The sequence below is a fragment of the Pseudomonas sp. GW823-FHT02F05 genome (genome assembly GCF_058797315.1).
Genome location: NZ_JBXAJM010000023.1, coordinates 48,938 through 95,163, shown reverse-complemented (window position 1 = coordinate 95,163; position 46,226 = coordinate 48,938). Strand labels below are relative to the sequence as shown.

Sequence of the window (46,226 nt, the reverse complement as noted above, 5' to 3'; positions counted from 1 at the left end):
CCCCCCCCCCCCCCCCCCCCCCCCCCCCCCCCCCCCCCCCCCCCCCCCCCCCCCCCCCCCCCCCCCCCCCCCCTCCCACATGGGTTCGGCGGTGCGCTTAATAGCCGGGGCGGGCCTTGAGCTGTTCGGCAGCGGCTTTGGCGAGGTCCGGCGGCAGGAAGTCTTTGTCCGGGTTGTAGTCGGCCTTGAGGTAGCGCGCCAGATCCTGCAAATCCCCTGGGTTGAGCGTGCCTGCCGCCTGCTTCAAGCGCAGGTTATCGAGGATGTAGTCGTAGCGGCTGTTGTTGTAGTTGCGCACCGACGCGTACAACTGGCGCTGTGAATCCAGTACGTCGACGATGTTGCGCGTGCCCACCTGATAGCCGATTTCCGTGGCTTCCACCGCGCTCTGGTTGGAGATGATCGACTGACGGCGTGCCTGTACCTGCTCCACATCGGTGTTGACTGCACGGTGCAGGTTACGGGTGTTTTCCACTACCTGGCGGCGTAGGCCTTCGCGCTGTTGCTCGGTCTGGTCGAGGCGCGAATAGGATTCGCGCACTTGCGAACTGGTGAGGCCGCCGCTGTAGATCGGGATGTTCAAGCGCAGGCCGACGGTGCGTTGCGACACATCGCCGCCGTACGGGATAGGCAACTGATTCGGGTTGCTGAAACCCAGGGCGTCGTTGTCGCCTTTTTCGTATTGCGCAACCGCATCGAGCGTCGGCAAGTGGCCGGCTTTGCGCTGCCGAAGGGTTTCTTCAGCGGCGGTTACCGCGTAATTGCTGGCGAGCAGGTTAAGGTTCTGACGCCCGGCAGTTTCGACCCAGGCCTTGGCGTCGTTCGGTGCCGGCGGCAGCACCGGCAGCGTGTGGACGATACCCTGAATCGAGTTGTATTGGCGGTTGGTCAGGGTGATCAGCGCTTCGAAAGCGTCGTCCACCTGACGCTGGGCCAGGATGCGGTTGGCCCGGGCAGTGTCGTAGCTGGCCTGGGATTGCAGCACATCGGTCTTGTCCGACAGGCCCACATCGAAGCGTTCGTTGGACTGGTCGAGCTGGCGCTTGAAGGCATTTTCTTCGGCCTTGGTCGACGCCAGGTTGTCCTGGGCGCGCAGCACGGCGAAGTAGCTCTCGGCACTTTGCAAAATCAGGTTCTGCTCGGAGGCCGACAGTTGCAGCGAGGCTTGCTCGTTAACGGCTTGGGCGGCTTGCAGCTGGAACCAGCGGTCGGCACGGAACAGCGGCTGGCTCAGGGTGGCCCGCCAGGAGTGGGCGTCACGGTTGGCCGTGGCGGCCGGTTGGTCGATCTGGGTACGTACGTTATTGCTGTCGGCGCCGGCCGACAGATTCGGCAGCAAACCTGCGCGGGCCTGGGGCACTACTTCTTTTTGCGCGCCGTACTGCGCACGGGCAGCGGCCAGGTCGGCGTTGTTGTTCGCCGCTTCCTGATAGACGCTGACCAGGTCGGTATTGGCGGACAAGGGCGCTTCAGCTGCCCAGACCAGTCCGTTGGTCGCACAAGACACGGCAACAGCCAGTGAGAGTTTGCGCAGCATGAGGCGATCCCTAGTAAGAATATTACGGTGATAATTCAGCGCCCAAGGCTAAGGCTGGCCATGCCTGGCGTCAAGCCTTGAGGCCGTGCCCGAGTGTAGTGGCCGTACCGTCACACAACAATCCCACGATCACGCCATTCATCACGCTGAATGCACCGCTATTGGCAATTTGCCCACGCCATGGTCTAGACTGGCCGCGTTCTTGTCGGGGTGCCTTGTTGGAAGGCTGAGATCGGTAAATACCGGATCCCGTTGAACCTGATCAGGTTAGCGCCTGCGTAGGGAACAAGATTTCTCGTCACCCGGCGAGTCCTCTTGTGCTTCGTCCGGGATGTTGTTCGACAATCGAACAGCCCTCGTGCGCCAAGCACAGCACTGGTTCCAGTGCGTCCGTCCGTCACAGGTTCGCTCCGACAAAAATCCACCGCCTGGATAAGTTGGAGAGCCTGTGATGAGTACAAAACTAAAAAATACCGTGCACCTGAGTGAATCGGCCAAGGTCGACTCCGGCTCCGTGCAGCCATTTACCCGCTCGCAAAAAATCTACGTGCAGGGCTCCCGCCCGGATATTCGCGTGCCGATGCGTGAAATCAGCCTGGATGTGACCCCCACTGAGTTTGGTGGCGAAATCAACGCCCCTGTAGTGGTCTACGATACCTCCGGCCCCTATACCGACCCCAATGTCATCATCGACGTGCGCAAAGGCTTGGCCGATGTGCGCTCGCCGTGGATCGAAGAGCGTGGTGACACCGAGCGGCTGGCCTGCTTGAGTTCACGCTACGGCCAGGAACGTCTGGATAACCCCGACCTGGCCTACCTGCGCTTTGCCCACCTGCAAAACCCGCGTCGGGCCAAGGCCGGCGCCAACGTCAGCCAGATGCACTACGCGCGCAAAGGCATCATCACGCCAGAAATGGAATACGTGGCCATCCGCGAAAACATGAAGCTTGAGGAAGCTCGCGCCAGCGGCCTGCTCAAGCAACAACATGCCGGGCACAGCTTCGGCGCCAGTATTCCGAAAATCATCACGCCCGAGTTCGTGCGCGAAGAAATCGCTCGCGGCCGCGCAATCATCCCGGCCAACATCAACCACACCGAGCTGGAACCGATGATTATCGGCCGTAACTTCCTGGTGAAGATCAACGGCAACATCGGCAACAGCGCCCTGGGTTCGTCCATTGAAGAAGAAGTGGCGAAGATGACCTGGGGCATTCGCTGGGGCTCGGACAACATCATGGACCTGTCCACTGGCAAGCATATCCATGAAACCCGCGAGTGGATTATCCGTAATTCGCCCGTGCCGATCGGCACCGTGCCTATCTATCAGGCCCTGGAAAAAGTCGACGGCGTTGCCGAAGACCTGACCTGGGAGCTGTTCCGCGACACCCTGATCGAACAGGCCGAGCAAGGCGTGGACTACTTCACCATTCACGCCGGCGTACTGCTGCGCTACGTGCCGCTGACCGCCAATCGCGTCACCGGCATTGTCAGCCGTGGCGGCGCGATCATGGCCAAGTGGTGCTTGGCCCATCACAAGGAAAACTTCGCCTACACGCACTTCGAAGAGATCTGCGAAATCATGAAGGCCTATGACGTCAGCTTCTCCCTGGGGGATGGCCTGCGCCCGGGGTCGGTGGCCGATGCCAACGACGCTGCGCAATTCGGTGAACTGGAGACTCTGGGCGAGCTGACCAAGATCGCCTGGAAGCACGACGTACAAACCATGATCGAAGGCCCCGGCCATGTGCCGATGCAACTGATCAAAGAGAACATGGACAAGCAGCTGGAGTGCTGCGACGAGGCGCCGTTCTACACCCTCGGCCCGCTGACCACTGATATTGCGCCGGGCTACGACCACATCACCTCGGGTATCGGTGCGGCGATGATCGGCTGGTTCGGTTGCGCCATGCTCTGCTACGTCACGCCCAAGGAGCACTTGGGGCTGCCGAACAAGGATGACGTGAAGACCGGGATCATCACCTACAAGATTGCGGCCCACGCGGCCGACCTTGCCAAAGGCCACCCTGGCGCGCAGATTCGCGATAACGCCCTGAGCAAGGCGCGCTTCGAATTCCGCTGGGAAGACCAGTTCAACCTCGGCCTGGACCCGGACACCGCACGGGCATTCCACGACGAGACGTTGCCCAAGGAATCGGCCAAGGTCGCGCATTTCTGCTCCATGTGTGGGCCTAAATTCTGCTCGATGAAGGTCACCCATGAGGTGCGTGAGTACGCGGCCAACCAGCGCATCGATGCGGTGGATGTGGATGTGGCCAAGGGCTTGGCCGAGCAGGCTGAGCGGTTCAAGCAGGAAGGTAGCCAGCTCTACAAAAAGGTCTGATCCATAGGCGGCGGTGCCTGCACCGCCGTCATCGCGGGCAAGCCCGGCTCCCACAGTTGGCCTAAGTGGACACAGATTTTGTGTTCACAGCCGGTCCCCTGTGGGAGTCGGGCTTGCCCGCGATAGCGATCTGACGAACACCCAATCTCCCTCTGCAATAACACCCTTGAACCACCAACCGATCAACGGCGTGCGGGCACCAGCTCAGGCTTGATCACGCCGGTGAGGCGCGTATAGGGCAGGGTGATTTCGATCAGCCCCTGTGCGTAAGGGGCGATGGTGCTGACGTTGTACTTGAGCACCACACCGCCGCTGGTCAGGGCCACGTTCGGGGTTTTCTGGAATGGCCAGCTCTTCACGAACTCCGGATCGCGGTCCATCTTGGTGCCGATCAACCAACTGTTGTGGGCAACTTTCGCGGTATTCCAGAAGGCCTGCTCCTGGCCGGGCAACAGCATGTCGGCCAGGGTCAGTTCCTTATGCAGAATCCGTGAATAGTTGATAAACCCCCGGCCTGGCTCGCCGTGGGCGACGCCGGTGTCCAGGTAGCTGGACACTTCAACGATCACCAGTCCGTCATGCTGGTCACGTACCTTGGCTTGCAAGTACATGCCATGGCGGTCCGGCGACTCACGCAGGAAGGTGTTCCGGTAGGCGTTCAGGCTCGCCGGTACGCTGGCGCCAGGCGTGGTGCGGGTCATTTGCAGCAAACGCTGTTCCACCAGGCTGTCGAGTTGTGGCTCGGTGGGGAAATGCACGGTGTCGATGTTCACCAGCGGGCAGGCCGGGCTGTCACAGCCGGGCTTGATCTGCTCCGATTTGTCGGTGGTAACGTCCAGCGGCTTGAGATAGGCCGGTTGGAACAGGCTCTGGCAAGCACCCAGGGTCAAGGCAATACAGGCCACGGAGGCGATTTTTAAAAGCGACATGTGTGTCCTTCGTAAATCGATGGAAAGCGAAAAGAGTAGCGCTTGGACTGCCAACGTGGCCGCCAGTTCGCCACTAAACTGATTGCAGCGAGTTTGACGCTCGCCACCTCTCCCGGCAACCGCAAAGGGGCTGCATCAACGGGCGTCGGCGCGTTAGGATGGCGCCCATTGCACGAGCTTAACGAGGGACACCATGACGGACATCGCGAAGTCGACGCCGAACAAGATCGAGATTGTTCAGCGTGACAATGCCTATAAAGGCTTCTACAAGCTCGATCGCGTGCAACTGCGCCACGAAAAATTCGACGGCGGCATGAGCCGGGTGGTCAACCGCGAGGTGTTCGTGCGTCATGACGCCGTGTGCGTGCTGCCCTACGACCCGCTGCGCGATGAGGTGGTGTTGATCGAACAGTTCCGCGTCGGCGCCATGGGCCGCGCCGACAACCCCTGGCTGGTGGAGATGGTCGCCGGCCTGATTGACAAGGATGAGCAACCCGAGGAGGTTGCACACCGCGAGGCCGAGGAGGAAGCTGGGCTGACATTCTCCGCGCTGTGGCCGATCACCAAGTATTTCCCGTCGCCGGGCGGCAGTACTGAATTTGTCCACCTGTACCTGGGCCGATGCGACAGCTCGGGCGCGGGTGGGGTCCATGGATTGGAAGAAGAAGCAGAAGATATCCGCGTCACCGCCTGGGCCTTCGAAGATGCCTTGCAGGCGGTGCGCGACGGCAAGATTTCCAACGCAGCCAGCATTATCGCCCTGCAATGGCTTGCGCTTAATCGCGCGGAAGTGAGGGGGTTATGGCAGTAAAGGCACGGGAACGTTATCGAGTTGACCTGATCGGGCTGCAAGCGGCCTGCGAGGCCAACTATGCGCGGCTGATGCGCCTGCTTCCGGACATGCGTCACACTCCCCAGGCGCGGCGAATCGCCGTGACCCATGGCGACCAGATGCTTGGCGTGCTGACCCTGGAAGTCATTCTCACCTGCCCCTACACCACCACCCTGCGGGTACGCCAGGAACACAGCCTGCCGTGGTTGCCGGTGCCGCAACTGGAAGTACAGGTGTACCACGACGCGCGTATGGCCGAAGTGATCAGTGCCGAGCACGCACGACGCTTTCGCAGCATCTATCCTTACCCGAATGTGTTCATGCACCAGCCCGATGAGAAAGCACAGCTCAATGTGTTCCTCGGCGAATGGCTCAGCCACTGCCTGGCCTTGGGCCATGAGTTTGAAGTGGTGCGGTAGATGTGAACTGTGCCTGCTTCCTTGGGTTTCCTCTTTGTGTCCTGCCCCAGCATAATCGCGCCAAATGTCCATTCCTGTAGTTGCCAGGGAGAGCGCCTTGCCGAGCGTATCCGCCGTGAATCCTGATGCCGTGTTGCTGGTGCAGTTGTCCGACAGCCACCTGTTCGCCGACGCTGACGCCACGTTGCTGGGCATGAATACCCGTGAAAGCCTGCAGCGGGTGGTCGAGCTGGTGCGTGCGCAACAGCCGGCCATCGACCTGATACTGGCGACCGGCGACTTGTCTCAGGACGGCACGCTGGCGTCCTATCAGCAGTTTCGCGATTTGACCGCTCCCCTTGGCGCCCCGGCGCGCTGGATTCCCGGCAACCACGACGAACCGCAGGTCATGGCCCAGGCTGCCATGCACAGTGATTTGCTCGAACCGGTGGTGGATATCGGCAACTGGCGTATCACCCTGCTGGATTCGGCGGTACTCGGTTCGGTGCCGGGCTACTTGCAAGACGAGCAACTGCAACGGCTGGCGCAGGCCTTGAGCGAAGCGCCGGACCGCCATCACCTGGTGTGTTTCCACCATCATCCGGTGCCCATCGGTTGTGCGTGGATGGAGCCGATCGGCCTGCGCAACCCCGAGGCGCTGTTTGCCGTGCTTGAGCGCTTCCCGCAGACCAAGGCATTGCTTTGGGGCCATGTGCACCAGGAAATCGACGGCGAGCGCAACGGTGTGCGGTTGCTGGCTTCGCCGTCCACCTGTATCCAGTTCGCGCCGGGAAGTGAGGATTTCCAGGTCAGCGAGCAGGCGCCGGGGTATCGCTGGTTGCGCTTGCATGGCGACGGACGGTTGGAGACGGGGGTAGAGCGGGTCAACGGCTTCGCTTTTACGGTTGATTACGGCAGCAACGGCTATTAAGGCCTGCAAACACTGATCAAAAGGTGGGAGCTGGCTTGCCTGCGATGACGGTGTACCTGGCGCTGACTCGTTGACTGAATCGCCGCCATCGCAGGCAAGCCAGCTCCCACATTGGGTCCGCTTCTGCCTGCATTCCCTGTAAACTGCGCCTCTTTGGCCCCAGCACGGAGAGCCCGGCATGTCCGCTTCGATCCTGTATATCCACGGCTTCAACAGTGCACCGGCTTCCAACAAGGCCAGCCAGTTGACCACCGTGATGGGCACCCTTGGCCTGTCCGACCAGTTACGCGTACCGGCGCTGCATCACCACCCTCGTCAGGCGATTCTTCAATTGGAGCAAGCGATTGCGCAACTGGGCCGGCCACTGCTGGTCGGCAGCTCACTCGGCGGCTACTATGCAACCCATCTTGCAGAACGCCATGGTCTCAAGGCGTTGCTGGTCAACCCGGCGGTCAGTCCCCATCGGATGTTCGACGGTTACCTGGGCACCCAGAAGAACCTCTACACCGATGAGACCTGGGAATTGACACAGGACCACGTCACGGCCCTGGCCGAGCTGGAAGTACCGGCGCCCCAGGATGCCGCGCGTTATCAGGTGTGGTTGCAGACCGGGGACGAAACCCTGGATTATCGCCTGGCCCAACAGTATTACCGGGCCTGCGCCTTGCGCATCCAGGCCGGTGGCGACCATGGCTACCAGGGGTTCGCCCAGCAATTGCCGGCACTGTTGTGTTTTGCCGGCATTGGCGCAGATCAGTTTCAATCCTTCGATTTTTCGTCACTGTAAAAAATCGCAGGTCACTTTTTAATCGAACGACTCACGACGAGACCCCATGGCCACTCCCAGCGCTAGCTCTTATAACGCCGACGCCATCGAAGTCCTCTCGGGCCTCGACCCGGTGCGCAAACGCCCCGGCATGTATACCGACACCAGTCGGCCGAACCACCTTGCCCAGGAAGTCATCGACAACAGCGTCGACGAAGCCTTGGCCGGGCACGCCAAGTCGGTGCAAGTCATCCTTCACGCCGACCATTCCCTGGAAGTGTCCGACGATGGTCGTGGCATGCCGGTGGACATTCACCCCGAAGAGGGTGTGCCGGGCGTCGAGCTGATCCTTACCAAGCTCCATGCCGGCGGCAAGTTCTCCAACAAGAACTACCAGTTCTCCGGCGGTTTGCACGGTGTGGGTATTTCCGTGGTCAACGCGCTGTCGACCCTGGTGCGGGTCAAGGTCAAGCGCGATGGCAACGAGTACCAGATGACTTTCGCCGATGGCTACAAAGCCACCGACCTGGAAGTGATCGGCACCGTTGGCAAGCGCAACACAGGCACCAGCGTGTACTTTGCGCCGGACCCCAAGTATTTCGATTCGCCCAAATTCTCCATCAGCCGCCTCAAGCACGTGCTCAAGGCCAAGGCCGTGCTGTGCCCGGGGCTGCTGGTCAGCTTTGAAGACAAAGGCACCGGCGAGAAGGTCGAGTGGCACTACGAAGACGGCCTGCGTTCCTACCTGGAAGACTCGGTCAGCGACTTCGAACGCCTGCCCAACGAGCCGTTCTGCGGCAGCCTTTCGGGTAATAAAGAAGCGGTGGACTGGGCGCTGCTGTGGTTGCCCGAAGGTGGCGACAGCGTGCAGGAAAGCTACGTCAACCTGATCCCCACGGCCCAGGGCGGCACCCACGTCAACGGTTTGCGCCAAGGCTTGCTGGATGCCATGCGTGAATTCTGCGAATACCGCAGCCTGTTGCCGCGTGGCGTCAAGCTGGCGCCGGAAGACGTGTGGGAGCGCATCGCGTTCGTGCTGTCGATGAAGATGCAGGAACCGCAATTTTCCGGCCAGACCAAGGAGCGCCTGTCGTCCCGCGAGGCAGCGGCGTTTGTCTCTGGCGTGGTCAAGGACGCCTTCAGCCTGTGGCTCAACGAGCATCCCGAGCTGGGCCTGGCCCTGGCGGAGCTGGCGATCAACAACGCCGGCCGGCGCTTGAAGGCCAGCAAAAAGGTCGAGCGCAAGCGCATCACCCAGGGCCCGGCACTGCCGGGCAAACTGGCCGATTGCGCCGGGCAAGACCCGATGCGTTCCGAGCTGTTCCTGGTCGAAGGTGACTCCGCCGGCGGTTCCGCCAAGCAAGCGCGGGACAAGGAGTTCCAGGCGATCCTGCCACTGCGCGGCAAGATCCTCAACACCTGGGAAGTCGACGGCAGCGAAGTGCTGGCCAGCCAGGAAGTGCACAACATCGCCGTGGCCATCGGGGTCGACCCGGGTGCAGCGGACATGAGCCAGCTGCGCTATGGCAAGATCTGTATCCTCGCCGACGCCGACTCCGACGGCCTGCACATCGCTACCTTGCTGTGCGCGTTGTTTGTGCAGCACTTCCGCCCATTAGTGGATGCCGGTCACGTCTACGTCGCCATGCCGCCGCTGTATCGCATCGACCTGGGCAAGGAGATTTTCTACGCTCTGGACGAAGCCGAGCGCGATGGCATCCTCGACCGCCTGGTGGCCGAGAAGAAACGCGGCAAGCCACAGGTCACGCGATTCAAGGGCCTGGGTGAGATGAACCCGCCGCAACTGCGCGAAACCACCATGGACCCGAACACCCGGCGCCTGGTGCAGTTGACCCTGGAAGACTTCGCCGCTACCTCGGAAATGATGGACATGCTGCTGGCTAAGAAACGCGCTGGCGACCGCAAGACCTGGCTTGAATCCAAAGGCAACCTGGCCGAGGTTCTGGGCTGATGCGCACAGGCTTCGCCCTGGCGATCCTGATGTTGAGCGGGCTGGCGGTCACCCAGGTGGCCGCAGCCAGCGTGGCAGAGCTCAAGCTGGTCTCGGAACACCCGGTTGACGGCATGCGCGGTGGGAACCTGTCGGGCCTGGCGTTGTGTGGCAACGAGCTGTGGACGGTTTCGGACCGCGATGACGACCAGATTTACCGCCTGGATACCCGTGCGCCGACATGGAGCGCGCAAGCGCTGAAGATCGACGTGCCGCCCGTGCCCGAGTCCGGCCTGCCTTGGGGCTTGCGTTCGCGCACCAAGGCCGCTTCGTTCATACGTGGTGGTGACCTGGACTTTGAAGGCATCAGCTGTGATACCGCAGGCAACCGTTACATTGTCAGCGAAGCCCATGCCGCGGTGTTGCAGGTGCCCGCGATGGGCGCGCCGGAGTGGTTGAAAATCGCGCCGGGCATGGTGCGTGAAGCCAGGGCCAGTGGCATGTTGTTGCACTTTAATGCCTTGTTCGAAGGCTTGGCGGTAAACCCTGAAGGCAATCAGATCTGGCTGGCTGCCGAGCGTGAACGCCGTGGCCTGGTCTCGATCAAGCGTGGGCAGAGCGTATGGGATTGTGATGGCCGTTGTGTATTGTTGAGCGAGGCCGGCCAGGAAGTGCAGCCGGCGCAGTTCCCCAACGCCAAGGCCGTGTCCAAGGACTTTGCCGACTTGTCGCTGTTCAACGGCAAGCTGTTTACCCTGGAGCGCAATGCGTTCCAGATCTGCCGGCGCGACCCGCTCACGGCCAAGGTTGAGCTGTGCTGGTCGTTTGCCGACGAAACCCTGACGCGGCAGCGACGTTACCCACAGTCGTATGGCCTGGCTGAAGCCCTGTTGGTGGATGCCGACGGTGCCTGGGTCGGGATTGATAACAATTTCGGCCCGCGTGCCGATGGTGAAAAACGTCCGATGGTCTATCGTTTTGCCGCTCCGGATGGCGGCTGGAGTGCCCAGCCATGAGTCGAGATTTTTTTGAATTGAATCAGCGCAGCGGCAGTTCCGCTGCGCCTTACCCCATGATGAGGCCCGCATGAGTGACATCCTCGCAGACAGCTTAGATGGCGTAGAACGCCGGTCGCTGGCTGAATTCACCGAAAATGCCTACCTCAACTACTCCATGTACGTGATCATGGACCGTGCCTTGCCGCATATCGGCGACGGCCTGAAGCCCGTGCAACGGCGCATCATCTACGCCATGAGTGAGTTGGGCCTGGACGCCGATTCCAAGCACAAGAAGTCGGCGCGTACCGTCGGTGACGTGCTGGGTAAATTCCACCCCCACGGCGACTCGGCGTGCTATGAAGCCATGGTGCTGATGGCCCAGCCGTTCAGCTACCGCTATACCCTGGTGGACGGCCAGGGTAACTGGGGTGCACCGGATGACCCCAAATCCTTCGCCGCCATGCGTTACACCGAGGCGCGGCTGTCGCGTTATTCCGAAGTGCTGCTCAGCGAGCTGGGCCAGGGCACTGCCGACTGGGGGCCGAACTTTGACGGCACCCTTGACGAACCCCTGGTGTTGCCGGCGCGTTTGCCGAATATCCTGCTCAACGGCACCACCGGTATTGCGGTCGGCATGGCCACCGATGTGCCGCCGCACAACCTGCGCGAAGTCGCCACTGCCTGCGTGCGCTTGCTGGATGAGCCCAAAGCTACGGTCGAGCAGCTCTGCGAGCATATCCAGGGCCCGGATTACCCGACCGAAGCAGAAATCATCACGCCGCGCGCGGACCTGCTGAAGATGTACGAAACGGGCAAGGGCTCGGTGCGTATGCGCGCGGTGTACCACATCGAGGACGGCGACATTATTGTGACCGCGCTGCCGCACCAGGTATCGGGTGCCAAGGTGCTGGAGCAGATCGCCGCGTTGATGCAGGCCAAGCCGTCGAAATTGCCACAAGTGGCCGACCTGCGTGACGAGTCCGACCATGAGAACCCATGCCGCATCGTGATCATCCCGACCAACAGCCGGGTGGATCATGAAGTGCTGATGCAGCACTTGTTCGCCAGCACCGACCTGGAGTCCAGCTACCGGGTCAACGTCAACATCATCGGCCTGGACGGCAAGCCGCAGTTGAAGAACCTGCGCAATCTGCTGGTGGAATGGCTGGAATTCCGTGTACAAACCGTGCGCCGCCGCCTGCAATTCCGCCTCGACAAGGTCGAGCGCCGCTTGCATCTGTTGGACGGTTTGCTGATCGCCTACCTCAACCTGGATGAAGTGATCCATATCATCCGTACCGCCGAGCATCCGAAGGCCGAGCTGATCGCGCGTTTCGAGCTGAGCGAGATCCAGGCGGACTACATCCTCGACACCCGCTTGCGCCAGTTGGCACGCCTGGAAGAAATGAAACTGCGCGACGAGCAGGATGCACTGCTCAAGGAGCAAGCCAAGCTGCAAGCCCTGCTGGGCAGCGAAGCCAAGCTCAAGAAGCTGGTGCGTAGCGAACTGATCAAAGACGCCGAAACCTATGGCGATGACCGTCGCTCGCCTATCGTCGAGCGCGCTGAAGCCAAGGCCCTGACCGAAACCGAGCTGTTGCCCAACGAGAAAATTACCGTCGTTCTGTCGGAAAAGGGTTGGGTTCGCTCCGCCAAAGGGCATGATATTGACGCCACCGGCCTTTCGTACAAAGCCGGTGATGGCTTCAAGACCGCTGCCGCCGGGCGTTCCAATCAGTTTGCGGTGTTTATCGACTCGACCGGGCGCAGTTATTCGGTGCCGGCCCACACCCTGCCGTCTGCACGGGGGCAGGGCGAGCCGTTGACCGGGCGCCTCACGCCGCCGCCGGGGGCGAATTTCGAGTGCGTGCTGTTGCCGGACGATGATTCGCTGTATGTCATCGCCTCCGACGCCGGTTACGGTTTCGTGGTCAAGGGTGAAGACCTGCAGGCCAAGAACAAGGCGGGCAAGGCGCTGTTGAGCCTACCGAACAACGCCAAGGTGATTCTGCCGAGGCCGGTGGAGGATCGTGAAAGCAACTGGCTGGCGTCGGTGACCACCGAAGGGCGCTTGCTGGTGTTCAAGATCAGCGACTTGCCGCAGTTGGGCAAGGGTAAAGGCAACAAGATCATCGGGATTCCCGGTGACCGGGTGGCCAGTCGCGAGGAGTATGTGACTGACATCGCCGTGGTCCCGGAAGGCTCTACCCTGGTGCTCCAGGCCGGCAAGCGCACGTTGTCATTGCGCCCTGACGACCTTGAACACTACAAGGGTGAGCGTGGCCGGCGAGGTAACAAACTGCCACGAGGCTTCCAGCGAGTGGATGCCTTGCTGGTCGAAACGCCGGTTTAAGCGGTACTAGAGGCCTCGATCTACGATTTAACGCGTAGATCGATGCTTTCGCGCTGGAGTCATGGCGCATATTCACGGATGATATGGCCTTTCCAGCGCCGGCGTGGCCGAGCGTGTTCAGGTTATTTTTAGTATTACATTGTGGTTCGCCTTGTGGCAGCCACTTGGATGGGATGATGACTGCTCCACGCCTTCCTCTATTTTTGATGCTCGCTGGCCTTTTGGGGTTGGCGGGTTGCAGCACACATCAACCGGTGTCGCTGTACCAGCTGGACAGCGGAAGTCCGGCTCAGCCAGCCCAAACCGCTGGCATGGCAGTATTGCTGGGGCCGGTAGTCGTTGCCGATTACCTGCAACGCGAAACCCTGCTTCAACGTCAGAACGACGGCAGCCTGCAAGGTTCCACAGATGGTCGTTGGGCCGGTAGCCTGTCGTCGGATATCAACCAGTTGATGTTGCGTCAGGTCGCCGGCCAGTTAGACAGCCAGCGAGTAGTCCTGGCGCCGGGACCCTCCGGGTTCACCCCGGATGTACAGGTGTTGCTGACCATTACGCGGCTGGATTCCGGCAAGTCGCAACCGGCGATCCTGGATGCACAGTGGCGCCTGATCGACCGTCGCGGGCAGGTGCGGGACAACCGCATTGTGCACCTGCAGGAAGAACACGCCGGCACCACTGCGTCCCAGGTCCAGGCTCAGGGTGTGCTGTTGCAGCACTTGGCACAGCAGTTGTCGGTGGCCCTCAAACCACTGGCCAACCAGCCGCCGATTGCCGAAGCGCAGCCGCGTAAACAGGCCCCCGCCCAGGCCAAGCCTGCGGCCCCGGAAAAGCCGAAGATGCCGATGGCCACGCCGATTCGTACGGATCTGGAAGTGTTCAGGTTCTGATCTGAAATTTATTTTTGAAAAAGCCCGCCAAGCCCGCGGGCTTTTTCATGCCTGCTGTAAAACGCCAGCGCCTAATTCTGCGTACCTGTTAATTCTGACAGTATCCAGCTGCGCATAAGGTCTCTAGTGTGATTTCAGTCCTATCTCTTAAGGTACTGAACTCATGAAAAAAATATCGATCTTCCTCGCTTGGTTTTTTTGTAGTGCATTAAGTGTTGCTCTCATGGGCTGTAGCCATGAAGTTAATCGTGAATTTGGCGGCCTTGAAAATGATGAACTTCCGCCCGCCGAAGGTGAACTGTCAAGCTTGAGTCAGATAATCCGCCCTGTGACGGGCACCAAGAGGATGCTGGTCACGGTAACCCATTGGCAGGGAGAGCGAGTGTTGGACAGGGATCAGGTGGAGTTGCATACGCTGTCTACTGATCCTAATTCATTACGCTCTTATATTCTGGCTGCGTCCGGTGGAAAGCTGAAGTTGGAGGGGCGGGTAGTGGAGGCGACGTCTGGACCGAAGCCTGAGGGATGCTCTATGTCCACGTCTATCGCGGAGGGTCGCAAGACTGCCGAAAAGAATGGCCTTAATCCCGATGATTTCGACTATGAAATTAACATCGTTAACTGTGGCGGTGGCGCCTTGGCCTTTACCCCCGGTAGGCATGTTGGAGTGTTTGGCAAGGCAGGCTCACCGCATGTTTACAAGCACGAGCTTGGTCATAATTTAGGCTTTCGTCATGGGGGAAGCCTCATAGGCTGCCCCCGCAATGGCGCGTCTGTGAGTGCGCCTGTTGATTGCACTTACGTTGAGTATGGAGACACTGGTGACTCAGTGTCAGGTGGTGGCACGCTTTATCCTGCGGTCAGCCGCCGCTATGCCGGCTGGCTGGATGATGGCCAGGCGACGACTATCACGCGCACCGGCCTTTACAGTTTGAAGGTGTTGGGACGCGAAGGCCCGCAGCTGTACCTGATCAAGATCCCTGAAACCCATTCGCCCGGTGGGGCCTACTACCCGTTGTTGTCGCTCGAATACAGGAAACCTACGGTCTTTGATAACTTTCCGGAGAATGACAACCGGGTCAATGGCGTGTGGATGCGTTATGCGAGGGAGCAAGGCGTGCAGAATGTGCAGATTGATGCCACGCCAGAGACGCCAAGAACCAACGATCCTACCTTACTTACGGGGCAGACATTTGAGGACTCTTCCGGCAAGGTTAAAGTGCTTGTGTGCAGCGCCGGGCCGGACGAGGCGATAGTCGCGGTCGCGCTTGATGGGGCGGGTTTTCCTTACTGTACAACCACGGTCCCCGCTCCCGTCATTGCGGTCCCTCTCGAGGGGGCCAGCACCGGTAAACAGCCAGTATTTGCCGGCACTGCCTGGCCTGGCGCACGTATTGAAATAGTAAATGCTTCCAAGCCCGAGGAAGTCGTGGGCACAGCCATTGCTGATGGCAACGGCAACTGGTCGGTGTACTCGCTGTCAGTGCATGATGTTGGCAGTTATTCTTATACTGCCCGACAAACTTTTGGGGGAAGAACCTCGGTGTTATCTGGCAATCGCAGCTTCAAGGTGGCTGAACTGAGCGTGCCTGCGGCAATAATCGAGACCCCCGCCCAAAATGTCGAAGTTGGCCGCCTGCCGCAAGTGTCAGGTACCGGTGTTCCTGGTGCTACTGTGATGTTGCTTAAATCCAACGATCCTTACAATCCGCTGGCCACTACTAGGGTCGATGGCTATGGCCGCTGGTCAGTGCGCATAGAGCGCCCTCTACCGATAAGTCCACCCGCCTTTACCATGACCGGCTATCAAACCCTTGATGGAAAACGTTCGGGTTGGCTGGCGAACAGGACACTCAAGGTTGTTAATGTACCTGATCCGGCGATTATCCAAACGCCGGCCCAAAGCGTCAGAACGGGCCGCCGGCCTTTTGTGACAGGTACGGGTGTAGCAGGTGCTACTGTTGTGTTGATGCAGTCGTACAAACCTGAAAATATTTTAGCCACTACTACCGTCGATGGTTATGGGCGATGGGCCACGCAGGTTGATAATCCGCTGCCGATAAGCCCACCAGCCTTTACCATGACTGGATATCAGTCGATTGAGGGGAAAAGATCCGGTTGGTTGGCCAATAGAACTATCCAGGTTGTCGATGCTCCCGATCTGGCGATTATCGAAACCCCTGCACAAGGTGTGAAAACAGGACGTCGGCCAGTTGTGTCAGGTAGTGGTATTGCGGGCGCGACCGTCGTGTTGCTCAAATCGGGTGACCCGTATAACGCCTTGGCGACCACCACTGTCGATGGCTATGGACGCTGGTCGGTGCAGGTTGATCAGCCTCTGCCGGTCACAAACTCCTTTGTCATGACGGGCTATCAGCAGCTTGACGGTAAAATCGCCCGCTGGTTGGCGAATAGGACCTTCCAGGTAGTGCAGGTTCCCGATGCTCCGGTTATCGAAACCCCTGCCGAAAACCAGACCGTTGGCCGCCAGCCTCTTGTAAAAGGCAGTGGCGTTGTGGGGGCCGTGGTTGAGTTGAATCAGGAGAACAGGCCCGGAATTCCACTTGGGTACGCGGTTGTCGATGGTTTTGGACAATGGTCTGTCCAGATAGAAAGGCCGCTACCCGTCGGGTCCAACTTTAAAATGAGTGGGTATCAGCTTTTGGACCAGGTCAGGTCAGGCTGGATTCCACGCCGAACCATTAATGTCGTGGATAGCAAGAAAATCAAATAGTACTAGAATGCCCGCAGGTGTTCGTTCTCTGCGGGCTTGCGATCATCAATGCATGAGTCTTGGAGTCAACCCTTGTTGCGGGTCTCATGCATCCGCGCCAACTGACGCTCCAGCATCGACGGATACGGCTCCATCAACCGCTCCACACAACTGGCCCCTTCAGGGCTGGCAATCGGGCGGATACGTGCGCGTTGGCGGATCAGCGTGTCTTCGCTGATCTTGCGCTCCACCAGCAGGAGGTTACGGCTGTGCTGGGACAAGGCCAGAGCATCCTGGGCGATTTCGGTCAGCAGCAGGTCGATCTGGCTGATGCCAAACAGGTCGTCACCCACGGTTAGACCCAGCTGCAGTTGCAGGGTAATGCCGCTGTCGGCTACTTCGATCTGCAGGGCATGGCCCAGGGCGCGCAACAGCTCGCCGCAGCAGATGGCATTGGTCAGGTAGTCCTCGCCGCTGTCTTCGCTGTGGAACAGCATCAGCGTGCTGCCATCGTTCAGGGTGTGCAGTTCGCTCTGGTAGAGCGAAGCGGCCTGGTCGAGGCAGTCGCGGTAGCGTTCGAGCAGTTCGGTCAGGCGGGCACGGGGCAGGCGGCGCAGTTGCTCCTGGGCGCCCAGTTGCACGGCGAGTACGGCACTGTGCTGTGGCTCGGCGTTCTTGACCGCAACGGGTTTGGGCGCAGCGACTGGGGCGGCTGCCGAGGTGTCGCGCAGGTCGGCGAACGGGTCTTCGTCGTCCAGCTCGTCTTCCTCGGCCTTGATCACATGGCGCGGCGCAGGCTTGAGGCCGGCCACCGGGGCGCTTTCGTCGAAGCCTGGGTCGCGCAGGTCGCGCACTTCAAACTCAGGCTCGTCATTGTAGTCCTCGGTGTCGTCGTACTCAGGCTCGGGCTCGACTTCAGGCGCTTTTGGCTCCGGGGCAAAGCTGGCGTGGAGCTGACGCGCGAGGTCGCCGATTTCGTCCTGGCGATCGGTGGCCGGGGTGTGTTCGTCGATATCCCGCAGCCAGATGCGCAGTTGCATCAACGGTGTGGAGATATGCCGGCCCAGGCGCAGGCTCAAGGCCAGGGCCAAGGCCAGTAGGATCGCGCTCAGAATGCCCATGCTTTGCAGGCTGATGGTCATCGGCTGCTGGAACTGTTGCATATCAAGGCTGATACGCAGTTGGCCGGCCTTCACGTCCTGGAACGTAATATTACTCTGATACAGGCCTTCGGCCTCACCGAGCAGACCGTTTTTCGGGCGTTGCCCGGCCTCGGCCATGATCCGGTTGTCCACGCTATAGATAGCGGCGTGGGCCACGAGCGGGTTCTTGGTCAGGTTGTTGAGCAACACGTTGAGGCTGAGGATGTCGTTGGACACCAACAACTCAGTCGCCGAAGTGGCAGTCTGGGTTGTCAGGCTCGCGCCCAGGGCGTCAGCTTGCTCGTGCATGGCCTGCTTGAACTGCAAACCCATCACGCAGGCGTAGATCACCAGGGCCAGAGCGACCAGGATCACGTTATGGCTGGCGATGCGCAATGCAATCGGTACACGGCGATGGCGCAGTGCCCGGAAGATCAGCAGGAAGAAGTTATCGGTTTTTACTGGCGTGGGCCGGTTCACTTGCGCTCGGCTCTTGGTCCGTGAAGTTGACGCGCAGTATAGCGACAGGCCCATGGCCGGCAAAGCGCTGGCTGTGCCCGATGGTCACTGAAAGTGGGTAGAATGCGGTTTTTTTCCAGCCTGGGGGTGCGCTTTGCGCGAAATTGTCCTGATCAACATCACGGGTGAAGACCGGCCGGGTCTCACCGCAGCCATTACCGGCGTCCTGGCCCAGGGTGGTGTGAACATTCTCGACATCGGCCAGGCGGTGATCCACGACACCTTGTCGTTCGGCATCCTGGTGGAGATCCCCAGCACCGAACAGGCCTCCTCGGTACTCAAGGACATCCTGTTTACGGCGTATAAGCTCGATCAACAGGTACGTTTCACCCCGGTGTCCGAAGCTGACTACCAGCACTGGGTCGAAGGCCAGGGTAAAAAGCGCCATATCGTCACCCTGTTGACCCGCAAGGTAACGGCTGAGCAGTTGCAGCGCGTTAGTTCAATCACTGCGCAATACGGATTGAATATCGACCATATCGACCGTCTGTCGGGTCGCATGCCCTTGGACACTCCGGCTGACAAAGGCAAGGGCTGCATCGAGTTCTCTGTGCGCGGTGAACCGGCTGACGCGCAAGCGCTACGCGCCGATTTCCTGAGCGTGGCCCAGGAACTGAATGTCGATATCGCCTTCCAGGAAGACTCCCTGTTCCGTCGCAACCGCCGCTTGGCGGTGTTCGACATGGACTCCACCTTGATCGAAGCCGAAGTCATCGACGAGCTGGCCAAGGCGGCCGGTGTGGGCGAGCAAGTCTCGGAGATTACCGAGCGCGCGATGGCCGGCGAGCTGGATTTTCGTGCCAGCTTCAAGGAGCGTCTGGCGCTGCTCAAAGGCTTGGACGTTGGCGTGCTGGATTCGATCGGCGCGTCGCTGCGCCTGACTGAAGGCGCCGAAACCCTGTTCGCCGAACTCAAGCGCCTGGGCTACAAGACCGCCATCCTGTCCGGCGGCTTCACTTACTTTGCCAAGCAGTTGCAGGCCAAGCTGGGCATTGACTATGTATTCGCCAACGAGCTGGAAGTGGTGGATGGCAAAGTGACTGGCGTCGCGGTGGAGCCGATTGTCGACGCCCAGCGCAAGGCCGACCTGCTCAAGGAATTGGCCCATAAGGAAGGCTTGCGCCTGGAGCAGACCATTGCGGTCGGCGACGGCGCCAATGACTTGCCGATGCTGGCGATTGCCGGGTTGGGCGTGGCCTTTCGCGCCAAACCGTTGGTCAAGCAGTCAGCCAAGCAGGCGATTTCGACCTTGGGGTTGGATGGCGTGTTGTATCTGCTGGGCTTGCGTGACCGCGACGGTCAGCTATAAGCCGATCTCACTGTCACTGATCGTTCCCACGCTCCGCGTGGGAGCGCCTCCAGTGACGCTCTGCGTCACGCTTTGGGCGCAGAGCGCCTCGGGCTGCATTCCCACGCGGAGCGTGGGAACGATCAACTGCAATATCAGGCTTTAGCAGCGGCGATGCCCTGGCCCATCTGCACCGGCGTACCCGCTGCCAGTTCTTCAGCCCACTTCACCTGGTCCGGCCCGAACAACACGATGGCGGTCGATCCCAGTTTGAAGCGACCCAGTTCCGCACCTTTCTCCAGATGAATCGGCGCGCGGGCCGCTTCGTCGTAGCGGAAGGTTTTCAGCTCGCGTTTCGGCGGCGTCACCAAACCGGCCCACACGGTTTCAATCGACGCAACGATCATCGCACCTACCAACACCACGGCCATCGGGCCGCGTTCGGTGTCGAACAAGCAAACAACGCGTTCGTTACGGGCGAACAGTTCCGGCACGTTTTCGGCGGTGGTCTGGTTGACCGAGAAAATCCGCCCTGGCACATACACCATCTCGCGCAGGGTACCGGCCAGTGGCATGTGCACCCGGTGGTAGTCCTTGGGCGACAGGTAAATAGTCGCGAAGTCCCCGCCCATGAACGGCGCAGCCATTGCCGCATCGCCACCGAGCAGTTCCAGCACGCTGAAGCTGTGGCCCTTGGCCTGGAAGATACGACCATGTTCGATCGGGCCTAGCTGGCTGACCGCGCCATCGGCAGGGCTCAGCACTGCGCCTGGGGTTGGATCTAACGGACGGGCGCCGTCTTTCAGCGCGCGGGTGAAGAAGGCGTTGAAGTGCTCGTAGGCGGTCAGGTCTTCCACCAGGGCCTGGGACATGTCCACCTGGTAGCGCTTGGCGAACCAGGCAGTGAAGGCGTTCTTGAACCAGCGCACGCGGCACTCGGCGATACAGCCGGCCAGGCGCGACAGCAAGTGATGCGGCAGCAAGTACTGGCTGAGGATAAACAACTGCTTTTTCATAACTGTCCTTAAACCTTAAATCTCAACGGGGGTGTCGGGGTGGTTGCCCCATTCGCCCCAGGAACCGGCATAACCTTTGACTCGCGGATAACCGAGCGCCTTGGCCACCAGGTAGGTGAAGCCAGAGCGGTGGTGAGTCTGGCAGTGGGTGATGATTTCTTTGTCTTTGGTCAGCCCGAGGTCTTCGAGGATTTGCGGCATGTCACGGCGGATACGCAGGCTGCGCGCCTTGTCCATGCCGGCGGTCCATTCGAAGTTCACCGCGCCGGGAATGTGGCCGCCCTTGGCTGCGAGCACTTTCTCGCCGGAATACTCCAGCGGGCCACGAGCGTCCCAGATCCCCAGGTCGGCCGCGCCGAGGCGGCTTTGCAGGTATTCGCGGGTGGCTGTGGGGCCGTCGTGCAGCGTAAGGCTGACCGGGCCGCCGGCTGCTGGGGGCGCATCGGTGGAAAGCGGGTGCCCTTCCTCCAGCCAAGCCAGCAGGCCACCGTCGAGGTAGTGATATTTCTGGTGGCCGATCACGTCGAGCATCCAGATAAAACGCCCGGCCCAACCGCCGCCTTCGTCGTCATAGACCACATAGGTGGCGTCCGGGGTGTGGCCCAGTTCGCCGAACAGTTTTTCCAGGTCGGCCTTGCTTGGTAGCAGGCCGGGTGCCGGTGGCTGTCCCAGTTGGGTGCGCTTGGGGTCAACGAAGTGCGCGCCGGGGATATGCCCTTCGGCGTAGCGGGCGACACTGGTGAGGTCTACCAGTATCAAGTGCTTAGAATCGAGGCGACCCAACAGGTCGGCGGATTCGATCACCAGCGGCAAGCCAGAGAAGTCAGGCATGTGAGGTCTCCTGGGCACAAATGTTGGCGATAAAGGCCGGTGATTGTAGCGCAAGCATCAGGCGCTGCGGTTGGTAAAGCTGTGCAGGGCTTTCTCGATGCATTGGGCGGTTTTGCCGAACGCCTGCACGGTGGTTTCCGAGAACGGCCCGCCGCCCTGGTCCGCCACGATCAGCATGACCACGCGACCGTTGCAGCTCAGTGAGCGCAACAGCAAGTGCTCGCCAATAAATAGACGACGCAGGATTGGTGGCAGCAATGCGGAAAACTGCGCATGGTTGTCGGGGTTCAGGCGTACCTGGGCGGACTTTTCCAGCAGGCGTTGCAGCAGTGTGCTATTGACCACATCCAGGCTCAGGTGAGCCGCGTCCTTGGGCAGGCCGTCGGCCTGGTGTACACGCAAGGTGCTCAAGGCGCGATCTGCCATGAATATCAGTACCCGCTGCATGCCACTGGCGACCAGGGCTTCCTTGGCGCAAGTGGTCAGGTGCATGGCGTTGGCAAAGCGGCTCGGCTCCACCAGCAACTCGGTGCAACGCGTGCGCCACACGGCCAAGGCTTCGGCAGTGGGCGGTGGTGCCGGCAGCAAGCCGCGATGGACTTTCTGTACGTGCCACGGCCAGATCAGCGACAGCGCCGGGTGCCAGAGGTCGGGCATCAAGGTGGTACGAGCACTGGTCACCGCTTGTTGGTGGGCTTGCTGTTGCACATCGCTCAACGGCGTTTGCAGGTACAGCGCCGTCAGGTATTGCCAGCGCTCAGTGTGCGGGCAGGTCCAGGATTCCTGGGCCGACATCGCCAGGCCGTTGGCCAGCAATACGGTGTTGGCCGGCTGGTTCAGCCAGCGTCGCAGGTTGGGCTCGGCATCGAGCAATTGCTGGTGGCGCAGGGCGTCGTCTTGACGGGCAATGTGCAGCGCCTTGACCAGCAGGCGTTGCTCGGCCAACAGCAACTTGTAGCCCTGTGAAACCCAGATCGGCAGGTGCCAGGCTTCGGTCAAGCCCAGGCACAGGTCAAGCAAACGCACGCCGAACAGCTGTTGCTCGACCTGGCGCGCCGATTGGCCTTTATGGATCACCCGTAACTCCCATTCCTCCAGGAGCTTGGGGTAGGCGACGGCCATCGGCCACAGTGGCGACAGAAACAGCAGGCTGCCCCAGTGGATGTCCTGCCACAGCCGCGCGAGGCGACTGCCGAACAAACCGTTGGCTTGCTGGGATGCGTGCTGGCTGATCAGCAACAGCTGACGCAAGGCCACGGGGATTTCCCGGGCGGGTACCGAAGGCAGGCGCGCCAACAACTCTTCTGCACGTTTGAGGCCAAGACGGTTAAGTGCGACTTCAAGGTTTTCTGCAGGTTCGGTCAGGCTGCCGTAGGCGTGGCTGTTGGCTTCGCGCATCACACTCAGCACCAGGGCCGGACTGTTTTGCATCAACTCAGCAATATCTCGCAATGAACTGCGGCTATCGCGAATGGCTTTGCACACGCGTTCATGGCTGGCCTGCGGCACGGGCAGCAGCACGTCGTCCAGGCACTTGATCCAAGCGGCGAGGGTAGTGGGGCGGTTTGTTGGGACTGTCGTTTCAATTGCCATGATTGGGGCGCGATCATCACTTGCGTTCAACACGCCCGGAACGGGCCGAATTGGCTTTTCGCCTTAACGGGCTATAGTCTGGCGCAGTTTTGCCGATAAGTAGAACAAGAGTTTTCTGCTGCACCCCATATGTCCATGAACCCGACGGCGCAAGTACCCCTCTCCTATGGCTAAAATTATCGGCATCATTGTCGTCATCGCAAGTGTGCTCGGAGGGTACGTCCTCTCCCACGGTAAAATCGCCGCACTGATCCAGCCTTTCGAAGTGCTGATTATCGGCGGTGCCGCGTTCGGCGCATTTTTGCAGGCCAACCCAGGCTATATGACCATGCACGTGGTCAAGAAGTCCCTGGGCATGTTCAGTTCGCGCTTCTCCCACACGTTTTATCTTGAAGTGCTGGGGCTGATCTACGAGATCCTCAACAAAAGCCGCCGTGAAGGCATGATGGCGATCGAAGGCGATATCGAAGACGCTGCGGCCAGCCCGATTTTTGCCAAGTACCCGGCCGTGCTCAAAGACGAGCGCATGACCGCGTATATCTGTGATTACCTGCGCATCATGTCCTCCGGCAACATGGCGCCTCACGAGCTGGAAGGCCTGTTCGACATGGAGTTGTTCAGCCTCAAGGAAGAGCTGGAGCATCCTTCCCACGCCGTGACCGGCATTGCCGACGGTATGCCCGGTTTTGGTATTGTCGCGGCGGTACTGGGGATCGTGGTGACCATGGCGTCCCTGGGCGAGGGCGATCAGGCGGCCATCGGCATGCACGTAGGTGCGGCGCTGGTCGGCACCTTCTTCGGTATTCTCGCCGCCTATGGTTTCTTCGGCCCGCTCGCCACCTCCCTGGCCCACGATGCCAAGGAAGAGATCAACCTCTACGAAGCGATCAAGGCGTGCCTGGTGGCATCGGCGTCGGGCATGCCGCCGTCGTTGGCCGTGGAGTTCGGGCGCAAAGTGTTGTACCCGAAACACCGCCCAAGTTTCTCCGAGCTGGAACAAGCGGTTCGCGGTCGCTAAGCCATGGAAAACAACCAGCCGATCATCATCAAGCGCGTCAGGCGCTTCGCTGCGGGGCACCATGGCGGTGCCTGGAAAATCGCCTTCGCCGACTTTGCCACGGCGATGATGGCGTTCTTCCTGGTGTTGTGGCTGATGTCCACCGCTACGCCAGAACAGAAAATCGCCATCGCCGGCTACTTCAAGGACCCGATTGGCTTTTCGGAAAGCGGTACGCCGTTTGTCATTGACCTGGGCGGCTCGCCGGAACTGGCGCCCGAGCGCACCATCAACCCGGAAGTGCAAACTGAATCGCCTCAGGAAAAAATCCCGATTGAGCGCGACACTGTCGAATCCATGGCCGAGCAGGTCGAACAGGAGCGACTGGAACTGTTGCTGCAGGAATTGCAGAACAAGGTTGAAGAAAACCCACAGTTGCTGAAGTTCAAGGACCAGATTTCCTTCGAGATCACCCCCGAGGGGCTGCGCATCCAGATTACCGATGCGGCCAACCGGCCGATGTTCGACTCTGGCAGTGCGCGGTTGAAGCCGTACTTTGAAGACATCCTGCTGGCCATGGCTGACACCATCAAGGCGGTGCCGAACAAGATCAGCATCAGCGGGCATACCGACGCCAAGCCCTACGCGGGCCAGGGTGATTTCGGCAACTGGGAACTCTCGGCCAACCGCGCCAATGCTGCCCGGCGTGCGCTGGTGGCCGGCAGCTACCCGGACCCGCAAGTGGCGCGGGTAGTGGGTTTTGCCTCCTCGCAACTGTTTGATCCCAAAGACCCGTTCAACCCGGTCAACCGCCGTATCGACATCGTGGTGCTGACCAAAAAAGCCCAGCGTGCGATTGAAGGCGATCAACCCCCGCCACCGGCACCGACCCAGGGCGACGGTGCGCCAGGCGAAGTGCCGGCCGACCCCAACGCGCTACCGCCGGAGCAGGAACCGCTGCCAGCCCATGAGCTGCGCCAGAAGCTGAACCTGTTTGATGATGGGGGCGTCAAGGATCCTACGACGCCTGCGCCGAAGCCGTAAGCTCCAGATACAACGAGGCCGCGATAATCGCGGCCTTGTTGTATCTGCGCTGTCATAGATATCTACACAATTTTGGGGCGACGCTGGGCCTGTGGCGAGGGAGCTTGCTCCCGTGACGGCCTGACAGCCGGCGCCTATCTACCTGACGCCCTCAATCCAAATGTGGGAGCTGGCTTGCCTGCGATGGCGATTTGCCGATGTACATATCCATTCCTGCGGTAACGGCCACCGATACCGATGCTGCATTGTAGGAGCGAGCTTGCTCGCGAAAAACGTCAACGATAACGCGTGTATCCAGGATGCCCGCGTTGCGCTTGAGGTCTTCGCGAGCAAGCTCGCTCCTACAGAGGGCTGCTTAGTAGCTGCTCTCGGGCAAGCTCGCAATAATCGACCGATAGCTGTTCATCCGCTGCTGCTGCACGCGCCCATCTTCCAGTGCCTTGAGCAGCGCACAGCCCGGCTCGCGGTCGTGTTTGCAGTCGCGGAAGCGGCAGGTGCCGATCAGGTCGTTGAACTCAATAAAGCCGGCTTCCACATCGCTACGGCTGACGTGGCCCAAGCCAAATTCACGGATACCCGGCGAGTCGATCAACTCGCCGCCGCCCGGGAAGTGGAACAGCCGTGCGGTGGTGGTGGTGTGGGTGCCCTGGCCGGACAGCTCCGACAGCGGGCCCACGCGGGTTTCGACTTCCGGCAACAGGCTGTTGACCAGCGACGACTTGCCCACGCCAGACTGGCCGACGAACACGCTGATCCGCCCGTCCAACTGCTGTTGCAGCTGTTCCATGCCGTTGCCGTGGTGAGCCGACACTTCCAGCACCGGGTAGCCCAGGGTGCGGTAGACCGCCAGCAATGCGTTGAGCGCCGGGGCGTTCTGCTCGTCGATCAGGTCGAATTTGTTCAGCAGCAGCAACGGGCGGATGCCAGCATGCTCAGCCGCGACCAGGTAACGGTCGATCAGGTTGGCATGGGGCTCGGGCAGTGGCGCGAACACGATCACGATCATGTCGACGTTGGCCGCCACCGGCTTGAGCTGCCCACGGCTGTCGGGGCGGCGCAGTTCGGTGCTGCGCGGCAACTGGGCGACGATGACGCCGATGCCCTGGTTGCCGGCACGCCACACCACCTTGTCGCCGGTGACCAGCGCGGGCAGGTTGGCGCGCAGGTGGCAACGGAACACCTGGCCTGCGAGTTCGCCTTCGAGCGCCTCGACTTCGACCTGCACACCAAAGTGCGCGATCACCAGGCCCGTTTGTTCGGGGCCCAGGTCGCCGCCCTCGAGCGCTTCCACGGCTGAGGATTCACGTTTGGCGGCGCGGGCGGCGCGTTCACCTTGAATCTTTTCGATGCGCCAGTTTTGGCGACGGTTGAGCTGGCGTTTGGCCATTGGTGTTCCGTGTCGATAATGCAAAAGTTGGGTAAAACGGCCGCGAGTCTAGCACGCCCCCGCCTGCTAAACTGCCCGGCTACGCCAAGGTGCCAAGAGAATCAAGCCATGCAAAACCCACAGAACCTGATTTGGATCGATCTGGAAATGACCGGTCTGAACCCCGACACCGACGTCATCATCGAGATGGCGACCATTGTCACCGACAGCAACCTCAACACCTTGGCCGAAGGCCCGGTGATCGCCATCCACCACAGCGACGCCGTACTCGCCACCATGGACGAGTGGAACACCCGCACCCACGGTAACTCCGGGCTGACCCAGCGCGTGCGCGACAGCCGCATCAGCATGGCCGAAGCCGAGGCCGAAACTATCACCTTCCTGGAAAAATGGGTGCCCAAGGGCAAGTCGCCAATCTGCGGCAATAGCATCTGCCAGGATCGTCGCTTCCTTTATACGCACATGAAGGGGCTGGAAAGTTACTTCCACTACCGCAACCTGGACGTGTCGACCTTGAAGGAACTGGCTGCGCGTTGGGCGCCGGAAGTCAAAGACAGCTTCCATAAAGGCAGCACGCACCTGGCGCTGGACGATATTCGTGAGTCGATTGCCGAGTTGCAGCATTACCGCAAGCATTTCATCAAGGCTTGATTCTGCGGCGCCAGTGAGTGCGCTATCGCAGGCAAGCCAGCTCCCACATTTGACTGCATTCGCAAATTCAAAGTGTGGGAGCTGGCTTGCCTGCGATACAGGCGACGCGGTTTATCGCCAAGCGCCCCCTTTTGGTGCCCTCGGCAAATGATTAGACTGCCGGCCTCTCTGTCAGGATCGCCATCATGTTGCTGATGCTCTACCTCGTCGCCATCACCGCCGAAGCCATGACTGGCGCCCTGTCCGCGGGTCGGCGTGGCATGGACTGGTTTGGCGTGGTGCTGATCGCTTGCGTGACAGCCCTGGGCGGCGGTTCGGTGCGCGATGTGTTGCTCGGCCACTACCCGCTGACCTGGGTCAAACACCCGGAATACCTGGTGCTGACCTCTGTTGCGGCGCTGGTGACGATCTTTATCGCACCGCTGATGCGCCACCTGCGCTCGCTGTTCCTGGCGCTGGATGCGGTGGGGTTGGTGGCCTTCACCCTGATCGGCTGCATGACCGCCCTGGAAATGGGCCACGGCATGTTGGTGGCGTCGGTCAGCGGAGTCATCACCGGGGTATTCGGCGGCATCCTGCGGGATATCTTCTGTAACGACATCCCGCTGATCTTCCGCCGCGAGCTGTATGCCAGCGTGTCGTTCCTGGCTGCCTGGTTCTACTTGCTGTGCCTGTACCTGGAGCTGCCCAGCGAGCAAGCGATTCTGCTGACGCTGTTCAGTGGCTTCCTGTTACGCCTGCTGGCGATCCGGTTTCACTGGGAAATGCCCAAGTTCGTCTACAACGACGATGTGCACTAGCGCGCAGCGTGTTGCTCCAGCGCCCATTCCACGTGTTCGCGTACCAACTCCGACGGGTAGTCCCGCCGCGCCTTCAAGGCTTCCAGCACTGGAATGCTGGAGGGCGCATTACCCAGGCCCACCGCCAGGTTGCGTAACCAGCGCTCGTAACCGGCGCGGCGCAGGGGAGAGCCCTCGGTGCTGCTGAGGAATTTATCCTCGTCCCACATAAACAATTCGGCCAGTTCTGCGTTATCCAGATTGTGCCGTGGCTTGAAATCGCTTTCGGCGGTAGGTCGAGCGAAACGATTCCACGGGCAAACGATCTGACAGTCATCGCAGCCAAATACCCGGTTACCAATCAGTGGGCGCAGATCTTCGGGGATGGCACTCTTGAGTTCGATGGTCAGGTACGAAATGCAGCGTCGCGCGTCCAGCACGTAAGGGCCAACGAAGGCGTTGGTGGGGCAGATGTCCAGGCACGCCGTGCAGCGGCCGCAGTGTTCTGTGGCGTGGGGTGGGTCTACCGGCAACGGTAGATCGACAAACAGTTCGCTCAGGAAGAAATAACTGCCGGCCTTGCGGTTGAGAACCAGGGTGTTTTTACCGATCCAGCCCAGGCCCGCTTGCTCGGCAATGGCTTTTTCCAGGACGGGCGCGCTGTCGACGAAGGCGCGAAAGCCGAACGGCCCGATCTGCGCCTGGATGCGGTCGGCCAGTTGCTGCACGCGCTTGCGGATCAGCTTGTGGTAATCGCGGCCCAGGGCGTAGCGCGAGATGTAGGCTTTTTCCGGCTGGCCGAGCAGTTGCGCCATCTGGGTGTCGCCGGGCAGGTAGTCCATGCGCAGTGACACCACGCGCAAGGTACCGGGCACCAGCTCGTCCGGGTGGGAGCGTTTGCTGCCGTGGGCGCCCATGTACTCCATCTCGCCGTGGTAACCCGCGTCGAGCCAGCGTTGAAGGTGCTGTTCATGCTCAGCCAGGTCGAGGCCGCTGATGCCCACTTGTTGAAAGCCCAGCTCGCGACCCCAGTCTTTGATCGATTGGGCGAGAGCGGGCAGATCGGAGGTAATAGCAGGCATGAGACACGGGAAACCACAGGTTAGATGCGTATAATTCTGCCAGACATCGGAGCTTGAAGACGCATGCCTCAGACAAAACACCCAATTACCGACGTGCAGCTGTTGTTGCCCGGCCATTTGCCGCAACTTGCTGCGCGTTCCCCGGACGCCCATAAGGGCCAGTTCGGCCACCTGCTGGTCATCGGTGGTGACCGTGGCGTTGGCGGCGCGGCGTTGCTGAGCAGCGAAAGTGCCTTGCGCAGCGGCGCCGGCATGGTCTCGCTGGCGACGCGGCCGGAACACGTGCCGGCCGCTCTGGCTCGGCTGCCGGAGGTCATGGCCGTCGGCGTGAGCTCGGCTAACCAGTTGATGGGCCTGCTGGAAAAAATCTCGGTGATCGTCATTGGCCCAGGCCTGGGCGATGACGCCTGGGGCAAGAGCCTGTTGTCGGTCGCGGCCAATGCCAGCGTGCCGCAGGTGTGGGATGCCGACGCGCTCAATCAACTGGCCACTGGCAGCGTCGAGCTGCCGGCCAACTGTGTGATTACCCCTCATCCGGGCGAAGCTGCGCGTTTGTTGGGGCTATCGACAGCCGAGGTTCAGGCAGATCGCCGTAAGGTGGCGCGCGCGTTGAGTCAGAAATTCAATGCAGTGGCTATCCTCAAGGGTGCTGGCAGTTTGATTGCCAGCCCGGATGGACGGCTTGCCCGTTGTGATCAAGGCCACCCGGCAATGGCGGCGGCGGGGCTCGGTGATGTCTTGGCCGGCCTGGTCGGGGCATTATTGGCTCAGGGTATGCCCGCGTACGAAGCGAGCTGCCTGGCCGTGTGGTTGCACGCGACCGCCGGAGACCGCCAGGGTAGTTTTGGTCGCGGCTTGGCTGCCAGCGACCTGATCCCCGCCATTCGTCAATTGCTGGAGGAGCAGTCGCCGTGCCTGAAGTAATTCTTTTCCTGGCAGATGAAGAGGCCATGGTCGCGTTGGGCCAGCGTATTTCGCAGGTCACGCAAGGGGCCGGGTTGATCTTTCTCGAGGGTGATCTGGGCGCAGGCAAAACCACACTGTCCCGGGGGATTATTCGCGGCCTGGGCCATACCGGCGCGGTAAAAAGCCCGACCTTCACGTTGGTCGAGCCCTACGAAATCGGCGACGTGCGTGCTTTCCACTTCGACCTCTATCGCCTGGTCGATCCTGAAGAGTTGGAGTTCATGGGCATCCGTGATTACTTCGACGATGATGCGCTGTGCCTGATCGAGTGGCCAAATAAAGGCACAGGCTTTTTGCCAAAGCCGGACCTGACCATTACCATTACGCCGCATGAGCACGGACGTCAGCTGAAGTTGTTGCCCCAGAGCCCACGCGCTGAGTCGTGGTGTGCTGCTCTGGCATTGGAATTCAAATAATTGGTGGGGTTAGGTATGCGCTTTCGCGCGTTGGTTGCTGTCGTGGGGGTGTTGCTTGCGGCAATGACTGTCAATGCTCTGGCTGCTTCACAGGTGAAAAGTGTTCGCCTGTGGCGAGCGCCGGATAACACGCGACTGGTGTTCGACCTGTCTGGCCCGGTCCAGCACAGCGTCTTTACCTTGACGGCGCCTGATCGCCTGGTGATCGACATCAACGGTGCCAGCTTGGCCGCGCCGCTGAAAGTCTCTACCGCCAACACGCCCATCACCGCCATGCGCTCGGCCCAGCGTACGCCGACCGACCTGCGTGTGGTCATCGACCTGAAAAAGGCCGTGACCCCCAAAAGCTTCTCCCTGGCCCCCAACGCCCAGTACGGCAACCGCCTGGTGGTCGACCTGTTCGACAACCCCGCCGACGCCGCACCGCCGCCTGCGCCAACGCCGAGCGTGGCGACGGTGCCTGCGGTGCCGGTCAACCCTTCGCAACCCCAGGTCAAGCTGCCACCGCCGCCGCCTGCACCGGCAGGCAAGCGCGACATTATCGTGGTGATCGATGCCGGCCACGGTGGCGAAGACCCGGGGGCTTCCGGCTCACGCGGCCAGCATGAGAAAGACGTGGTGCTCGCCATCGCCCGTGAACTGCAGCGCCAGGTCAACGGCATGAAAGGCTACCGCGCCGAGCTGACCCGTACCGGTGACTACTTCATTCCGTTGCGTGGCCGTACCGAAATTGCCCGTAAGAAGGGCGCTGACCTGTTCGTGTCCATTCACGCCGACGCCGCGCCTTCAACCGCTGCCTTTGGCGCCTCGGTATTTGCCCTGTCGGATCGCGGCGCCACCTCCGAGACTGCGCGCTGGCTGGCCGACAGTGAAAACCGTTCCGACTTGATCGGCGGGGCCGGCAACGTGTCCCTTGATGACAAGGACAAGATGCTCGCAGGCGTACTGCTCGACCTGTCGATGACCGCCTCGCTGACCTCCAGCCTCAACGTGGGCCAGAAAGTCCTGAGCAATATCGGCCGCGTGACGTCGCTGCATAAACAGCGTGTGGAACAAGCCGGGTTCATGGTGTTGAAGTCGCCGGACATCCCGTCGATCCTGGTGGAAACCGGGTTTATCTCCAACGCCAACGAAGCGTCGAAACTGGCCAGCGCCAGCCACCAGCAAGCGCTGGCGCGCTCGATCAGCGCCGGCGTGCGCCAGTTCTTCCAGCAGAACCCGCCGCCGGGCACCTACATCGCCTGGCTGCGTGACTCCGGCAAAATCGCCCAGGGCCCGCGTGACCATCGTGTGCAACCCGGTGATACCGTTGCCATGCTGGCGGTCCGTTTCCAGGTAACGCCTGCAGCCTTGCGCAGCGCCAATAACCTGAAAACCGACGAGTTGAAGATCGGCCAGGTGTTGACCATCCCCGGCACCTCATTGGCGGCGCAGTGATGAGCGAATCCACCTTGAACAGCGGCTCGCGCATTGAATTGCTCAGCCCGCGCCTTGCCAACCAGATCGCTGCGGGTGAGGTGGTTGAGCGCCCGGCGTCGGTAATCAAGGAGTTGCTGGAAAACAGCATCGACTCCGGTGCCAAACGCATTGATGTCGATGTGGAGCAGGGCGGCGTCAAGCTGCTGCGGGTACGTGACGATGGCAGCGGCATCTCTTCGGATGACCTGCCCCTGGCCCTGGCCCGTCACGCCACCAGCAAGATCCGCGACCTGGAAGACCTGGAGCGGGTCATGAGCCTGGGCTTTCGAGGCGAGGCCCTGGCCTCCATCAGCTCCGTGGCCCGCCTGACCCTGACCTCCCGCACCCGTAGCGCCGAGCAAGCCTGGCAGGTGGAAACCGAAGGCCGCGACATGGCGCCTCGGGTCCAGCCGGCGGCGCATCCGGTGGGCACCTCGGTGGAAGTGCGCGACCTGTTCTTCAATACCCCGGCGCGGCGCAAGTTCCTCAAGGCCGAGAAAACCGAATTCGATCACCTGCAAGAAGTCATCAAGCGCCTGGCCTTGGCGCGTTTCGATGTGGCGTTTCACCTGCGCCACAATGGCAAGACCATCCTCAGCCTGCACGAAGCCAACGACGACGCCGCACGTGCTCGGCGGGTGGCAGCGGTGTGTGGCAGCGGGTTCCTGGAACAGGCGCTGCCGATTGAGATCGAGCGCAATGGCTTGAGGTTGTGGGGCTGGGTCGGGTTGCCGACGTTCTCTCGAAGCCAGGCCGACTTGCAGTATTTCTTTGTGAACGGCCGGGCGGTCCGCGACAAACTGGTGGCCCATGCGGTACGCCAGGCTTATCGCGATGTGCTGTTCAACGGGCGGCACCCGACCTTTGTACTGTTCTTTGAGGTTGACCCTTCGGTGGTCGACGTCAACGTGCACCCAACCAAGCACGAAGTACGTTTCCGTGATGGGCGCATGGTGCATGACTTCCTGTATGGCACGCTGCACCGTGCCCTGGGTGATGTGCGCCCGGATGATCAATTGTCGGCGCCGATCGTCACCGCGGTGGTGCGCCCGAGCGGTCCCGAGGCCGGCGAGTTCGGGCCGCAAGGTGAAATGAGCCTGGCGGCCAACCTGCTGCAATCGCCCCAGGCGCAGCCAGCCTACACGGCGCCGAATTCGGGTGCCGGTGCGGGTTATCAGTACCAATACACACCGCGCCCGCAATCGACGGCGCCGGTGGCCGAAGCCCAGGCGGCGTACCGTGAGTTTTTCGCGCCGTTGCCGGGTGCCGAGCCGGGTGCTGCTGTGGCGTTGCCCGAAGGCGGCGGTGATATCCCGCCGCTGGGCTATGCCCTGGCGCAGCTCAAAGGCATTTATATCCTCGCCGAAAACGCCCATGGCCTGGTGCTGGTGGACATGCACGCTGCCCATGAACGGATCATGTACGAGCGCCTGAAGATCGCCATGGCCAGCGAAGGCCTCAGCGGCCAGCCGCTGCTGGTGCCCGAATCCCTGGCGGTGAGCCAGCGTGAAGCCGACTGCGCAGAAGAACATCACGGTGTGTTCCAGAAGCTGGGCTTCGAGCTGCAACGCCTGGGCCCGGAAACCCTGGCGATCCGCCAGATTCCCGCGCTGCTCAAGCAGGCCGAGGCCAACCGCCTGGTGGCCGATGTGCTGGCCGACCTGATGGAGTACGGCACCAGCGACCGTATCCAGGCGCATATCAACGAATTGCTCGGCACCATGGCCTGCCACGGCGCCATCCGCGCCAACCGCCGCCTGGCCCTGCCGGAAATGAACTGCCTGCTGCGCGACATGGAAAACACCGAGCGCAGCGGCCAATGCAACCATGGCCGACCGACCTGGACCCAGATGGGCCTGGATGATCTGGACAAACTGTTCTTGCGCGGCCGCTGATGAGTGCCTTGCCCCCCGCCATTTTCCTGATGGGCCCCACGGCCGCCGGCAAGACCGACCTGGCCATCGAGCTGACCAAGGTGCTGCCCTGTGAGTTGATCAGCGTCGACTCTGCCCTGGTTTACCGGGACATGGATATCGGTACGGCCAAGCCGTCGAAGGCGCTGTTGGCCCAATATCCGCACAAGTTGATCGACATCATCGACCCCGCGCAGAGCTATTCGGCGGCGGACTTTCGCACCGACGCCCTGGCGGCCATGGCCGAGATCACCGCGCGCGGCAATATCCCGCTGCTGGTGGGCGGCACCATGCTCTATTACAAGGCGTTGCAGGAAGGCTTGGCCGATATGCCGCCTGCCGATGCCCAGGTGCGCGCCGAACTTGAAGATGAGGCTGCGCGCCTTGGCTGGCAGGCCCTTCACGACCAGTTGGCGGCGGTAGACCCGGTGTCTGCGGCACGTATTCACCCCAATGACCCCCAGCGGCTCACACGCGCCCTGGAAGTATGGCGTGTCAGTGGTCAGACCATGACTGAACATCGCCTGAAACAAACTGCGCAAAGTACTGATGCAGGCGCATCTGGACAGTCACAATTGCCCTATACTGTGGCGAATCTGGCCATCGCTCCGGCAAACCGCCAGGTGTTGCATGAACGAATTGCACAAAGATTCACAATAATGTTGGAACAGGGGTTTGTGGACGAGGTCGTAGCATTGCGTTCAAGAGGCGACCTGCATGCAGGGCTGCCTTCAATACGTGCTGTAGGCTACCGCCAAGTCTGGGATCATCTGGATGGCAAGCTGACGTCCGCCGAAATGCAGGAGCGCGGCATCATTGCCACGCGCCAATTGGCGAAGCGCCAGTTCACCTGGCTGCGCAGCTGGAGCGATTTGCACTGGTTGGACAGCCTGGACAGCGACAATCTGTCACGCGCCTTGAAATACTTGGGAACGGTCTCCATATTGAGCTGAGTCCTTGCAATTGCCGTCTATCCTTGGGGGTGTGACGGCCATAAGCTATCTATTTTCCGATTTTTTATTATTGATCCTTAAAGGAGTGCGGCACATGTCAAAAGGGCATTCGCTACAAGACCCTTACTTGAATACTTTACGTAAAGAGAAAGTTGGGGTTTCCATCTATCTGGTCAACGGCATCAAGCTGCAAGGTACGATCGAGTCGTTCGACCAATTCGTTATCCTGCTGAAAAACACCGTCAGCCAGATGGTTTACAAGCACGCTATCTCGACAGTCGTTCCAGTTCGTCCAATCCGTCTGCCTAGCGCAGCAGGTGACGAACAGGGTGACGCTGAGCCAGGTAACGCCTGATAGGAGTCTCCTTTGTTCTTTGAGCGCCACGGTGGTGGTGAGCGAGTAATCCTCGTTCACTTGGATGGACAGGACCCTGAGGCGCGCGAAGATCCGCAGGAGTTTCAGGAGTTGGCAAATTCGGCCGGCGCCGAGACCGTTGCGTTTTTTAACGTACCGCGTCATCGGCCAACCGCCAAATACCTGATTGGCAGCGGCAAGGTCGAGGAACTGCGCGACCTGGTTCATACCGAAGAAGCCGATCTGGTGATCTTCAATCACACCCTCACTCCCAGTCAGGAACGTAACCTCGAACGTGTTTTCGAGTGTCGCGTGATCGACCGTACCGGTCTGATTCTCGATATTTTCGCCCAGCGCGCCCGCACCCATGAAGGCAAGCTCCAGGTTGAACTGGCCCAGCTTGACCACATGAGCACCCGCCTGGTTCGCGGCTGGACTCACCTTGAGCGTCAGGGTGGCGGTATCGGCATGCGTGGCCCGGGTGAAACCCAGTTGGAAACCGACCGGCGTCTGCTGCGGGTTCGCCTGCGCCAGATCAAGGGCCGCCTGGAAAAAGTGCGCAGCCAGCGCGAGCAGTCGCGACGTGGCCGTTCCCGTGCGGATATCCCGACCGTGTCCCTGGTGGGGTACACCAACGCCGGCAAGTCCACGTTGTTCAATAACGTGACCAAGTCGGATGTGTACGCGGCCGACCAACTGTTCGCCACCCTCGACCCGACCCTGCGGCGTCTGGACATCGACGACCTGGGGCCGATTGTGCTGGCCGATACTGTGGGTTTCATTCGTCACCTGCCCCACAAGCTCGTCGAGGCATTTCGGTCTACGCTCGAAGAGTCGAGCAATTCCGACCTGCTGTTGCACGTGATCGATGCGGCCGAACCGGATCGCATGTTGCAGATTGAACAGGTCATGGTGGTGCTGGGCGAGATTGGTGCCCAGGACTTGCCGATCCTCGAGGTCTATAACAAACTCGATTTGCTTGAAGGCGTTGAGCCACAGATCCAGCGCGACGAGAACGGCAAGCCCCAGCGGGTCTGGTTATCGGCGCGAGATGGCAGTGGCTTGGAGTTGCTGGAACAAGCCATTGCCGAATTGCTCGGCAGCGATTTGTTCGTCGGCACCTTGCGCTTGCCGCAGCGTTTTGCTCGACTGCGTGCACAGTTTTTCGAGTTGGGCGCGGTACAGAAAGAAGAACACGACGAAGAAGGTGTCAGCTTGCTGGCCGTTCGATTGCCACGCTCGGAACTCAATCGGCTGGTCAGCCGAGAGGGTGTTGTACCGGCAGAGTTCATCGAACAACACACTTTGCAATAAAAGCCTGAGAAAGCGGTTGTGCCGCAGTAGCAGGCATTCTGTAGCATTGGTCGGCGCGCCGTGGGTGCGTCTTTGCTTTATCAGATGGAGAGCGCTATGGCTTGGAATGAGCCGGGTGGCAACTCGAATAATCAGGATCCTTGGGGTGGTAAGCGCCGCAATAATGGCGACCGCAAGGGGCCACCGGATCTCGACGAGGCCTTCCGAAAGCTGCAGGAAAGCCTGAATGGGTTGTTCGGTGGTGGAAAAAAACGTGGTGGTGACGACGGCGGTCGCACAAGCAAGGGCGGTGGCTATGGCCTGCTGGGCCTGGGTCTTGTCGTGCTCGCGGCCGTATGGCTGTACAGCGCGGTCTACGTGGTGGACGAGCAGGAGCAAGCCGTGGTGCTGCGCTTCGGCAAGTACTACGAGACTGTCGGGCCAGGCCTGAACATCTATTTCCCGCCGATCGACAAGAAGTACATGGAGAACGTGACGCGTGAGCGTGCGTACACCAAGCAGGGCCAGATGCTGACCGAAGACGAGAACATCGTCGAAGTGCCGCTGACCGTGCAGTACAAGATCAGCAACCTGCAAGACTTCGTGCTGAACGTTGATCAGCCGGAAATCAGCCTGCAACACGCAACCGAAAGTGCCCTGCGCCACGTGGTGGGTTCCACCGCCATGGATCAGGTGCTCACCGAAGGTCGTGAGTTGATGGCCAGCGAAATCAAGGAGCGTCTGCAACGCTTCCTCGACACTTACCGCACCGGTATCACCGTTACCCAGGTGAACGTACAGAGCGCAGCGGCACCGCGTGAAGTGCAGGAAGCCTTTGACGACGTGATCCGTGCACGTGAAGACGAGCAGCGTTCGCGCAACCAGGCTGAAACCTATGCCAACGGCGTTGTGCCGGAAGCCCGTGGTCAGGCCCAGCGCATCCTTGAAGATGCCAACGGTTACCGCGATGAAGTGGTCTCCCGCGCCAAGGGTGAGGCAGATCGTTTCACCAAGCTGGTCGCCGAGTACCGCAAGGCTCCTGAAGTGACCCGCGAGCGTCTGTACCTGGACACCATGCAGGAAGTCTTCAGCAACACCAGCAAGGTTCTCGTGACCGGCAGCAAAGGTGGGCAGAACAACCTGCTGTACCTGCCGCTGGACAAGATGATCGAAGGTGGTCGTAGCGGCGCCAGTGCACCGTCCACCGGTTCGAATGCCGCTGCCAACGAAGCGAGCGCCCGTGCGGCCGCTGACTTGCTGCAACAGCAAACACGTACCAGGGAGAGCCGTTGATGAGCAATAAATCGCTGACCGCCCTGATTGTGGGCGTCGTCGTGGTCATCGCTGCCTGGAACTGCTTCTACATCGTCGCTCAGACCGAGCGTGCGGTGCTGCTGCAATTCGGTCGCGTGGTCCAGGCGGATGTCCAGCCGGGCCTGCATGTGAAAGTCCCCTACGTCAACCAGGTGCGCAAGTTCGACGCCCGCCTGATGACCCTGGATGCACCGACACAGCGCTTCCTGACCCTGGAAAAGAAAGCCGTGATGGTTGACGCCTACGCCAAGTGGCGCGTCAAGGATGCCGAGCGCTTCTACACTGCGACTTCCGGCCTCAAGCAGATTGCCGACGAGCGTTTGTCCCGTCGTCTGGAATCGGGCCTGCGTGACCAGTTTGGTAAGCGCACCCTGCACGAGGTGGTATCCGGTGAACGTGATGCGCTGATGGCTGACATCACCCGTTCGCTGAACACCATGGCGGAAAAAGAGCTGGGTATTGAAGTGGTCGACGTTCGCGTCAAGGCCATTGACCTGCCCAAGGAAGTGAACCGCAGCGTGTTCGAGCGTATGAGCACCGAGCGTGAGCGTGAAGCGCGTGAGCACCGCGCCAAGGGTAACGAGTTGGCTGAAGGTATCCGTGCCGATGCCGACCGTCAGCGTCGTGTACTGCTGGCAGAAGCTTATCGTGAGTCTGAAGAGGCTCGTGGTGACGGCGATGCTCAAGCCGCGGCGATCTACGCCAAGGCCTACGGCCAGGACCAGGAGTTCTACGCGTTCTACCGTAGCCTGCGCGCTTACCGTGAAAGCTTCGCGAACAAAACCGACGTACTGGTGTTGGACCCAAGCAGCGACTTCTTCCGCTACCTGGAAAAGTCCAAGTAACCAGCCCGTGATTCTGTAAGGCGCACTCCGTCGGGCGGCTAAAATGCCTGGCGGGGTGATCCTTTCAGAAAACGGGTGTATGATGCGGCAGCCGGGAAATTCCCGGCTTTTTTGCGTCTGCATGTTTGATTCGGCAGGCGTGACAGGTTTTTCGAGGAAAGTGCCCGACGAGGCCGTTTGCAGGCCGTTCGTCACGTCGCTCTTGCGCGTGGTTTATGCAAGGGGCGGGTATTTTCTGCTTCACTCAAGGCTCGGCCGAGGGCTGGCCGCCCGGATCAAAGGGGAATGGCGTAATGGCAACGGTAGACCGCTGGCTGCTGCCAGATGGCATCGAAGAAGTACTGCCACCAGAAGCTGCGCGCATTGAAGTAGCGCGTCGCCAGGTGTTGGATCTGTTCCAGAGCTGGGGTTACGAGTTTGTCGTGACTCCCCATATTGAGTACCTGGAATCCCTGCTGACCGGCGCGGGCCAGGACCTGGATCTGCGCACCTTCAAGGTCATCGACCCGCAATCGGGCCGGCAAATGGGGTTCCGTGCCGACATCACGCCACAAGTGGCGCGCATCGATGCGCACACCCTGCGTCGTGAAGGCCCGAGCCGTCTGTGCTACGCCGGCAGCGTACTGCATGCCCAGCCGCGCGCGTTGTCGTCTTCCCGTAGCCCGATCCAGTTGGGCGCCGAGTTGTACGGCGATGCCAGCCCGAGCAGCGATGTGGAAGTGATCAGCCTGATGCTGGCCATGCTGCAACTGGCGGATGTGCCGGACGTGCACATGGACCTGGGCCACGTCGGTATCTACCGTGGCCTGGCGCGTGCTGCCGGGTTGTCCGGTGAAGTGGAGCAACAGTTGTTCGATGCCCTGCAGCGCAAGGCGATCGATGAAGTGATCGCTCTCACCGAGGGTGTGCCTGCTGAGCTGGCTGGCATGCTGCGGGCGCTGGTAAATCTGTGCGGCGGCCGTGAAGTGCTGGTGGCTGCGCGTGAGCGCCTGGCCAATGCGCCGGCACCGGTATTGGCGGCACTGGATGATGTGCTGGCAATTGCCGAGCGCCTGTCGGCGCGGTTCCCGGAGCTGCCGCTGTATTTTGATCTGGGTGAATTGCGCGGCTACCACTACCACACCGGTGTGGTGTTCGCGGTATTCGTCCCGGGTGTTGGCCAGGCCATCGCCCAAGGTGGTCGCTATGACGATATCGGCGCCGACTTCGGTCGTGCGCGTCCGGCCACTGGTTTTTCCACCGATTTGAAAACCCTGGTGACCCTGGGGCGTGCTGAGGTCGAGCTGCCGTCTGGTGGCATCTGGATGCCCGACAGTACGGACGCAGCGCTCTGGCAGCAGGTTTGCCAGTTACGCCGTGAGGGTCAGCGTGTAGTCCAGGCCTTGCCTGGGCAGCCATTGGCCGCCGCCCGTGAAGCGGACTGCGACCGGCAATTGATTCAGCAGAACGGGCTTTGGCAAGTATCGCCACTGGCTTCTTGAGTTTTCCTGCCGGCCATCGCCGGCACCAAGTTTGCGCGAATGAGGACAAGTGTTATGGGTAAGAATGTCGTAGTCCTGGGCACCCAATGGGGTGATGAGGGCAAAGGCAAGATCGTTGATCTGCTGACCGAACATGCTGCCGCCGTAGTGCGCTACCAAGGTGGCCACAACGCTGGCCACACCCTGGTCATCGATGGCGAAAAAACCGTCTTGCACCTGATCCCGTCGGGTGTCCTGCGCGAAGGCGTGCAGTGCCTGATCGGCAATGGCGTGGTGGTTGCACCTGACGCCCTGCTGCGCGAGATCACCAAGCTGGAGGAGAAAGGCGTACCGGTGCGCGAGCGCCTGCGTATCAGCCCGTCCTGCCCGCTGATCCTGTCCTTCCACGTTGCGCTGGACCAAGCCCGTGAAAAGGCGCGTGGCGAGCTGAAGATCGGCACCACCGGTCGCGGCATCGGCCCGGCCTACGAAGACAAGGTTGCACGTCGTGGCCTGCGTGTGGGCGACCTGCTCAACATGCCGCGCTTTGAAGACAAGCTGCGTGAACTGGTGGATTACCACAACTTCATGCTGGTCGGTTACTACAAAGAGCCAGCCATCGAGTTTGAAAAGACCCTGGCCGAGTGCAAGGAATACGCTGAGCTGCTCAAGCCGTTGATGCTGGACGTGACGGCCGAGCTGCACGATCTGCGTCGCGCTGGCAAGGACATCATGTTCGAAGGTGCCCAGGGTTCGTTGCTGGACATCGACCACGGTACCTACCCGTACGTGACCAGCTCCAACACCACCGCTGGCGGCGTTGCGACCGGTTCTGGCGTTGGCCCGATGTTCCTGGACTACATCCTGGGTATCACCAAGGCCTACACCACTCGCGTAGGTTCGGGCCCGTTCCCGACTGAGCTGTTCGACGACGTCGGCGCGCACCTGGCCAAGCAAGGCCACGAATTCGGCGCCACCACTGGCCGTGCTCGTCGTTGCGGCTGGTTCGATGCCGTTATCCTGCGTCGCGCTATCGATGTGAACAGCATCTCGGGCATCTGCCTGACCAAGCTGGACGTACTCGACGGTCTGGAAGCCATCAACATTTGCGTCGGCTACAAAGACGCCCAAGGCAACGATGTTGCCCCGACTGACGCTGACAGCTACGTGGGCCTGCAGCCTGTGTACGAAGAAGTGCCAGGCTGGACCGAATCGACCGTGGGCGCCAAGACCCTGGAAGAGCTGCCAGCCAACGCCCGCGCCTACATCAAGCGTGTGGAAGAGCTGATCGGTGCGCCGATCGACATTATTTCGACGGGCCCGGACCGCAACGAGACCATCGTTCTGCGTCACCCGTTCGCGTAATAAGCTGTTGATGTGAAAAGCAAAGGGCTCCTTCGGGAGCCCTTTGTCGTTTCTGCCTGGCAAGCGGCACGACCCTTGCTGTGTTTCCCTCTTTCGAGGTGCTATCAAATTAGTGGCACCCGTGGTGGAGGGATTTCCAGTGTCTGCCGTTCTCTCGTTGTTACAAAGCCGTCTGTTGCGGCCGGTGTTCGTTACCCTTGGTATCGCTCTTTTGGTGCAAGTGCTGGTGGCCGTCGCGCTGACGCGGAGCACGGTGACGGCGCTGGAAGCCGATTTGGGCAATCGCCTGGGCATTGATAGCCAGAAGTTGTCTGGCGAACTGGCCCAAGCTGGCAAGGAAGTCACGTCCAGCCTGGACAGCCTGTCCGCCAGCACGCGCCAGCGACTGACAACTGGGCTTTCCACGCGCTTGCAGGAAGAGCAAAAGCAGTTGCGTGCGACGCTGGAAAAAGACCTGCAGGACTCCGCCAATGACATGGCGCAACTGCTGGCCTCGGTCGCGCCCCGTGCCATGTGGGACAGTGACGTGCCGACCCTTTCAGAGTTTGCCCGCCGGGCCCAGCGCAACCCCAATGTGCTGTTCGTGGTGTATGACGACGCCGCAGGCGAGCACCTGACGCGTTATCTGAACCGTGAGAACCCGATCAACCAGGCGTTGCTGGCAAAAGGCGCGGGTGAGCGTGCTCTGGATAAGGTACTGGACGCGGCCAAGACTGACCCTTCCGTGTACTACGTTGAAGCCTCCATCAGCCCCAACGGTGTGGAAATCGGCAAGGTGCGCATGGGCGTGTCGACCGCTGCGGTTGAGGCCGACCTGCAAGCCTTGGATAAGCGCTTTGCCGCGCTGATCGCCAGCGGTGATCAACTGGTGGGTGATAGCCTCAAGGGAGCCGCCGCTGACAGCGCCAACGCCATGGGCGCCCGGCTGCAATCGGCACAAGCCACTGCCACGCAAATGACGGCCAACACCGCCGCCGCCGTGCAAGACGCGGCGGGCACCCTGCGCTGGCGCATCGGCATGGGGCTGGCACTGGTGGGGCTTGGGGTATTGCTGCTGATCGCCATTGTGCTGGGGCGGCGCGTGGTCAATCGCCTGAAGTTGCTGATTGCCGCGATGGATGATCTGGCGGCCGGCGAGGGCGACCTCACCAAGCGCGTGCAGATCAACAGCAAGGATGAAATCGGCGATATGGCCTCGGCGGTCAATCGCTTTGTGGATAAGTTGCAGCCCATCGTACGGGAGGCAGGCGACGTGGCCCAGCGTACCGGTGTGGAAATCGGTGCCATGACATTGCGCAATGCTGGCGCCGATGCGGCGGCGGGCTTGCAGCGTGATGAAGTGGCCGAGAGTTTGCGCGCTTTGTCGCAAATGGCCGACGAGGCCCAGGCCGAAAGTCACGCTATGCAGGCGGCGTTGCAGCAGGTGGTGGATATTCGCCAGGCCACGGATGAAAACTCACGAACCTCGGCTGAAGTCGGTAGCTTGATCGAGGCGTTGGCGGGGCAGGTGCAGGCCGGTTCCCAGGTGATCGAACGGCTGGCGCAGCAAAGCGAACAGATTGAAGTGGTGTTGACCGTGATTCACGGCATCGCCGAGCAAACCAACTTGCTCGCTCTCAACGCGGCCATCGAGGCGGCACGGGCTGGCGAGACTGGGCGCGGCTTTGCGGTGGTGGCCGATGAAGTGCGTGCGCTGGCGAGCAAGACTCAAAGCTCCACTGGCGATATCCAGGCGCATATCGTGGCATTGCAGCAGGGCGCACGTGAGGCGGTGGAAACCATCGGCAAGGCGGGGCGCCAGGCCAGTGAGGGCTTGCTGGTGCTGCGCGACAGCGTGCGCTTGCAGCAGACGGTGCAGGCTTCTGTGGAGCAGGTGCATGCGGCGATTGGCCTGGCGACGCGTGCGGCTGAGCATCAGGCCCAGGGCGCGCATGCGGTGCGTGGGCGCGTGGAGGTGATCCATGCCCAGGCGGAGCGTGCGGCGCAAGCGGTGGTGGAGACGACGGCCAGTGGGAAGGTGCTGGATGGGTTGGCGGCGCAGTTGAAGGCGAGCTTGGGGCAGTTCAGGGCGTGAGGTCGTCTGGACGGGCTTCATCGCAGGCAAGCCAGCTCCCACATTCAACTGCATTCCAAAGTTGGAGCGCGGTCAACTGTGGGAGCTGGCTTGCCTGCGATAGCTGTTTCAGCGGCTCAAATACATCCGCGTCGTAAGTAGATACACCGGCAACCCCGACACCAGAATCAACAACGCTGCATACGGCGCCGCCGCCGCAAATTCCACATTCGAGGTATGCGCCCAGACGGCCGTTGCCAAGGTATTCAGCCCGGTCGGGCTCAGCAGCAATGTCGCCGTCAATTCCTTCATCGCATCCAGGAACACCAAGGCAAACGCCGCCCCCAGCGCCGGAAAGATAATTGGCAACGTCACCCGGCAAAACGCACTGAAGGACGATGCGCCTAACGTGCGCGCAGCCTCTTCCAACTGTGGCGCCGCCTTGTTCAGCGCTGTACGAATCGGCGCCTGGGCCAATGGCAAAAACAGCAGCGCATAAGCAATCAGCAGCAATGCCGAGGTCTGGTACAGCGCCGGCACGTAATGCAGGGCGAAATACACCAGGGTCAACGCAATCACCAGGCCGGGCAGGGCATGCAGTAAGTACGGCAAGCGTTCGGCCCATAGCGCCAGTTGCCCTTTGTAGCGCACCACCAGCAAACCAACCGGTACTGCCAGTACCAGGCACAGTGCGGCGCCGCCCAGCGAGAGCGCCAGGGAAGACAGCAGCGCCTCACCGATCTCGGCCATCGGAAACGCTGCCGACGAACCGACTGCCAACCAATACCCGAGCATTCCCAGTGGGATGCCACTGCCAATGATCCCCAGCGCCAGGCAATACACCTGGCCCAATGGCGCCCACCTGCCCAGTCGAACCTGCTCGGCGTGCCGCGCCGCGCCCTGGCCGATGCGCACGTGCCGGCCTTTGCCGCGTACGCGCAGTTCCAGCCATAGCAGGGTCAGGCACATCACCAGCAGCACTGCCGAGAGCATTGCCGCATTGGCATTGCTGAACTCCAGTTCGAACTGCTGGTAGATCGCGGTGGTGAAGGTCTGCAGCCCAATGATCGACAGCGCGCCGAATTCCACCAGCATGTGCAGTGCGATCAATAGTGAGCCGGCCAGCAGCGATGGCCACAGCAGCGGCAAGGTGATGCGAAAGAACACGCCCCAGCGGTTGTGCCCCAAAGTGCGGGCCGACTCTTCCAGGGAAGGGTCAAGATTGCGCAGCGTTGCCGCCACCGGCAGAAATACCAGCGGGTATTTGGACAGGCTCATCACTAGGATCGCGCCGCCAAGCCCCTCGAACTGGGCGCTCAGCGACACCCAGGTAAAACTGCTGACGAACGCCGGCACCGCAAACGGCAGGCACAGGATCACGCCCCAGATGCGTCGCCCCGGCAGGTTGCTGCGTTCCAGCAGCCAGGCCAGGGACAGGCCGATCACGCCGCAGCTCAGGGTCACGCCGACCATGAGCGCCAGGGTGTTGCGCAGCAGTCCGAACACATAAGGCCGCCACAGTAGATGCACCGCCTCCGTCCAGCCCGCCTGCCAGGCTTTGAGCCCGACGTAGGCGAGCGGCAACAGGCTCAGGCCAACCAGCAACAGCACAGGTAGCAGCAGCCAGATCGACGGGCGTTTGCGACGGGGGGTGAACCCCGCGACGGAAAGCGATGGGTTCATCAGTTCAGGCCAACGTCACGTTCCAGTTCCAGGGCTTCTTCGGCGTTGCCCAGGTCTGCGGGGGTGACCTTTGGTGGCTGCAGCTCGCTGAATGGCTTGAGGCCGCGGTTCGATTCCATGCCCTTGCGCAGCGGGTACTCGGCCGACGTGTTGGTGATCACGCGCTGGCCTTCTTCGCTGGCCATGAATGCCAGCAATTGCTGAGCTTCTTTGGGATGCTTGCTGGATTTGAGTGCGGCAGCGGAGGATACGGTGATCAGGCCGCCAGCATCACCATCGGTGAAGTAGTGCAGTTGGGAATCCAGATTGGTTTTTTCCTTTTTCAGGGCAAACCAGTAGTAGTTATTCACCAGCACGGTGGCCACTTCGCCTTTTTCCACGGCCTTGAGGGCAACCATATTGTTGCTGTACACCTTGCCGAAGGCGCGCAGACCGGTCAGCCATTCTTCTGCGGCTTCGCGACCGTGCAGCTTGATGATCGCCACGGCTTGCTCCTGGAACGCGCCGCTGGTGGGAACGAAGCCGACTTTGCCTTGCCACTCGGGGCCGGCAAAATCCAGTACCGACTTGGGCAGGTCTTTTTCGGCAATCAGTTTGGGGTTGAAGGCTACGACGCGGGTGCGTGCGGTCACGCCCATCCAGTCGCCGTTTTTGCCCACGTAATCCTTGGGCAGGACATCGAGGGTGCTGGCATCGATTTTTGCCAACAGGCCTTGCTCGCCGAGTTTGTTCAGGGGCGGTGATTCTTCGGTGTAGATGACGTCGGCAGGGGAGCGCTCACCTTCTTCGACGACCTGGCTGGCCAGCTGGTTGCTGCTACCTTTGCGCACGTTGACGTGGATGCCGGTCCTGGCTTCGAAGGCCTTGGCGAGTTCATCGCCGACTTCTTTGTGTTGGCCGTTGTATAAGGTCAGGGAGACCTTGTCGGCAGAATGGGCGGCGGGCGAGAGCAGGGTCAGGCTGAGTAGGGTGAGGGTCAGGCCGCGCAGAAGGGATGTCTTGAGTCGGTTGTCACGGATCATCATCCGAAGTGTTCCTCGCTTATATGCAACAAATCATTGCAAGGATAAACGATAAATCTTCTCAAGTGCGGATGAGGGGGAAATCACTGGGGAAGTTTTCAAACCCCGGAAACGAAAAAACCCGCTTTCGCGGGTTTGATCTGAATTTGGTGCCCAGGAGAAGAC

The 46,226-nt window shown here is 60.9% G+C and carries 37 protein-coding genes, 1 tRNA gene and 1 riboswitch (1 of these 39 cut by a window edge); of the genes, 27 read left to right on the top strand and 11 right to left on the bottom strand.

What is annotated here, in order from left to right:
- Window positions 1–97: 97 nt before the first annotated feature.
- The gene (locus AC1RAC_RS23970; RefSeq protein ID WP_032893875.1) at window positions 98–1,537 is read right to left on the bottom strand and encodes a TolC family outer membrane protein; all 1,440 of its coding nucleotides are present in this window, start codon (window positions 1,535–1,537) and stop codon (window positions 98–100) included.
- 196 nt (window positions 1,538–1,733) lie between these two features.
- A riboswitch (TPP riboswitch) is annotated at window positions 1,734–1,839 on the top strand.
- A gap of 149 nt (window positions 1,840–1,988) precedes the next feature.
- Between AC1RAC_RS23970 and thiC the strand changes: the two genes are divergently transcribed.
- The gene (gene thiC / locus AC1RAC_RS23965; RefSeq protein WP_034125634.1) at window positions 1,989–3,878 is read left to right on the top strand and encodes a phosphomethylpyrimidine synthase ThiC; all 1,890 of its coding nucleotides are present in this window, start codon (window positions 1,989–1,991) and stop codon (window positions 3,876–3,878) included.
- A gap of 182 nt (window positions 3,879–4,060) precedes the next feature.
- Here thiC and AC1RAC_RS23960 read toward each other — a convergent pair whose 3' ends face one another.
- Window positions 4,061–4,807, bottom strand: coding sequence for an RsiV family protein (locus AC1RAC_RS23960; RefSeq protein WP_034125635.1), 747 nt, complete (start codon window positions 4,805–4,807; stop codon window positions 4,061–4,063).
- A 193-nt stretch (window positions 4,808–5,000) separates the two neighbouring features.
- Between AC1RAC_RS23960 and AC1RAC_RS23955 the strand changes: the two genes are divergently transcribed.
- The 9 genes from AC1RAC_RS23955 to AC1RAC_RS23915 all read left to right on the top strand — a co-directional run bounded on the left by AC1RAC_RS23955 (window position 5,001) and on the right by AC1RAC_RS23915 (window position 16,657).
- Window positions 5,001–5,618: an NUDIX domain-containing protein gene (locus tag AC1RAC_RS23955; RefSeq protein WP_492617042.1), complete on the top strand. Its 618-nt coding sequence runs from the start codon at window positions 5,001–5,003 to the stop codon at window positions 5,616–5,618.
- Window positions 5,609–6,058, top strand: a complete 450-nt coding sequence (locus AC1RAC_RS23950) for a DUF1249 domain-containing protein (protein ID WP_073524857.1) — start codon at window positions 5,609–5,611, stop codon at window positions 6,056–6,058. Before AC1RAC_RS23955 ends, AC1RAC_RS23950 begins: the two co-directional genes overlap by 10 nt.
- A 97-nt stretch (window positions 6,059–6,155) precedes the next feature.
- Complete coding sequence (gene cpdA / locus AC1RAC_RS23945) at window positions 6,156–6,968, top strand: 3',5'-cyclic-AMP phosphodiesterase (protein ID WP_492617041.1); 813 nt, start codon at window positions 6,156–6,158, stop codon at window positions 6,966–6,968.
- Between the two features lie 178 nt (window positions 6,969–7,146).
- Window positions 7,147–7,755, top strand: coding sequence for a YqiA/YcfP family alpha/beta fold hydrolase (locus AC1RAC_RS23940; RefSeq protein ID WP_014716651.1), 609 nt, complete (start codon window positions 7,147–7,149; stop codon window positions 7,753–7,755).
- A 46-nt stretch (window positions 7,756–7,801) separates the two neighbouring features.
- The gene (gene parE, locus AC1RAC_RS23935; protein ID WP_003188026.1) at window positions 7,802–9,706 is read left to right on the top strand and encodes a DNA topoisomerase IV subunit B; all 1,905 of its coding nucleotides are present in this window, start codon (window positions 7,802–7,804) and stop codon (window positions 9,704–9,706) included.
- The gene (locus tag AC1RAC_RS23930; protein WP_492617040.1) at window positions 9,706–10,701 is read left to right on the top strand and encodes an esterase-like activity of phytase family protein; all 996 of its coding nucleotides are present in this window, start codon (window positions 9,706–9,708) and stop codon (window positions 10,699–10,701) included. The genes parE and AC1RAC_RS23930 overlap by 1 nt, the downstream gene beginning before the upstream one ends.
- Window positions 10,702–10,771: 70 nt before the next feature.
- The gene (gene parC, locus AC1RAC_RS23925) at window positions 10,772–13,036 is read left to right on the top strand and encodes a DNA topoisomerase IV subunit A (protein ID WP_020301636.1); all 2,265 of its coding nucleotides are present in this window, start codon (window positions 10,772–10,774) and stop codon (window positions 13,034–13,036) included.
- A gap of 173 nt (window positions 13,037–13,209) precedes the next feature.
- Entirely contained in the window at window positions 13,210–13,923 is a 714-nt protein-coding gene (locus AC1RAC_RS23920) for a PqiC family protein (RefSeq protein WP_032873461.1), read from the top strand.
- A 163-nt stretch (window positions 13,924–14,086) separates the two neighbouring features.
- Window positions 14,087–16,657, top strand: coding sequence for an Ig-like domain-containing protein (locus tag AC1RAC_RS23915; RefSeq protein ID WP_294148249.1), 2,571 nt, complete (start codon window positions 14,087–14,089; stop codon window positions 16,655–16,657).
- 65 nt (window positions 16,658–16,722) lie between these two features.
- On the opposite strand, the gene AC1RAC_RS23910 is transcribed toward AC1RAC_RS23915, so the two are convergent.
- Window positions 16,723–18,258, bottom strand: a complete 1,536-nt coding sequence (locus AC1RAC_RS23910; RefSeq protein WP_252949389.1) for a histidine kinase — start codon at window positions 18,256–18,258, stop codon at window positions 16,723–16,725.
- Between the two features lie 133 nt (window positions 18,259–18,391).
- Between AC1RAC_RS23910 and serB the strand changes: the two genes are divergently transcribed.
- Window positions 18,392–19,606: a phosphoserine phosphatase SerB gene (serB, locus tag AC1RAC_RS23905; RefSeq protein WP_003188034.1), complete on the top strand. Its 1,215-nt coding sequence runs from the start codon at window positions 18,392–18,394 to the stop codon at window positions 19,604–19,606.
- A gap of 134 nt (window positions 19,607–19,740) precedes the next feature.
- Here the strand turns inward: serB and asd are convergent, their stop codons facing one another.
- The 3 genes from asd to AC1RAC_RS23890 are packed head-to-tail and all read right to left on the bottom strand — an operon-like array spanning window position 19,741 to window position 23,025.
- Entirely contained in the window at window positions 19,741–20,601 is an 861-nt protein-coding gene (gene asd, locus AC1RAC_RS23900; RefSeq protein ID WP_054896259.1) for an archaetidylserine decarboxylase, read from the bottom strand.
- A gap of 15 nt (window positions 20,602–20,616) precedes the next feature.
- Window positions 20,617–21,432, bottom strand: a complete 816-nt coding sequence (locus AC1RAC_RS23895) for a rhodanese-like domain-containing protein (protein ID WP_054918863.1) — start codon at window positions 21,430–21,432, stop codon at window positions 20,617–20,619.
- A 57-nt stretch (window positions 21,433–21,489) separates the two neighbouring features.
- Window positions 21,490–23,025 (bottom strand): HDOD domain-containing protein, encoded by a 1,536-nt coding sequence (locus AC1RAC_RS23890; RefSeq protein WP_259284908.1) that lies wholly within the window; start codon window positions 23,023–23,025, stop codon window positions 21,490–21,492.
- A gap of 166 nt (window positions 23,026–23,191) precedes the next feature.
- On the opposite strand from AC1RAC_RS23890, the gene motA reads away from it, so the two are divergent.
- Both motA and motB read left to right on the top strand, forming a co-directional pair.
- A complete protein-coding gene (gene motA, locus AC1RAC_RS23885; RefSeq protein ID WP_003188041.1) occupies window positions 23,192–24,043 on the top strand; it encodes a flagellar motor stator protein MotA in 852 nt (283 codons plus the stop codon).
- A gap of 3 nt (window positions 24,044–24,046) precedes the next feature.
- Entirely contained in the window at window positions 24,047–25,066 is a 1,020-nt protein-coding gene (motB, locus tag AC1RAC_RS23880; RefSeq protein WP_492617039.1) for a flagellar motor protein MotB, read from the top strand.
- 355 nt (window positions 25,067–25,421) lie between these two features.
- Here the strand turns inward: motB and rsgA are convergent, their stop codons facing one another.
- Window positions 25,422–26,453 (bottom strand): small ribosomal subunit biogenesis GTPase RsgA, encoded by a 1,032-nt coding sequence (rsgA, locus tag AC1RAC_RS23875; protein WP_003188044.1) that lies wholly within the window; start codon window positions 26,451–26,453, stop codon window positions 25,422–25,424.
- Between the two features lie 108 nt (window positions 26,454–26,561).
- On the opposite strand from rsgA, the gene orn reads away from it, so the two are divergent.
- Together orn and AC1RAC_RS23865 are read left to right on the top strand one after the other, a co-directional pair.
- Window positions 26,562–27,104 (top strand): oligoribonuclease, encoded by a 543-nt coding sequence (orn, locus tag AC1RAC_RS23870; RefSeq protein WP_492617038.1) that lies wholly within the window; start codon window positions 26,562–26,564, stop codon window positions 27,102–27,104.
- Window positions 27,105–27,286: 182 nt separating this feature from the next.
- Window positions 27,287–27,904, top strand: coding sequence for a trimeric intracellular cation channel family protein (locus AC1RAC_RS23865; RefSeq protein ID WP_169913170.1), 618 nt, complete (start codon window positions 27,287–27,289; stop codon window positions 27,902–27,904).
- On the opposite strand, the gene queG is transcribed toward AC1RAC_RS23865, so the two are convergent.
- Window positions 27,901–28,965, bottom strand: a complete 1,065-nt coding sequence (gene queG, locus AC1RAC_RS23860; RefSeq protein ID WP_038448633.1) for a tRNA epoxyqueuosine(34) reductase QueG — start codon at window positions 28,963–28,965, stop codon at window positions 27,901–27,903. The genes AC1RAC_RS23865 and queG overlap by 4 nt on opposite strands.
- A gap of 63 nt (window positions 28,966–29,028) precedes the next feature.
- On the opposite strand from queG, the gene AC1RAC_RS23855 reads away from it, so the two are divergent.
- The 12 genes from AC1RAC_RS23855 to AC1RAC_RS23800 all read left to right on the top strand — a co-directional run bounded on the left by AC1RAC_RS23855 (window position 29,029) and on the right by AC1RAC_RS23800 (window position 43,377).
- The gene (locus AC1RAC_RS23855; protein WP_054918859.1) at window positions 29,029–29,889 is read left to right on the top strand and encodes an NAD(P)H-hydrate dehydratase; all 861 of its coding nucleotides are present in this window, start codon (window positions 29,029–29,031) and stop codon (window positions 29,887–29,889) included.
- The gene (gene tsaE / locus AC1RAC_RS23850) at window positions 29,877–30,347 is read left to right on the top strand and encodes a tRNA (adenosine(37)-N6)-threonylcarbamoyltransferase complex ATPase subunit type 1 TsaE (protein ID WP_014716665.1); all 471 of its coding nucleotides are present in this window, start codon (window positions 29,877–29,879) and stop codon (window positions 30,345–30,347) included. The genes AC1RAC_RS23855 and tsaE overlap by 13 nt, the downstream gene beginning before the upstream one ends.
- A gap of 15 nt (window positions 30,348–30,362) precedes the next feature.
- Complete coding sequence (locus AC1RAC_RS23845) at window positions 30,363–31,784, top strand: N-acetylmuramoyl-L-alanine amidase (protein ID WP_003188054.1); 1,422 nt, start codon at window positions 30,363–30,365, stop codon at window positions 31,782–31,784.
- Window positions 31,784–33,700, top strand: a complete 1,917-nt coding sequence (gene mutL, locus AC1RAC_RS23840) for a DNA mismatch repair endonuclease MutL (RefSeq protein ID WP_492617037.1) — start codon at window positions 31,784–31,786, stop codon at window positions 33,698–33,700. The genes AC1RAC_RS23845 and mutL overlap by 1 nt, the downstream gene beginning before the upstream one ends.
- Window positions 33,700–34,671: a tRNA (adenosine(37)-N6)-dimethylallyltransferase MiaA gene (miaA, locus tag AC1RAC_RS23835; RefSeq protein WP_072445892.1), complete on the top strand. Its 972-nt coding sequence runs from the start codon at window positions 33,700–33,702 to the stop codon at window positions 34,669–34,671. Before mutL ends, miaA begins: the two co-directional genes overlap by 1 nt.
- 94 nt (window positions 34,672–34,765) lie before the next feature.
- The gene (hfq, locus tag AC1RAC_RS23830; protein ID WP_003188059.1) at window positions 34,766–35,026 is read left to right on the top strand and encodes an RNA chaperone Hfq; all 261 of its coding nucleotides are present in this window, start codon (window positions 34,766–34,768) and stop codon (window positions 35,024–35,026) included.
- 12 nt (window positions 35,027–35,038) lie between these two features.
- Window positions 35,039–36,340: a ribosome rescue GTPase HflX gene (gene hflX, locus AC1RAC_RS23825; RefSeq protein WP_492617036.1), complete on the top strand. Its 1,302-nt coding sequence runs from the start codon at window positions 35,039–35,041 to the stop codon at window positions 36,338–36,340.
- Between the two features lie 96 nt (window positions 36,341–36,436).
- Entirely contained in the window at window positions 36,437–37,612 is a 1,176-nt protein-coding gene (hflK, locus tag AC1RAC_RS23820) for an FtsH protease activity modulator HflK (protein WP_003188062.1), read from the top strand.
- Window positions 37,612–38,478 (top strand): protease modulator HflC, encoded by an 867-nt coding sequence (gene hflC / locus AC1RAC_RS23815; RefSeq protein ID WP_003188064.1) that lies wholly within the window; start codon window positions 37,612–37,614, stop codon window positions 38,476–38,478. The genes hflK and hflC overlap by 1 nt, the downstream gene beginning before the upstream one ends.
- 293 nt (window positions 38,479–38,771) lie before the next feature.
- A complete protein-coding gene (locus tag AC1RAC_RS23810) occupies window positions 38,772–39,959 on the top strand; it encodes an ATP phosphoribosyltransferase regulatory subunit (protein ID WP_034125649.1) in 1,188 nt (395 codons plus the stop codon).
- A gap of 54 nt (window positions 39,960–40,013) precedes the next feature.
- Complete coding sequence (locus tag AC1RAC_RS23805; protein WP_014716669.1) at window positions 40,014–41,303, top strand: adenylosuccinate synthase; 1,290 nt, start codon at window positions 40,014–40,016, stop codon at window positions 41,301–41,303.
- Window positions 41,304–41,442: 139 nt separating this feature from the next.
- Window positions 41,443–43,377, top strand: coding sequence for a methyl-accepting chemotaxis protein (locus AC1RAC_RS23800; protein ID WP_314545971.1), 1,935 nt, complete (start codon window positions 41,443–41,445; stop codon window positions 43,375–43,377).
- 108 nt (window positions 43,378–43,485) lie between these two features.
- Here the strand turns inward: AC1RAC_RS23800 and AC1RAC_RS23795 are convergent, their stop codons facing one another.
- The 3 genes from AC1RAC_RS23795 to AC1RAC_RS23785 form a co-directional block, all read right to left on the bottom strand.
- Complete coding sequence (locus AC1RAC_RS23795; RefSeq protein WP_314545974.1) at window positions 43,486–45,039, bottom strand: ABC transporter permease subunit; 1,554 nt, start codon at window positions 45,037–45,039, stop codon at window positions 43,486–43,488.
- Window positions 45,039–46,064: an extracellular solute-binding protein gene (locus tag AC1RAC_RS23790; protein ID WP_314545976.1), complete on the bottom strand. Its 1,026-nt coding sequence runs from the start codon at window positions 46,062–46,064 to the stop codon at window positions 45,039–45,041. Before AC1RAC_RS23790 ends, AC1RAC_RS23795 begins: the two co-directional genes overlap by 1 nt.
- A 144-nt stretch (window positions 46,065–46,208) precedes the next feature.
- Window positions 46,209–46,226: transfer RNA gene (locus AC1RAC_RS23785), tRNA-Leu, on the bottom strand; it runs 169 nt beyond the window's last position.

Excerpts from the sequence above, each read along its gene's own strand:
- AC1RAC_RS23970 (WP_032893875.1), bottom strand. The coding sequence starts at position 1,537 with ATGCTGCGCAAACTCTCACTGGCTGTTGCCGTGTCTTGTGCGACCAAC.
- thiC (WP_034125634.1), top strand. The coding sequence starts at position 1,989 with ATGAGTACAAAACTAAAAAATACCGTGCACCTGAGTGAATCGGCCAAG.
- AC1RAC_RS23960 (WP_034125635.1), bottom strand. The coding sequence starts at position 4,807 with ATGTCGCTTTTAAAAATCGCCTCCGTGGCCTGTATTGCCTTGACCCTG.
- AC1RAC_RS23955 (WP_492617042.1), top strand. The coding sequence starts at position 5,001 with ATGACGGACATCGCGAAGTCGACGCCGAACAAGATCGAGATTGTTCAG.
- AC1RAC_RS23950 (WP_073524857.1), top strand. The coding sequence starts at position 5,609 with ATGGCAGTAAAGGCACGGGAACGTTATCGAGTTGACCTGATCGGGCTG.
- AC1RAC_RS23940 (WP_014716651.1), top strand. The coding sequence starts at position 7,147 with ATGTCCGCTTCGATCCTGTATATCCACGGCTTCAACAGTGCACCGGCT.
- parE (WP_003188026.1), top strand. The coding sequence starts at position 7,802 with ATGGCCACTCCCAGCGCTAGCTCTTATAACGCCGACGCCATCGAAGTC.
- AC1RAC_RS23930 (WP_492617040.1), top strand. The coding sequence starts at position 9,706 with ATGCGCACAGGCTTCGCCCTGGCGATCCTGATGTTGAGCGGGCTGGCG.
- parC (WP_020301636.1), top strand. The coding sequence starts at position 10,772 with ATGAGTGACATCCTCGCAGACAGCTTAGATGGCGTAGAACGCCGGTCG.
- AC1RAC_RS23920 (WP_032873461.1), top strand. The coding sequence starts at position 13,210 with ATGATGACTGCTCCACGCCTTCCTCTATTTTTGATGCTCGCTGGCCTT.
- AC1RAC_RS23915 (WP_294148249.1), top strand. The coding sequence starts at position 14,087 with ATGAAAAAAATATCGATCTTCCTCGCTTGGTTTTTTTGTAGTGCATTA.
- asd (WP_054896259.1), bottom strand. The coding sequence starts at position 20,601 with ATGAAAAAGCAGTTGTTTATCCTCAGCCAGTACTTGCTGCCGCATCAC.
- AC1RAC_RS23895 (WP_054918863.1), bottom strand. The coding sequence starts at position 21,432 with ATGCCTGACTTCTCTGGCTTGCCGCTGGTGATCGAATCCGCCGACCTG.
- AC1RAC_RS23890 (WP_259284908.1), bottom strand. The coding sequence starts at position 23,025 with ATGGCAATTGAAACGACAGTCCCAACAAACCGCCCCACTACCCTCGCC.
- motA (WP_003188041.1), top strand. The coding sequence starts at position 23,192 with ATGGCTAAAATTATCGGCATCATTGTCGTCATCGCAAGTGTGCTCGGA.
- motB (WP_492617039.1), top strand. The coding sequence starts at position 24,047 with ATGGAAAACAACCAGCCGATCATCATCAAGCGCGTCAGGCGCTTCGCT.
- rsgA (WP_003188044.1), bottom strand. The coding sequence starts at position 26,453 with ATGGCCAAACGCCAGCTCAACCGTCGCCAAAACTGGCGCATCGAAAAG.
- orn (WP_492617038.1), top strand. The coding sequence starts at position 26,562 with ATGCAAAACCCACAGAACCTGATTTGGATCGATCTGGAAATGACCGGT.
- queG (WP_038448633.1), bottom strand. The coding sequence starts at position 28,965 with ATGCCTGCTATTACCTCCGATCTGCCCGCTCTCGCCCAATCGATCAAA.
- AC1RAC_RS23855 (WP_054918859.1), top strand. The coding sequence starts at position 29,029 with ATGCCTCAGACAAAACACCCAATTACCGACGTGCAGCTGTTGTTGCCC.
- AC1RAC_RS23845 (WP_003188054.1), top strand. The coding sequence starts at position 30,363 with ATGCGCTTTCGCGCGTTGGTTGCTGTCGTGGGGGTGTTGCTTGCGGCA.
- mutL (WP_492617037.1), top strand. The coding sequence starts at position 31,784 with ATGAGCGAATCCACCTTGAACAGCGGCTCGCGCATTGAATTGCTCAGC.
- miaA (WP_072445892.1), top strand. The coding sequence starts at position 33,700 with ATGAGTGCCTTGCCCCCCGCCATTTTCCTGATGGGCCCCACGGCCGCC.
- hfq (WP_003188059.1), top strand. The coding sequence starts at position 34,766 with ATGTCAAAAGGGCATTCGCTACAAGACCCTTACTTGAATACTTTACGT.
- hflK (WP_003188062.1), top strand. The coding sequence starts at position 36,437 with ATGGCTTGGAATGAGCCGGGTGGCAACTCGAATAATCAGGATCCTTGG.
- hflC (WP_003188064.1), top strand. The coding sequence starts at position 37,612 with ATGAGCAATAAATCGCTGACCGCCCTGATTGTGGGCGTCGTCGTGGTC.
- AC1RAC_RS23810 (WP_034125649.1), top strand. The coding sequence starts at position 38,772 with ATGGCAACGGTAGACCGCTGGCTGCTGCCAGATGGCATCGAAGAAGTA.
- AC1RAC_RS23805 (WP_014716669.1), top strand. The coding sequence starts at position 40,014 with ATGGGTAAGAATGTCGTAGTCCTGGGCACCCAATGGGGTGATGAGGGC.
- AC1RAC_RS23795 (WP_314545974.1), bottom strand. The coding sequence starts at position 45,039 with ATGAACCCATCGCTTTCCGTCGCGGGGTTCACCCCCCGTCGCAAACGC.
- AC1RAC_RS23790 (WP_314545976.1), bottom strand. The coding sequence starts at position 46,064 with ATGATGATCCGTGACAACCGACTCAAGACATCCCTTCTGCGCGGCCTG.